General features: G+C 70.4%; 40 protein-coding genes, 2 tRNA genes and 1 pseudogene. 34 read left to right on the forward strand and 9 right to left on the reverse strand.

Annotated elements, in window-relative coordinates; genetic code table 11:
• Window positions 1-409 precede the first annotated feature (409 nt).
• Together V6U86_RS30890 and V6U86_RS30895 are read right to left on the reverse strand one after the other, a co-directional pair.
• Entirely contained in the window at window positions 410-1072 is a 663-nt protein-coding gene (locus V6U86_RS30890) for a C39 family peptidase (RefSeq protein WP_334509564.1), read from the reverse strand.
• Window positions 1073-1580: 508 nt separating this feature from the next.
• Window positions 1581-3248: a beta-N-acetylhexosaminidase gene (locus V6U86_RS30895; RefSeq protein WP_334509566.1), complete on the reverse strand. Its 1668-nt coding sequence runs from the start codon at window positions 3246-3248 to the stop codon at window positions 1581-1583.
• A 318-nt stretch (window positions 3249-3566) separates the two neighbouring features.
• Here V6U86_RS30895 and ppdK point away from each other — a divergent pair, with 318 nt between their 5' ends.
• Window positions 3567-6302: a pyruvate, phosphate dikinase gene (gene ppdK, locus V6U86_RS30900; protein WP_334509569.1), complete on the forward strand. Its 2736-nt coding sequence runs from the start codon at window positions 3567-3569 to the stop codon at window positions 6300-6302.
• Window positions 6303-6344: 42 nt separating this feature from the next.
• Here the strand turns inward: ppdK and V6U86_RS30905 are convergent, their stop codons facing one another.
• Entirely contained in the window at window positions 6345-6845 is a 501-nt protein-coding gene (locus V6U86_RS30905) for a roadblock/LC7 domain-containing protein (RefSeq protein ID WP_334509571.1), read from the reverse strand.
• 252 nt (window positions 6846-7097) lie between these two features.
• On the opposite strand from V6U86_RS30905, the gene V6U86_RS30910 reads away from it, so the two are divergent.
• Genes V6U86_RS30910 through V6U86_RS30920 form a run of 3 tightly spaced genes read left to right on the forward strand, consistent with a single transcriptional unit; the run spans window position 7098 to window position 9564 of the window.
• Window positions 7098-7451 (forward strand): VOC family protein, encoded by a 354-nt coding sequence (locus tag V6U86_RS30910; RefSeq protein ID WP_334509573.1) that lies wholly within the window; start codon window positions 7098-7100, stop codon window positions 7449-7451.
• A complete protein-coding gene (locus V6U86_RS30915) occupies window positions 7435-8700 on the forward strand; it encodes a deoxyguanosinetriphosphate triphosphohydrolase (RefSeq protein ID WP_334509575.1) in 1266 nt (421 codons plus the stop codon). Before V6U86_RS30910 ends, V6U86_RS30915 begins: the two co-directional genes overlap by 17 nt.
• Before the next feature lie 15 nt (window positions 8701-8715).
• Window positions 8716-9564, forward strand: a complete 849-nt coding sequence (locus V6U86_RS30920) for a siderophore-interacting protein (protein WP_334509577.1) — start codon at window positions 8716-8718, stop codon at window positions 9562-9564.
• Window positions 9565-9571: 7 nt separating this feature from the next.
• Here V6U86_RS30920 and V6U86_RS30925 read toward each other — a convergent pair whose 3' ends face one another.
• Window positions 9572-10777: a low temperature requirement protein A gene (locus tag V6U86_RS30925; RefSeq protein WP_334509579.1), complete on the reverse strand. Its 1206-nt coding sequence runs from the start codon at window positions 10775-10777 to the stop codon at window positions 9572-9574.
• Window positions 10778-10890: 113 nt separating this feature from the next.
• Between V6U86_RS30925 and dnaG the strand changes: the two are divergent.
• Both dnaG and V6U86_RS30935 read left to right on the forward strand, forming a co-directional pair.
• A pseudogene (gene dnaG / locus V6U86_RS30930) lies at window positions 10891-12793 on the forward strand (DNA primase).
• Window positions 12794-13330 carry a hypothetical protein gene (locus tag V6U86_RS30935; RefSeq protein WP_334509581.1) on the forward strand — a complete coding sequence of 179 codons (537 nt, stop codon included), beginning with the start codon at window positions 12794-12796 and terminating at the stop codon, window positions 13328-13330.
• A gap of 9 nt (window positions 13331-13339) precedes the next feature.
• Here the strand turns inward: V6U86_RS30935 and V6U86_RS30940 are convergent, their stop codons facing one another.
• Both V6U86_RS30940 and V6U86_RS30945 read right to left on the reverse strand, forming a co-directional pair.
• Window positions 13340-14359: a TAXI family TRAP transporter solute-binding subunit gene (locus tag V6U86_RS30940; RefSeq protein ID WP_334509583.1), complete on the reverse strand. Its 1020-nt coding sequence runs from the start codon at window positions 14357-14359 to the stop codon at window positions 13340-13342.
• Window positions 14356-16587 carry a TRAP transporter fused permease subunit gene (locus tag V6U86_RS30945; RefSeq protein WP_334509585.1) on the reverse strand — a complete coding sequence of 744 codons (2232 nt, stop codon included), beginning with the start codon at window positions 16585-16587 and terminating at the stop codon, window positions 14356-14358. The genes V6U86_RS30940 and V6U86_RS30945 overlap by 4 nt, the downstream gene beginning before the upstream one ends.
• Before the next feature lie 143 nt (window positions 16588-16730).
• On the opposite strand from V6U86_RS30945, the gene V6U86_RS30950 reads away from it, so the two are divergent.
• On the forward strand, window positions 16731-17663 hold the full coding sequence (locus tag V6U86_RS30950; RefSeq protein WP_334509587.1) for an ABC transporter ATP-binding protein: 933 nt from the start codon (window positions 16731-16733) through the stop codon (window positions 17661-17663).
• Window positions 17664-18013: 350 nt separating this feature from the next.
• Here V6U86_RS30950 and V6U86_RS30955 read toward each other — a convergent pair whose 3' ends face one another.
• Window positions 18014-18241 carry a flavin reductase gene (locus V6U86_RS30955; protein ID WP_334509589.1) on the reverse strand — a complete coding sequence of 76 codons (228 nt, stop codon included), beginning with the start codon at window positions 18239-18241 and terminating at the stop codon, window positions 18014-18016.
• A 251-nt stretch (window positions 18242-18492) separates the two neighbouring features.
• Here V6U86_RS30955 and V6U86_RS30960 point away from each other — a divergent pair, with 251 nt between their 5' ends.
• The 22 genes from V6U86_RS30960 (at window position 18493) to V6U86_RS31065 (ending at window position 45305) form a co-directional block, all read left to right on the forward strand.
• Window positions 18493-19296: a helix-turn-helix domain-containing protein gene (locus V6U86_RS30960; RefSeq protein WP_334509591.1), complete on the forward strand. Its 804-nt coding sequence runs from the start codon at window positions 18493-18495 to the stop codon at window positions 19294-19296.
• Window positions 19287-19478 (forward strand): DUF397 domain-containing protein, encoded by a 192-nt coding sequence (locus V6U86_RS30965; protein ID WP_334509593.1) that lies wholly within the window; start codon window positions 19287-19289, stop codon window positions 19476-19478. The genes V6U86_RS30960 and V6U86_RS30965 overlap by 10 nt, the downstream gene beginning before the upstream one ends.
• 233 nt (window positions 19479-19711) lie before the next feature.
• A complete protein-coding gene (locus tag V6U86_RS30970; protein WP_334509595.1) occupies window positions 19712-20530 on the forward strand; it encodes an ABC transporter permease in 819 nt (272 codons plus the stop codon).
• A gap of 33 nt (window positions 20531-20563) precedes the next feature.
• The gene (locus V6U86_RS30975; protein WP_334509597.1) at window positions 20564-21373 is read left to right on the forward strand and encodes an ABC transporter permease; all 810 of its coding nucleotides are present in this window, start codon (window positions 20564-20566) and stop codon (window positions 21371-21373) included.
• Between the two features lie 63 nt (window positions 21374-21436).
• Window positions 21437-22462: a YihY/virulence factor BrkB family protein gene (locus V6U86_RS30980; protein WP_334509600.1), complete on the forward strand. Its 1026-nt coding sequence runs from the start codon at window positions 21437-21439 to the stop codon at window positions 22460-22462.
• 348 nt (window positions 22463-22810) lie between these two features.
• Entirely contained in the window at window positions 22811-23989 is a 1179-nt protein-coding gene (locus V6U86_RS30985; RefSeq protein WP_334509603.1) for an ROK family protein, read from the forward strand.
• 133 nt (window positions 23990-24122) lie between these two features.
• The gene (locus V6U86_RS30990) at window positions 24123-25631 is read left to right on the forward strand and encodes a sugar ABC transporter ATP-binding protein (RefSeq protein WP_334509645.1); all 1509 of its coding nucleotides are present in this window, start codon (window positions 24123-24125) and stop codon (window positions 25629-25631) included.
• Window positions 25628-26755, forward strand: a complete 1128-nt coding sequence (locus V6U86_RS30995) for an ABC transporter permease (RefSeq protein ID WP_334509604.1) — start codon at window positions 25628-25630, stop codon at window positions 26753-26755. Before V6U86_RS30990 ends, V6U86_RS30995 begins: the two co-directional genes overlap by 4 nt.
• Window positions 26756-26853: 98 nt before the next feature.
• Window positions 26854-27906 carry a substrate-binding domain-containing protein gene (locus V6U86_RS31000; RefSeq protein ID WP_334509606.1) on the forward strand — a complete coding sequence of 351 codons (1053 nt, stop codon included), beginning with the start codon at window positions 26854-26856 and terminating at the stop codon, window positions 27904-27906.
• 53 nt (window positions 27907-27959) lie between these two features.
• Window positions 27960-29135 (forward strand): Gfo/Idh/MocA family protein, encoded by a 1176-nt coding sequence (locus V6U86_RS31005; protein WP_442935035.1) that lies wholly within the window; start codon window positions 27960-27962, stop codon window positions 29133-29135.
• Window positions 29136-29771: 636 nt separating this feature from the next.
• On the forward strand, window positions 29772-30938 hold the full coding sequence (locus tag V6U86_RS31010; protein ID WP_334509610.1) for an inositol-3-phosphate synthase: 1167 nt from the start codon (window positions 29772-29774) through the stop codon (window positions 30936-30938).
• The gene (locus V6U86_RS31015) at window positions 30922-31869 is read left to right on the forward strand and encodes an SCO3242 family prenyltransferase (RefSeq protein WP_334509611.1); all 948 of its coding nucleotides are present in this window, start codon (window positions 30922-30924) and stop codon (window positions 31867-31869) included. Before V6U86_RS31010 ends, V6U86_RS31015 begins: the two co-directional genes overlap by 17 nt.
• The gene (locus V6U86_RS31020; protein ID WP_334509613.1) at window positions 31866-32825 is read left to right on the forward strand and encodes a sugar phosphate isomerase/epimerase family protein; all 960 of its coding nucleotides are present in this window, start codon (window positions 31866-31868) and stop codon (window positions 32823-32825) included. The genes V6U86_RS31015 and V6U86_RS31020 overlap by 4 nt, the downstream gene beginning before the upstream one ends.
• 54 nt (window positions 32826-32879) lie before the next feature.
• On the forward strand, window positions 32880-33488 hold the full coding sequence (locus tag V6U86_RS31025; RefSeq protein WP_334509615.1) for an EboA domain-containing protein: 609 nt from the start codon (window positions 32880-32882) through the stop codon (window positions 33486-33488).
• Complete coding sequence (locus V6U86_RS31030) at window positions 33489-34346, forward strand: TatD family hydrolase (RefSeq protein WP_327034406.1); 858 nt, start codon at window positions 33489-33491, stop codon at window positions 34344-34346.
• Window positions 34346-35545, forward strand: coding sequence for a metabolite traffic protein EboE (gene eboE / locus V6U86_RS31035; RefSeq protein ID WP_334509619.1), 1200 nt, complete (start codon window positions 34346-34348; stop codon window positions 35543-35545). Before V6U86_RS31030 ends, eboE begins: the two co-directional genes overlap by 1 nt.
• A complete protein-coding gene (locus V6U86_RS31040) occupies window positions 35542-36957 on the forward strand; it encodes an alkaline phosphatase family protein (RefSeq protein WP_334509621.1) in 1416 nt (471 codons plus the stop codon). Before eboE ends, V6U86_RS31040 begins: the two co-directional genes overlap by 4 nt.
• Complete coding sequence (locus tag V6U86_RS31045) at window positions 36954-38021, forward strand: polyprenyl synthetase family protein (RefSeq protein WP_334509623.1); 1068 nt, start codon at window positions 36954-36956, stop codon at window positions 38019-38021. Before V6U86_RS31040 ends, V6U86_RS31045 begins: the two co-directional genes overlap by 4 nt.
• Window positions 38022-38239: 218 nt before the next feature.
• Window positions 38240-41098, forward strand: coding sequence for a PQQ-dependent sugar dehydrogenase (locus V6U86_RS31050; protein WP_334509624.1), 2859 nt, complete (start codon window positions 38240-38242; stop codon window positions 41096-41098).
• Window positions 41099-41173: 75 nt separating this feature from the next.
• Entirely contained in the window at window positions 41174-43288 is a 2115-nt protein-coding gene (locus tag V6U86_RS31055; protein WP_334509626.1) for a ThuA domain-containing protein, read from the forward strand.
• Window positions 43289-43584: 296 nt separating this feature from the next.
• Window positions 43585-44085, forward strand: a complete 501-nt coding sequence (locus V6U86_RS31060) for a sensor histidine kinase (protein ID WP_334509628.1) — start codon at window positions 43585-43587, stop codon at window positions 44083-44085.
• Window positions 44086-44297: 212 nt separating this feature from the next.
• Entirely contained in the window at window positions 44298-45305 is a 1008-nt protein-coding gene (locus V6U86_RS31065) for a sugar phosphate isomerase/epimerase family protein (protein WP_112623875.1), read from the forward strand.
• Between the two features lie 63 nt (window positions 45306-45368).
• Here the strand turns inward: V6U86_RS31065 and V6U86_RS31070 are convergent, their stop codons facing one another.
• Entirely contained in the window at window positions 45369-45773 is a 405-nt protein-coding gene (locus V6U86_RS31070; RefSeq protein ID WP_334509634.1) for a hypothetical protein, read from the reverse strand.
• Window positions 45774-46035: 262 nt separating this feature from the next.
• Between V6U86_RS31070 and V6U86_RS31075 the strand changes: the two genes are divergently transcribed.
• The 5 genes from V6U86_RS31075 (at window position 46036) to V6U86_RS31095 (ending at window position 50874) form a co-directional block, all read left to right on the forward strand.
• A tRNA-Asn gene (locus V6U86_RS31075) sits at window positions 46036-46108 on the forward strand.
• 199 nt (window positions 46109-46307) lie between these two features.
• Window positions 46308-48425 (forward strand): MMPL family transporter, encoded by a 2118-nt coding sequence (locus V6U86_RS31080; RefSeq protein WP_334509637.1) that lies wholly within the window; start codon window positions 46308-46310, stop codon window positions 48423-48425.
• Entirely contained in the window at window positions 48415-49653 is a 1239-nt protein-coding gene (locus V6U86_RS31085; protein ID WP_334509639.1) for an FAD-dependent oxidoreductase, read from the forward strand. The genes V6U86_RS31080 and V6U86_RS31085 overlap by 11 nt, the downstream gene beginning before the upstream one ends.
• Window positions 49654-49774: 121 nt before the next feature.
• Window positions 49775-49851: transfer RNA gene (locus V6U86_RS31090), tRNA-Ile, on the forward strand.
• Window positions 49852-50130: 279 nt separating this feature from the next.
• Window positions 50131-50874, forward strand: coding sequence for a TIGR02391 family protein (locus tag V6U86_RS31095; protein ID WP_334509641.1), 744 nt, complete (start codon window positions 50131-50133; stop codon window positions 50872-50874).
• 126 nt (window positions 50875-51000) lie between these two features.
• Here V6U86_RS31095 and V6U86_RS31100 read toward each other — a convergent pair.
• The coding region (locus tag V6U86_RS31100) for a P-loop ATPase, Sll1717 family (protein ID WP_334509643.1) at window positions 51001-52274 on the reverse strand (1274 nt) is incomplete at its 5' end.

Here is a 52274-nt window from a genome sequence, read left to right on the forward strand (position 1 = left end):
TTGATCGGCGATGCGCCTGATCGGTCATGCCTTTGATCGGCGATGCGCCTGATCGGTCATGCCCTTGATCGGTCATGCCTTTGATCGGCGATGTCCCTGATCGGTCATGCCCATGAACGGCGATGTCCCTGATCGGTCATGTCCCTGATCGGCGATGCTCCTGATTCGTCTACGACATCAGCTCCAAAGGACCCGTGACACAAGTCCGTGGGTCGCCCACGGTGGTCGGGTGGTCGGGTGGTCGGGTGGTTCGGTCCGGTGGGTGGCTTGCCGGGGGTGGGCGGCGTGGTCAGCTCGGTTGACCCCGTCGTTCGCGTCCGCCGAGGGCGCGTGGACAGTGACCCGGTCATGCCGAAGGGCCGGGCCCCGTGGTGGGGGTCCGGCCCTTCGTGTCGTGCAGGTGTGCGTGTCAGCTGGTGGCGTAGCCGCGGGTGGCGATCCAGTCGGCGAGGTGCTCGACGCTGATCTGGTAGGCGGCCTGGTTGGGGTCGGCGGAGTCGGCGATGGTGACGGTGTTGCCGTTGTCGTGGTAGCCAACGACGCTGATGTAGTGCCCGCCCTCGTAGGAGTGGCTGACCCCGTCGGTGTCGGTGCTGGTGCCGGCGATGTTCGCGACCACGGCCCGGCCGTCGTCCACGGTGCGGACGATGTCGGCGCGCAGTTGGTCGGTCTGCTTGACGTCGGCGTCGGGGTTGGAGATCTCGACGCTGTGGTAGGCGTCGGCCTTGCCGGTTTCCTTGTTCAGGACGGGGGTGATGTCGTTGATGGAGTTGGTGCCGGCCTCGGTGGTGCCCATTTCCTTGGCCATGTCATCAACGTTGATGTTCTTGCCCTGCACACTCAGGGCGTTACGGGTCGCGGCGGGGCCGCAGTAGTAGAAGTTCGGCTGCGCCTCGTAGCGCACGCCCAACTCCCGCTCACCATGACCGCCCTTGCGGTCGGTCTGGGTCTGCGACGCCGGCTTGGCGTCCGACGCGGCGTAGGCGGCGGTGATCGGTCCGGCGATGGCGCCGCCGGTGAAGGCGAGGCCGGCGGCGGTCAGGGCGGTCTTGCGGATCAGATCGGTACGCATGATGGCGTGCTCCTCTGCGTTGGGGGATCCGCACGGCACTCGACAGGGGGTGCGTGGCCGTGCGGGGGAAGTTCACGTGCCCGGCGACCCGCAAGGGGGTCGGCGTCGGGACAGGGTGTAACGGTTCGCGGTGGCGGCTCATTCCGCCTACCCGCCACCGACTCGGGGTTGGTGCTCGGCGTGCAGGGGGTCGGCCGTTGAGGTGTTCGGGCCGTACGCGGGGGTGGCCGTTGTGGTGCTCGGCCGTGCCAGGGGTGTAACCGAGGGGGCCCGGCGGGTGTTCCCGGGGGCGATGGCCTGGCCGGTGGTGCCCGGCGGTGGCCGCGCCTCACGACCGGGGTGCTCGCGGTGGCGTGCCAGGTATAACGACCCGACCCGGCCGGCGATTCCGCCGTCGGGGTGGCCCGGGCCACCCGACACGCACCCCATAACCCGACAATCAACCCACTGGGCCGGTCCGACCTGGGTCAAAGTGTCGGGGTGGGCCGGTCCGGGTCCGCGTCGGAGGTCAGGGCGTGGCGGTGTCGGTTTGTGGGGCGCTGCGCTGTGCCGGGATGGCCGGTGCGGTCGGCCAGGGGATCTCGGGCGCGCGGTGGAAGGTGATCCCTGCCGTCGTCCAGCGCGGGCCCTGGCTGGCCAGGCGGTCGCGGAAGCCGGCCCAGTCGTGGGTCGCCCGGGGTGACCAGCCCAACTCGGCGATGGCCGGGAGGCGGGGCAGGAGCAGGAGTTCGATGTCGGCCAGCGAGGTGACCGATTCGGTCCAGAGCGGGGCTTCCACACCGAGGACAGCCTCGGCGGGCACGCCGGCGACGTGCGTACCCGGATCCCAGTCGTACGCCTTTCGGACGTCGATGAGGCCGGCCCAGTCGTGCCCGATCGGGGTGTCCGGGGCGTACTTCATGTCCAGGTAGGCGTGGTTTCCGGGGGAGACGATCAGCCGAGCGCCGCGGCGTACGGCGTCGGCGGTGGTGCGGTCTTCGCCGTTCGTGCCCCACCACTGCAGGACCCGCCCGTCGAGGTGGGCGGCCGGTGCGAGCTGGTGCCAACCGACGACGGTCTTGCCGAGGTCGGCCACGATGCGCTGGACCCGCTCGACGAAACCGGTGTAGACCTCGCCCTTGACCTTGAACGCCTCGTCGCCGCCGATATGCAACCAGGGGCCGGGGGTGAGTGCGGCCACCTCACCCAACACGTCGGTGACGAAGTCGTACGTCCGCTCGTCGGCTGGGTCGACGTAGCTGAAACCGACCTCGGTGCCCGTGTACGGAGGTGGTGCGACCTTGTCGGGTGCCAGCTCCGGGTACGCGACCAGCGCCGAGTTGGTGTGCCCCGGCAGGTCGATCTCCGGGACGACGGTGATGTGGCGGGCGGCCGCGTAGGAGACGATCCGCGCGTAGTCGGCCTTCGTGTAGTGCCCGCCGGGGCCTCCGCCGACCTCGGTCGTCCCGCCGATGGTGGTCAGCTTCGGCCAGGAGTCGACAGCGATCCGCCAACCCTGGTCGTCGGTGAGGTGCAGGTGCAGGTGGTTGAGCTTGTAGCGGGCCAGGTGGTCGACCACCCGCAGCACGTCCTCGACGGCGAAGAAGTGCCGCGCGACGTCGAGCATCGCGCCCCGGTAGGGGAAGCGGGGTGCGTCGGTGATCGTCCCGCCGGGCAGCGCCCAACGTTCGGTGACCGGGGCGGGGCTCTCGATCGCCGCTGGCAACAGTTGGCGCAACGTCTGCGCGCCGTAGAAGAGGCCGGCGCCGGTGGCGGCGGTGACGCGTACCCCGTCGGTGGCGATGTCGAGCCGGTAGCCCTCCGCGCCGAGGTCGGCGGTGTCGTCCAGCACCAGTGCGACGCCACCCGCGGGCTGTGGCGTGGTGGCGTCGGTGACCGGCAGCGGGTAGCCGGTGGCCGGGCGCAGAAGCTGGGCGAGCTGCTCGGCGACCGCCAGCGCGGCGGGGTGGGCGGTGGCCACGATCACCGCTTCGGCCGGGAGCACCCAGTCGGCGGTCGGGTCCGGCTGGGCCTGCTGCGGGGCGGGCACCACGTCGGCCAGCCGGTGCGGGGCCGACGGGGCGAGCAGCTCGCTCGCCGCCCGCTCGGCGGCCTGGGCCAGCGTGGCCGCGTCCGGTTCCCCGGCCGGTAGCGGCACGGGGACGGCGGTGGGGCCGGGGGAGGGGGTGGTCGACACGGCGGCGACTCCGGGGGGTGTATTCGCGTCGGTTATGGCAAAAGTGAGGTTCACCGGCAGGCGTGGCGTCAAGCGTACGACGCTCAGCCGGGATGCGTGATGGTGCGCATGGAAGCGTTCCCAAAAACCGGCACGAACACGGATAGTCGTGATGGCTGTGCCAATTGTCACCGAACGGTCCCAGGTCACTCGATGTTCGCTTAACCTTCGCCCACCGATCGGCGTTGACCCCGGGATTACCGGCGGTCCGCCCCGGGGAAGAAGAAAACTGAACCTTCGTTAAGTGTCAATCCCGGCGCGTGTGTTGTGGAGGCTCTGGTGGCAGCGCAAGAGACCGTCGATCACAAGTACGTCTACGACTTCTCCGAAGGCAACAAGGACCTCAAGGACCTGCTCGGCGGCAAGGGGGCAAACCTCGCCGAGATGACCAACCTGGGCCTGCCCGTTCCGCCCGGGTTCACCATTACCACCGAGGCGTGCCAGGCGTACCTCGCGACGGGACGGGAGCCGGACGGGCTCGCCGGCCAGATCGAGGCGCACCTGGAAGCGCTGGAGCGCGCGATGGGTAAGCGCCTCGGTGACCCGCAGGACCCGCTGCTGGTCTCCGTCCGCTCCGGTGCCAAGTTTTCCATGCCCGGGATGATGGAGACCGTCCTCAACGTCGGTCTCAACGACCAGAGCGTGGAAGGACTCGCACGACAGGCGGGCGGCTCGGCCGACCAGGCCGCCTCCGGCGGCGCAGACCGGTTCGCCTGGGATTCCTACCGGCGACTCATCCAGATGTTCGGCAAGACCGTCTGCGAGGTGCCCGGCGAGGAGTTCGAGCAGGCACTCGACCACGCCAAACGCGCCAAGGGCACCCACAATGACCTGGATCTGGACGCCGACGACCTGCGTGGGCTGGTCGACGCGTACAAGAAGATCTTCTTGAAGCACACCGGTCGGGAGTTCCCGCAGCAGCCACGCGAACAGCTCGACCTGGCCATCCGGGCGGTCTTCGAGTCGTGGAACGCCGAGCGCGCGGTGCTCTACCGCCGCCAGGAGCGGATCCCGGCCGACCTCGGCACCGCGGTCAACGTGGTGACCATGGTCTTCGGCAACCTCGGGCCCGACTCCGGCACCGGGGTCGCGTTCACCCGTGACCCGGCCAGTGGCGCGCAGGGCATCTACGGCGACTACCTGGCCAACGCCCAGGGTGAGGACGTGGTCGCCGGCATTCGCAACACGGTGCCGTTGCAGGAGTTGGAGCAGCTCGACAAGTCCTCCTACGACGAGCTGCTCGGCATCATGGCCCGGCTGGAGGAGCACTACAAGGACCTCTGCGACATCGAGTTCACGATCGAGCGCGGCAAGCTGTGGATGTTGCAGACCCGGGTCGGCAAGCGCACCGCCGCCGCCGCGTTCGTCATCGCCGGGCAACTCGTCGACGAGGGCCTGATCGACCTGGACGAGGCGCTGCACCGGGTCAACGGCGCGCAACTGGCCCAGCTGATGTTCCCGCGCTTCCAGCTCGACCACGAATTCCAGCCGGTCGCCAAGGGCATCGGCGCCTCGCCCGGTGCCGCGTCCGGCACTGTGGTCTTCACCTCCGCCCGCGCCGTCGAGCTGGCCGCCGAGGGCGAGTCGGTGATCCTGGTACGCCGGGAGACCAACCCGGACGACCTGAACGGCATGATCGCCGCGAAGGGCATCCTCACCTCGCGTGGCGGCAAGACCAGCCACGCCGCGGTGGTGGCCCGGGGCATGGGCAAGACCTGCGTCTCCGGTGCCGACGAGATCGAGGTGAACGTGCCGGCGAAGCGGTTCACCGTGGCCGGGCAGACCGTCAACGAGGGCGATGTGGTGTCCATCGACGGCACCACCGGCAAGGTCTACCTCGGCGAGGTGCCGGTCATGCCCTCCGAGGTCGTGCAGTACTTCGAGGGCAGCCTCGACCCCGAGCACATCGACAACGCGCTGGTCCGGGCCGTACACCGGATCATGACGCACGCCGACGGGAAGCGGCGGCTGGCGGTCCGCACGAACGCCGACACCGGCGCGGACGCCGCCCGGGCGCGGCGCTTCGGCGCCGAGGGCATCGGGCTGTGCCGCACCGAGCACATGTTCCTCGGCGAACGGCGGGAGCTGGTAGAGCGGCTGATCCTGGCCCGCGCCGAGGGGGAGCGGGAAGCGGCCCTGGCGGCGCTTCTGCCGTTGCAGCGGGCCGACTTCGAGGAGATCTTCCGGGAGATGGACGGCCTCCCGGTCACCGTCCGGCTCATCGACCCGCCGTTGCACGAGTTCCTGCCGCCGTTGGAGCAGCTCGCCGTCAACGTGGCGGTCGCCCAGGAGCGCGGCGAGGACGTGGCCAAGGAGGAGGCGCTGCTCGCCGCTGTCCGGCGGATGCACGAGGAGAACCCGATGCTCGGGCTGCGGGGTGTACGGCTCGGTCTGGTCATCCCCGGCCTGTTCGCGATGCAGGTGCGGGCCATCGCCGAGGCGGCGGTCAGTTGCGCCCGTAACGGGGGCGTGGCCAAGCCGGAGATCATGGTGCCGCTGGTCGGGGCGGTGCAGGAGCTGGAGACGGTCCGCGCCGAGGCCGAGAAGATCATCGCCGAGGTGGTCGGGGACAGCGGCGTCGAGGTGCTGATCGGCACCATGATCGAGGTGCCCCGGGCGGCGCTGACCGCCGGGCAGATCGCCGAGGCCGCCGAGTTCTTCTCCTTCGGCACCAACGACCTGACCCAGATGGGCTGGGGCTTCTCCCGCGACGACGTCGAGGGCGCGTTCTTCTGGCGCTACCTGGAGTTGGGCATCTTCGGCATCTCGCCGTTCGAGTCGATCGACCGTGACGGCGTCGGCCGGCTCGTGCGGATCGCCGCCGAGGAGGGCCGGGCCGCCCGGCCCGGGCTGAAGCTCGGTATCTGCGGTGAGCACGGTGGCGACCCGGACTCGGTGCACTTCTTCGACGAGGTCGGCCTGGACTACGTGTCCTGCTCGCCGTTCCGGGTGCCGGTGGCGCGGCTGGAGGCCGGTCGGGCGGTCGTGGAGAGTGGCGGGTCGGACAGCCGCTGAGGCACGTCGGCGGCGGTCCGGTCACCCGGCCGCCGCCGGCGCTCAGATCGGCGGACGACGCCAGGTGGGTCGGGACGAGCGGCGCAACTGCGTCGGCAGGGTCGCCATCGGGGTACGCGTGGCCAGCGGGGCGTGCGCGTCCGGTACGGAGGCCGCGCCGATGCCTGCGCCGCGAACGTCCAGGAACGAACCGGCACGGTGGGCCACGGCCCGCGCCTCCTCGTGCAGCGCCTCCAGGTCGCCGACAGCCGACGCGGTGACGAGGGTCAGCAGAGCGCTGCGCCCGGCGGGGTAGGTCACCACGCAGCCGGCGGTGGTGCACACCACCGACTCCCGGAACTCACCCTGCCCGACGGTGTCGGCCACCCGGTGGCCGAGCCCGAAGCTCGCGGCGGCGAGCGCGGCGAGGTGGGTGGCGTCGGTGCTGGGGAGGTCGCTGGAGATGAGCAGCCCGTCGGTGCCCGCCAGCACCGTCCCGGCGATGTCGGGTCGGCGCCGGCGTAGCCCGCGTAGCTCCGTTCCCATCACCGTGTCTGCGTCCACGAGCGTTACCCCTCACCGGTTGGCTCTGCGTGTCAGTCGGCTGGTCACGTTCCGCGCTGGGAACGCTACCGGCAGCCACTTCCGATCGCGAGCCCGTAACCCTCGGCGATCGGTTGGCAACTGCGGGCCAATCGGTGGTTGTGTGCCCCTCGTCGATGCGTCGTGGGCGGGCCGAGCAGTGGTGGCGGGCGTAATCTGGCTCCCTCGCACACGGCCGATTGGGCGCCGCGTCGAACGGGAAGAGGTGACTGCATGACGAGTGTCTGGGAGAGCCTGACTGTCGACGCCCGCGATCCGGCCCGACTGGCCCGTTGGTGGGCCGAGGCGCTCGGCTATCAGGTCGTCACCGAGACGCCGAGCGGTGTGGAGATCCGCCGGTCCCCGGACCAGTTGCCCGCCCTGTTCTTCGGCCTGGTCGCCGAGGGCAAGGAGCGCAAGAACCGGCTGCACCTGGACCTGCGCCCCGCCGACCAGGAGGCCGAGGTCGAGCGCCTGGTCGACATGGGCGCCCGGCACGTCGACATCGGTCAGGGCGACGTCGAGTGGACGGTGCTGGCCGACCCCGAGGGCAACGAGTTCTGCGTGCTTCATGCACGAAAGGAGTGACGCGGCGGCTGCTCGGTTGGTCGAGGAGCCGCCCAAGGACACCGGGCATCGCCGGTCGCCGTACGAGCGCGACCGGGCCCGGGTGCTGCACTCGGCGGCGTTTCGCCGGCTGGCCACCAAGACCCAGGTGCACACCGCCGGCACTGACGACTTTCTGCGTACGCGGCTGACGCACTCGCTGGAGGTGGCCCAGATCGCTCGGGAGATGGGTGCCCGGCTGGGCTGCGACCCGGATGTGGTGGACGTCGCGGGGCTGGCGCACGATCTCGGGCACCCGCCGTTCGGGCACAACGGCGAGGCTGCGTTGGACCTGCTCGCCACGCCGTGCGGCGGCTTCGAGGGCAACGCGCAGACCTTGCGGGTGTTGACTCGCCTGGAGGCGAAGGTGCTCGCCCCGGACGGCTCGTCAGCGGGGCTGAACCTGACCCGGGCGTCGCTCGACGCGATCGGCAAGTACCCCTGGCCGCGCCGGCCCGGGGAGCGCAAGTTCGGGGTGTACGCCGACGACGCGGCCGTCTTCGACTGGATCCGGGCCGGCGCGCCCGGCGAGCGGCGCTGCCTGGAGGCCCAGGTGATGGACTGGGCCGACGATGTGGCGTATTCGGTGCACGACGTGGAGGACGGCATCCACGGCGGTTACGTCACGTTGCACCCGCTGCTCACCGACGCCGACGAGCGGGCCGCGCTCTGCGCCGACGTGGCCGCCGCCTACTCCGGGGAGTCGGCGGCGGACCTGGCCGAGGTGCTCGTCGATCTGCTGGCCGGCCCGCTGCTCGCCCCCCTCGCCGGGTACGACGGCAGCCACCGCGCGCAGGTCGCGTTGAAGGCGACCACCAGCGGGGTGACCGGGCTGTTCGTGTCGGCTGCGGTGGCTGCCACGGAGGAGCGCTTCGGTCCGGGCCCGCACCGCCGTTACGGCGCGGACCTGGTGGTGCCCCGACTGGTCCGGGCGCAGTGCGCCCTGCTCAAGGGCATCGCGCTGCGGTACGTGATGCGTCGCAGTGGCTTCCAGGGCCGCTACGAGCGGCAGCGGACGATGCTCGCCGAGTTGGTCGCCGCGCTGGTCCGGCACGCCCCGGAGGGGCTCGACCCGATCTTCGCCCCGCTGTGGCGGGCCGCCCCGGACGACGCGGCCAGACTGCGGGTGGTGATCGACCAGGTCGCTTCGCTCACCGACCCGGCGGCGGTGACCTGGCACACCCGCCTGGTCGGCAAGGGTGCACCCCCGACAGGTCACCAGCCAACTTAGGCTAACCTAACTGATATGACGGAACGCCCCAGGAACGTCACCTCGGCCCGGGTGCTGCGCACCGAACGGCCCACCCCGCACCTGATCCGGCTCGTCCTCGGTGGGGACGAACTGGTTGGTCTGCCGGTGGGCGAGTTCACCGACCACTACATCAAGGTGGTGTTCCCGCAGCCCGGTGTCACCTACCCGCAGCCGTTGGACCTCGCCGCGATCCGCCGGGACCTGCCCCGGGAGCAGTGGCCCCAGCTGCGCGCCTACACGGTGCGCCGTTGGGATCCGTTGGCCGCGGAGCTGACCGTGGACGTGGTCTACCACGGCGACGAGGGGTTGGCCGGCCCGTGGGCCGCCGCGCTGCGTACCGGCGATCCGGTGCACTTCGTCGGCCCGGGCGGCGCGTACGCCCCGAACCCGGACGCGGACTGGCATCTGCTGGTCGGTGACGAGAGTGCCCTACCGGCGATCGCCGCCGCGTGCGAGCGTCTGCCCGTGGGCGCCCCGGCGCACGTCTTCGTGGAGATCGCCGACCCGGCGGAGCAGCAGACGCTGCTCAGCGCCGGGGCGGTCGAGCTGACCTGGTTGCATCGCGGCGAACGCCCGGTGGGCGAGGCGCTGGTCGAGGCGGTGCGGGCGTTGGAGTTCCCGGCCGGCCACGTGCACGCGTTCGTGCACGGCGAGGCCTCCTGCGTCCGGGAGTTGCGCCGGCTGCTGCGCGGCGAGCGGGGCGTACCCCTCGACCGGCTCTCCATTTCCGGCTACTGGCGGCGCGGCATGGACGACGAGGGCTGGCGCTCCACCAAGGCCGCCTGGAACCAGCAGGTGGCGGCCGAGGAGGTGGCCGTCCCGGAGCCGGCCGCGGCGGCCTGAACGGCGGTCATCCCTCGGGGGTACGCATCTCCGCGCCGGCCCGGGCGAGGCGTCGGCTGAGCAGTACGGCGTAGACGACGACCGCCAGGGAGAGCAGCGACAGCATCAACCTCGGCTCGTGCACCGTCGCGGTGATCAGGCAGACCGCGGTCACCGCGTAGGCGGCTATCGCCAGCCGGGCGGTGCTCGGTCGGGTCCAGAGCCAGTACAGGGCGAGCCCGCAGACCGTCCACACCACCATCGAGGCGGCCAGCAGCAGCCGCAACTCCAGCGGCAGCCGGTTCGCGTTGTCGTCGACCAGCCGGACCACCTGCCCGAGCGCCCAGCCGAGCAGCAACAGCGCACCGCCGAGCGGAATGTGCAGGTAGCTGTACGCCTGCCCGCCGCGCAGCCGGCTCTGTGTCAGCCGGGTCGTGACGAAGGTGGTGTAGACCCACCAGACCGCTGCCGGGATCAGGAAGGCCATCGCGGCGGTGAGGATCATGTGCGGCGGGGGGTGGTCCGGCACCGCGAAGAGCAGGCTGGCCAGCGCGCTACCCAGCACGATGATGGTGAACTGACCGATTCGTTCCGGCAGGTGCCGGTTGTCCACCGGCCAGCGGTTGAGCCAGCGCACCCCGACCCAGGGCGTGGACAGCTCGATGACCATCGCGATCACCCACAGCACCGGGCGCAGCTCGGTGGGCACGGTCAGCGACACCAGCCAGATCAACCAACCCGACCCGAAGCCGATCAGATAGACCGTTGTGACCAGTCGGGCCCTCGGGCTGGTCGAACGGGCCCGCAGGTACAGCAGGAGCAGCACGCCCCGCACGATCAGGTACCCGACCGGCAGGAGCACGCTCTCCGGAACCTCGTCGACCCCGAGGGTCATCGCGCCCGCGCCGACCAACGCGACAAGCACCAGCAGCCGGTGCACCGCGTCGTCCGGGTCGAACCGGGTGTCGTAGTAGACCTGCCCCATCCAGGCCCACTGGACCACGACGAAGAGCCCGATCACGGCCAGAACGGCCGTGATCGACGGGGTCGGTTTGTCGCCCAGCCGGCCCACCACAGCCGCCAGCGCGTACACGAAGATGAGGTCGAGGAAGAGTTCCAGCCAGGTGGCGTGCCGGTGGCCGGCCTCGTCCGTCTGGGGGGCCTGTCCGCGTAGCCTCAGCCACCCGCCGAACCATCGCGGCACGTGTGGGCCGTCGGTCCGTACCCTGCGCATCTGGTCATGGTCCCCGTGCGGACCCGGCTTGCGGGCCGGAACCGCCCAGTCGGCAGCGGCCGCCGCCACACCGGCGTCCCCCGGCCTGCGTGTCGTCGGTCCGACAGGGCAGGATGTACGGCGAGGGGGTGGCGAATGGCTGGGCGGATCCGGGACGAGGACATCGCACTGGTCCGGGAACGCACCTCCATCGGAGATGTGATCTCCGAGACGGTCACCCTGAAGTCCGCCGGTGGCGGCAACCTCAAGGGGCTGTGCCCGTTCCACGACGAGAAGAGTCCGTCGTTCAACGTGTCTCCGGCCCGCAACGTCTGGTACTGCTTCGGCTGCGGGGCCGGCGGGGACGCGATCAAGTTCCTGATGGACGCCGACCACCTCAGCTTCGTGGAGTCCGTCGAGCGGCTGGCCGGCCGCGCCGGCATCCAACTGCGCTACATCGAGGACGACAGGGGCACCCCGCGCCCCCGCCCGCAGCAGGGTCAGCGGCAGCGCCTGGTCGCCGCGCACGCCGCCGCCGTCGAGTTCTACCGGGCGCAACTGAGCACCGCCGGCGCCCGACCGGCGCGGGAGTTCCTGGCCCGACGGGGTTTCGACCGGGCCGCCGCCGAGCGTTACGGCTGTGGTTTCGCGCCGGACGGGTGGGACCTGCTCACCAAGCACCTGCGCCAGCAGGGCTTCACCCACCAGGAGTTGGTCACGGCCGGGTTGTCCCGGGAGGCCCGTTCCGGTTCCTTGATCGACCGGTTCCGCCGTCGGTTGCTCTGGCCGATCCGCGACCTGGCCGGTGACGTGATCGGCTTCGGCGCGCGCAAGCTCTTCGACGACGACGACGGCCCGAAGTACCTGAACACCCCCGAGACGCCGATCTACAAGAAGTCGCACGTGCTCTACGGCATCGACCAGGCCAAACGGGACATCGCCAAGCAGGGGCGGGCGGTGATCGTCGAGGGTTACACCGACGTGATGGCCTGTCACCTCGCCGGGGTGACAACTGCGGTGGCGACCTGCGGCACCGCCTTCGCCGCAGACCACATCTCGGTGCTGCGTCGGCTCCTGTTCGACAGCGACGAGGTGGCCGGCGAGATCATCTTCACCTTCGACGGCGACGCCGCCGGGCAGAAGGCCGCGCTGCGCGCCTTCGAAGACGATCAGCGTTTCGTCGGGCGCACCTTCATCGCGGTCAGCCCGGACAACATGGACCCGTGCGATCTGCGGCTGGCCAAGGGCGACCTGGCGGTGCGTGACCTGGTCGCCCGCCGCGAGCCGCTCGTCGACTTCGCGCTGCGCCACGTGATCGGCCGCTTCGACCTGGACACCGTGGACGGCCGGGTCGAGGCGATGCGCCACGCCGCGCCGCTGGTCGCGCGACTCAAGGACCGGGAAAAGCGCCCCGAGTACGTCCGCAAGCTCGCCATGGACCTCGGCATGGAGATCGAGCCGGTGCAGCGGGCGGTGCTCGCCGCCGGCAACACCGCGCCGTCCGGCACCCGCGACGCCGCCCCCGCCGCCCGACCCGCCTCGGCCCGCCCCGAGCCGGCGGTGGACAGCCCGCAGTCGATGGTCGAGCGGGAGGCGCTCAAGCTCGCCCTCCAGCAGCCGGTCCTGGCCGGGCCGATGTTCGACGCGGTCGAGGCCACCGAATACCGCCACCCGGTGCACGTCGCGGTGCGTACGGCCATCGCGGCGGCCGGTGGTGCCGCGTCGGCGACCGGCGGCGCGGTCTGGATCGAATCGGTCCGCGATGCCTGCGACGACCTGGCGTCCGCGGCGCTGGTCGGTGAGTTGGCCGTCGAACCACTGCGGATCGACGGCGAACCGGATCCGCGCTACGTGTCGATCACGATGGCCCGGGTGCAGTTCGGCTCGGTGACCGCCCGGATCCGGGACCTCAAGTCACGCATCCAGCGGATCAACCCGGTCAACAACAAGGACGAGTACTTCGCCGCGTTCGGTGAGCTGCTCTCCCTGGAGCAGCACGCCCGGGCGCTGCGCGAGCAGGCTGCGGGAGGCCTCTAGATGGGACTGTTCAGCCGCAAGCCGAAGTTGCCGCCGGCCGACCGGCCGCCGCTGACCCCCGACGAGCGGGTGTTGGCCTGGGCCGCCGCCGGCAACGGCGAGGGCGACGGGGTGGTGGTCGCCACCAACCTCGGGTTGTGGCTGCCCGGTCGAGGGCACCGGCTCGGCTGGCACACCATCCTCAAGGCGGTCTGGTCCGGCCGGGAGCTGACAGTCACTCCCGCCGAGCCCGTCGTCGAGCGGGACGGTTACACGGTGGTCGCCGACGGTCCGGCCGAGACGTACCTGCTGCTCGACCCGGGAGAGCTGCCGCACCAGGTGCGGGCCCGGGTGACCCGCTCGGTCGCGTACACCGAGCATCAGCCGGTGCCCGGCGGCGCGGCGCGGGTCGCGGCCCGGCGCGTGGCCGGGGTCGACGGTCTGACCTGGACGGTCCGACTCGACCCCGGCACTCCGACGGACGACGAGGCCCTGCTCGCCGAGACCGACCGGCTGGTCGGCGTGGCTCGCGCCGCCACCGCGCCGGCCGACGGCTGACCGGCCGGGTCAGCTAGCGCCGAGGTCCGTCAGCGCTTTCTCGGCGCCGCGGTGCAGCGGCACCGGCAGGGTCCTGCGGGCCTTTTCCAGCGAGATCCCCTTGGCCGCCGGGTTTGCCTGGGCCAGGGCGTCTCGCTTGTCGAAGACCGTCCGGGTGATCGCGCAGGCGACATTGGCGTCCAGGTCCTTGCGGACCAACAGCACGTTGGGCACGACGATGGTCGGGGTGTCGGCCGCCGTCCGGTACACGTCCCGCCCGATCGTGCCTTCCTGGTAGCCGGGGCTCAGCGCGGTCATCTTCGGCAGCAGCGGCGCGAGGTCGACGAACTTCACCGAGTCGCCGGCGGTGGTGAACAGGTCGGTGAGGCCCCCGGTGGGCAGGCCACCGGACCAGAAGAAGCCGTCGACGCTGCCGTCCTTGATCCCCTCGACCGTCTTGGTCAGGTCCAGTCGCTGCGCCCGGATGTCCTTGGCCGGGTCGAGGCCGGCGGCCTCCAACAGCCGGTTGGCGATCACCTCGGTGCCGGACTTCGGTGAGCCGGTGGAGATCCGCTTGCCCCGCATGTCGGCGACGGAGGTGATGCCGGAGTCGTTGCGGACCACCACCTGGGTGTAGTTGTCGTAGATACGGGCCAACGCCTGCACCGGCTGTGGCGAGGTGAAGCTGCCCTTGCCCTCGACCGCGTTGACCGCCGTGTCGAACAGCGAGAACGCCACGTCGTACTGGCCACCGACGAGTTGCTCGACGTTCTGCACCGACGCGCCGGTCTCGGCGGCGGTGCCGGTGAGCTTGCCGCCGGTCGCCCCGGACAACTGCCCGGCCAGGGCGTTGCCGACCACGTAGTAGACACCTGTCGCGTTGCCGGTGGCGATGCCGACGCGGGTCTCCTTGGTCACCTCGCAGGTGACCTCACTGGCCGCGTCGTCAGTGGCCGCCCCGCCCTGCTGACCTCCGCAACCCGCTGCGGCGACCGCGACGAGGGCGAGCCCGCTCAGGCCCGCGGCGAGCCGTACGTCGATTCGTCTCACAGTTGTTCCTCCACAGGATTGGCTGCTGATCTGGACGGTGGCCGACCGGCGGATCCGCGTCGGATGAACACACCCGCTGCCGCGACGGCGGCCAGCGTCGCACCGACCGTGACTGGCACGGGTTCGAGCCAGAGCATCGTGACGCCGGCGAAGACGCCCAGCGCCCGTTCCGGGACGCCGGCCGGGCCCACGCCGGGCAGCCAACCACCGGCGGCGACGGCGAGCACCGCCACGCTGAGCGCGGTGACCACGGCGGCGAAGGCGATCCGCTGGACGCCACCGATACCGAGCAGGCCGAGCCCGGCTGGCGTGATGACGAACGCGATCGGGGTCAGGTACGCCGGCAGCGCGTACCGCAGGGTCTGCCACATGGTGGGCACCAGCCGGCCGCCGGTGATCGCGGCGGCGGCCACCGCGGCGAGCGCGGTCGGTGGGGACACCTCGGACAGCACCGCGAAGTAGAAGACGAACATCGCCGCCGCTGGCGCGGTGACGCCCAGGTCGAGCAGGGCCGGGCCGACGATCACCCAACCGATGACGAACGACGCGGTGACCGGCACGGCCAGGCCCAGCAGGCTGAGCGCGACGGCGGCCAGCAGCGCGGTGAGCACCAGCACCAGCGTCGGGTCCGATGTGGCCGCCTGCGCCCCGCCGATCAGCAGCGCCGCCGCCTGCGGCCCCAGGCCGGTCTTCGTGGTGGTCGCCGTGATGATGCCGGCGGCGGCGCAGACGGCGGTGACGGCGAGGACACCGCGTACGCCGGTGACGAGCGCGGTCACCAGCCGGCCCGGGGTGAGCCGGTGCGCGCGGTCCAGGAAGGAGAGCGCGACGGCCAGGGCGGTGGCGAACACGACGGCCCTCGTCGCGGACACTCCTGCCGCGAGGAACGCGATGATGGCGATCAGCGAGGCGAAGTGGTAGCCGAACCGGCCGAGCAGACGCCAGGGTGAGCCGACGTCGACCACCACCGGACGTACGCCGGAGCGGCGAGCGTCGATCTCCACGGCGAGCAGGATGCCGAGGTAGTAGAGCACCGTCGGCACGGTTGCCCAGCCCAGCACCTGGAGGTACGAGACGCCCAGGTACTCGGCGATGATGAACGCCGCCGCCCCCAGGGTGGGCGGGGAGAGGATGGCGCCCACCCCGGCCGCCGCCAGCATGCCGCCGGCCCGCTCCGGCGGGTAGCCGGCGCGGCGCAGCAGCGGCCAGGTGACCGCGCCGATGCTCACCGTCGTCGCCGCGCCGGAGCCGGAGACGGTGCCGAGCAGGAAGCCGGAGGCCACCGCCGTCCGGCCGGCGGCGGTCCGCGAGCGCCGGAACGCGGCGGCCGACAGCTCGACGAAGAACCGCCCGGCCCCGGAGAGCTCCAGCACCGCGCCGTAGATGGTGAACAGCACGATGTACGAGGCGGCCACGTCGAGTGGAGTGCCGTAGAAGCCGCTGTCGGAGTTGTAGAACGCGTCGACCAGTTGACTGAAGTCCAGCCCGGCGTGCGCGACCGGCCAGGCCTGCGGCAGCAACCCGCCGTAGTAGCCGTAGCCGAGGAAGAGCAGGCAGATCGCGGGCAGGATCCACCCGGTGGTCCGTCGACAGGCTTCGAGCAGCAGGAGCAGCAGGACGGTGCCGAACACCAGATCCGTCGACGCCAGCAGGCCCTGCCGGTCGAGGAACGCGTTGTAGCCGCCGCCACCGCCGCCGATCCGGATCGGCAGGACGGGGTAGAGGCAGGCGGCGACAGCCAGGGCGACCAGAACCCAGTCGGTCACTGTGGGTCGCGTCGACCCTGTTGTGGCTGGAGTGCTCTCGGCGCTCGCGGTGCGTTGTCGGCGGGTGCGCAGCCGGGCCGGTAGCCGCAGGCCGGCTGGGTAGGCCAGGAAAACCAGCGGGAGTACGCCGGCCAGGAAGATGATCAGATAGTACTTGCTGCCCTGCGACAGGGGGCGGAACACCTGCCACAGGGCGAGAGCGCCGACCGCCAGCGCCGTCGCGCTGACGAGCCAACCCGCCGGCCCGGAGAGCACCCGGCCCGGCTTCTCGTCCTCGAACTGGGCGGCCAGGTCCCGTGTCGCCTGCTCGGCGGCGGGCACTGCCTCCGATCGTGGTCGGGGTGGCCCACCGCCGGGGCTCGCCGCGGTCTCGACGGCAGGGCTCGCCGCGGTCTCGTCGGCGGGAGAGTTGGCTGGTCGGGCAGGTGGAGACGAACCATCGGGCTTGCTGATGGGCGACACGAGGGGACGATACACGTCGATCAGCTGACGGGTGGGGCATCGATCGGCGTTTCGCCGTCGGCGGTACGGACACCGGGGTGACCGACCGCCGCGAGCGGGTATTTGCGTGGAGGGCTGTCGGACCTGGCGGTTAGTGTCGGGCGGTGACTTCGGGGCGACCACTGATTCAGGCTCGCGGGCTGGTGAAGCGGTTCGGCGAGTTCACCGCCGTGGACGGCATCGATGTCGAGGTGCGCTCGGGTGAGGCGTTCGGCTTCCTCGGGCCCAACGGCGCGGGCAAGTCGTCCACCATGCGGATGGTCGGCTGCATCTCCCCACCCACTGGTGGCGAGCTGCGCATCCTCGACATGGATCCGGTCCGCGACGGGCCGGCGATCCGCGCGCGCCTCGGCGTGTGCCCTCAACTGGACAATCTCGACCCGGAGCTGACCGTCCGGGAAAACCTGACCGTCTACGCCCGCTACTTCGGCATCTCCCGCCGGGCAGCCCGGGAGCGCGCCGCCGAGCTGCTCGACTTCGTCCAGCTCACCGAGCGGGCCGACAGCTTGGTCGAGCCGCTCTCCGGTGGCATGAAGCGTCGGTTGACCATCGCCCGCGCGCTGGTCAACGATCCGGAGATCGTGCTGCTCGACGAGCCGACCACCGGGCTCGACCCGCAGGCCCGGCACCTGGTGTGGGAGCGGCTGTTCCGGCTCAAGCAGCAGGGCGTCACGCTGGTGCTCACCACGCACTACATGGACGAGGCCGAGCAGCTCTGTGACCGGCTGGTGGTGATGGACGGCGGTCGGATCGTCGCGGAGGGCTCGCCCCGGGCGTTGATCGAGCAGCACTCGACCCGCGAGGTGGTCGAGCTGCGCTTCGCCGCCGAGTCGCAGGAGCCGTTCGCCGGCAAGCTCGACGGGCTGGGGGAGCGGGTCGAGGTGTTGCCCGACCGGGTCCTGCTCTACGTGCCGGACGGCGACGCGGCGGTCGCCGAGGTCGCCGCGCTGGGGCTCCAGCCGGCGAACGTGCTGGTTCGGCGCAGCGGCCTGGAGGACGTCTTCCTGCACCTGACCGGTCGCACCCTGGTCGACTGACCGCCCCCGACTGGCCGCCCCCGACTGGCCGCCCCCGACTGACCGGCGCCCGGCTGACCGCCCCGACTGGCCGCCCCCGACTGGCCGTTGGCAGTGTCGCCGCCCGACTGATCGTTCGCAGTGTCGCACCGCTGATCTGCCGGCGGGTCGCGGCTCAGCGGGCTCTGGCCCACGTGCGGCTTCGCCGCTGGTGCGCCCGACTCCAATCGCAGATCTTGGACAGTTTCCGTTACGCGATAACGGAAACTGTCCAAGATCTGCTCATGTCGCACGCGATGTGCAGGGGACCGCCTCGGTGTTGTCGGGATTGCCGGTGGGCCAGGTGGACAGGAACTACCGATGATCACCGCTCATCGGGCTCTGGCCCAGGTGAGGAAGCGATCGGTCAGCCCGTCGTGCCCGGGGAGTTCGCCGGCTGCCTCATCGAGCAACGTGGCGAGGTAGATGAGCAGGCCGATCCGGTCCTCGCGGTACTCACCGAGCAACGCCAGCCGGGCGGGCGAGCAGGGCCACGCCGCGCCGCAGACCCGGCAGCGCCAGGACGGGCGTGCCGCCAGGTGGGGGCGGTACCGCGGCATCAGTGCCTGCCGCCGTGATGAGCCGACCAGGTCAGTCGCACGAGGGAACCTCCGTCGGGTGGGTGGGAGCGCCCCGGATCGGGGGTCACGGGGCGCTCCCGGCGTGGTTCCGCCCGCCGTCCGATCCCGTGAGCGGTCCCGCTGCGTGACAGTCTGGTGAGATCCCGACTACGGTGGGAGGTTCCGCACGCCGACGACCAGCGCGTACGCCGATCGGCCCGGCACGGTACGGGAATGTACGGAGGGTGTCCGTGGAGAGTTCGTCCATGCTGGAGCACTTCGCCGAGGAGCTGCGGCTGGCTCGGGCCGCCACCGGGATGTCACAGACGGCGCTGGCCGAGGCGTTGAGCTACTCCGGGGCGCTGGTCGCCAAGGTGGAGACGTCCGAGCGCCGGCCGAGCCTCGACTTCGCCCGTCGGTGTGACGCCGTGTTCGCCGCCGACGGCCGGTTCGAACGCATCCAGCGGCGGATCAGCCGCGAGGCAGTGGTGCCGTGGTTCCGCGACTGGGCCGCCATCGAGCAGGAGACCACAGCACTGCGCTCGTTCGAGCCGCTCTACGTGCCGGGTCTGGTGCAGACCGAGGGTTACGCCCGCGCGATCCTGGCCGGTGCCGGGCTCTTCGCGGCGGACGAGGTCGAGCAACAGGTGACCGCACGGCTCGATCGGCAGGGCGTGCTCACCCGGGACCGGCCGCCGCTGCTCAGCCTGGTCGTCGACGAGTACGCGCTGCGCCGCCACATCGGCGGGCCGGAGGTGATGGGCGAGCAGTTGCGTCACCTGGTGAAGCTCGGGTCGGCCCTGCCGCGGGTCCGAATCCAGGTCGTGCCGCTGTCGGCCGGTGCGTACGCTGGGCTCGATGGTCCCTTCGTGATCGCCACCACCGCCACCGGTGAGGACGTCGTCTACCTGGACGGGCAGCGCCACGGGCAGGTCATCGACCGCGCCGAGTACGTGCGGCAGATGGTCGAGGTGTGGGAGTCGATCCGGGGTGAGGCACTATCGCAGCAGCAGTCCCTCGACCTGATCGCGGAAGTGGCGGAGACATGGAGCTGACCGGCGCCCGATGGCGCAAGAGCACCCGCAGCAACGGCAGCGGCGGCAACTGTGTGGAGGTCGCCGACAACCTTCCTGGTGTGGTCGCCGTTCGCGACTCCAAGGACCCGACCGGCCCGGTGCTGGTCTTCACGCCGGGCTCGTGGCGGGCGTTCGTCGGGTCCGACCCCGTCGGCCGGTAGGTGACGGTCGTCGCTCCGGTGATCGACTCGACTTTCAGGAAGTCGGGCCGACGCGCCGTTGACACCCCGACTTCTTGAAACCCGAGTTGATCAAGCGGCGGATGTGGGCCGCTACGTGCGGTTGACCAACTACGCGGTGCCGTGGGCGGCGCGGCGAAACCTGGGCGACACGTCGGCGGGGTCGTCGTAGGGTGACCGGCGGTCTGTCGTACCCCGGGGGTAGACAGGTCGTGATGGCCGGCACGGTGGGGCGGGGTGGTCGGGTGAGTGCGGCGGGATCGACACGGTTCCCCTGGGTTCCGGCGTACGCGGTGTTCGAGCACTACCTGGTGGGTCTGCGACGCACCTGGCGGGCCGGGGTGTTCTCCTCGTTCCTGCTGCCGGTGCTGACCGTCGTCGGCTTCGGGGTGGGCGTCGGTGCGTACATCGACCAGGGCGTCGGCGGGGTGCGTTACCTCGACTGGCTGGTCCCCGGGCTGATCGCCTCGACCGCGCTCCAGGTGACCGTCGGTGACTCCACCTGGCCGGTGTTCAGCAACTTCCAGTGGGTCAAGACCTACTTCGCGCAGGGCGCGTCGCCGCTGCGGGTGGCTGACATCGTGGCCGGGCACCTCGCCTTCGTGCTGTTCCGGGTGCTCACCACGATCGTGGCGTTCCTGCTGGTCACCGGGATGTTCGGGGCGCTGCGGTCGCCGTGGGCGGTGGCGGCCCTCCCGGTGGTGGCGTTGCTCGGGCTGGCCGTCGCCGCGCCGACCTTCGCGTACGCCGCGTCGGTGTCGAGCGACAGTTGGCTGGCGATGCTGTTCCGGTTCGCGATCATTCCGATGACGCTCTTCGCCGGGGTGTTCTTCCCGGTCGAGTCGTTGCCCGACGCGTTGCGGTGGCTGGCGTACGTGACGCCGTTGTGGCACGCCGTGGACCTGTGCCGCGCGGCCACGCTCGGCGTCGCCCCACAGTGGTCGATCGCCGGGCACCTGCTCTACCTGGCCGCCTGGGCGGTGGCCGGCTGGTGTCTGGCGCTGCGCGCGTTCCGCCGCAAGCTCGTCGTCTGAACAGCAACCTAATGAGCAAGCAGAGAGGGTGTCGTGGTCACGCTGATCCTGCCCCGGCTGGTCGACGTCTCCGCCGCGTCCCGGCGGTCGGCGTCGGTGGTCGGGCGCAACGTCGCGGCGCTGAAGTCGGTCTACTGGCTGCTGCTGCTCTCCGGCTTCGTGGAGCCGCTGTTCTACCTGCTCTCCATCGGGGTGGGCGTCGGCGCGCTCGTCGGTGACCTGCCGCTGCCCGACGGGCGGCTGGTCTCGTACGCCGAGTTCGTGGCCCCGGCGATGCTCGCCTCCTCGGCGATGACCGGGGCGCTCGCGGAGACCACCTTCAACTTCTTCGGCAAGATGAAGTACATGAAGCTGTACGACGGGATGATCGCCACCCCGGTACGGCCGTTCGAGATCGCCGTGGGCGAGTTGGGTTGGGCGATGCTGCGGGGCAGCGCCTACTCGGCGGCGTTCCTCGGGGTGATGGTCGCCCTGGATCTGACCAGCGTCACCCGTGCGCTGACCGCCCTCCCGGCCGCCGTGTTGGTCGGGTTCGCGTTCGGGGCGCTCGGCATGACGATCTCCACCTTCATGCGCAGCTGGCAGGATTTCGACCTGCTGGGCTCCGCGCAGTTCACGCTCTTCCTCTTCTCCGGCACCTTCGTGCCGGCACAGGCCTACCCGACAGTGCTGCACTGGCTCGTCGAGATCACCCCGCTGTACCGCTCGGTGCACCTGATCCGCGGCGTCACGCTGGGCAGTGGCGGCTGGCTCTGGCTGCTCGACGTGCTCTACCTGCTGGCGGTGGTGGCGATCGGCCTGCTGGTGGCTTCTCACCGAATGGCCAGGTTGCTCTACAAGTAGGGGTTATCGCACTCGTCGACGGGGCATGACCGGAGGTGACACCGCCGACCAGGAGGAGGGGCGATGGCCTCGGACGAGTCTTCCGCCCATCGTGAGCGTGAGCGTGACCCCGCCACCACGCCGGTCGGGCCCGACGCGGGCCCGGACAGCCCCACCGACCTGCCCGGCAGTGGCTGGAAGGCGGCTTTCCGCCGGACGATCACCGAATTCCAGGACGACAGCCTGACCGACTGGGCGGCGGCACTGACCTACTACGGGGTGCTGTCCATCTTCCCGGGCGTGCTGGTGCTGATCTCCCTGCTCGGCCTGCTCGGCGAGAGCGCCACCCAGGGCGTCACCGACACCGTCAACCAGGCGGTGCCGGACGGCAGCATCCGGCAGATCATCACCGATGCGATCGACGCTGCGGGCCGCAATGGTGGCCTCGCCAGCCTCGCCGCGATCATCGGTCTGGTGGCGGCGTTCTGGTCGGCCTCCGGTTACATCGGCGCGTTCATGCGCGCCTCCAACACCATCTACGACGTGCCGGAGGGGCGGCCGATCTGGAAGACGCTGCCGATCCGGCTCGGCGTGACAGCGGTGATCGGGGTGCTGTTGCTGGCGAGCGCGGTGATCGTGGTCTTCACCGGCCGTCTCGCCGAATCGGTCGGTGACGTGATCGGGCTCGGCTCGACGGCGGTCGCGGTGTGGGACGTCGCCAAGTGGCCGGTGCTGCTGATCCTGGTCAGCCTGATGTTCGCGATCCTCTACTGGGCCTCGCCGAACGCGCGGCACGGCGGCTTCCGCTGGGTCAGCCCGGGCGGGGTGCTGGCCGTGGTGATCTGGCTGGTGATCTCCGGTCTGTTCGCGTTCTACGTGAGCAACTTCGGTTCGTACGACAAGACGTACGGGACGCTGGCCGGGGTGATCATCTTCTTGGTCTGGCTGTGGTTGAGCAACATCGCGATCCTGCTGGGGGCGGAGTTCGACGCGGAGTTGGAGCGTGGCCGCGCGATCTCGGCCGGCCACGCGGTGGACGACGAGCCGTACGTCGAGCTGCGCGACGACCGCAAGCTCCGCAAGAAGCGCAACTCCGCCGCCCGCCGCTGAGGCCTCAGCGTCAACCGCCGAGCCGCTGACGCCTCAGCGCCAACCGCCGGGCCCACCCCGGCTCAGCGCCAACCGCCGGGCCCGCCCCGGCTCAGCGCCAATCGCCCCGCCACCGAGGACCGGCTGGCGGGGCGATTGCGTGTCTGTCGATGGAACTGCAGGCGAGGGGGTGCAGGCAGTGCGTAATCCTTTACTTGATCGACTAGTAGCTTTTGTTCTTTCGGACAAAAGTTGGTCTCGGAACGGTTGAAGCTCTGGACAGGCGGCGCTGAGCGCTCTTACTGTGTCGGACACAACACATCGGCATTGCGTCGATGTGAACGTTGCCAATGCAGAGGGGGCCCCCGGGTGCGGACCGTCGACCCCCTGCACGTGCGACTGTTGCGGTTGCTCCGCGACGAGGGTGCCGTGTCCCGGGCCGAGCTGGGCGACCGCCTTCAGATGCCGCGTCCGCGCATGCTGGCCGAGCTGGATCGCCTGGTGGCGATGGGTTACGTCGCCGAGGCGGGGCTCGCCGCATCACGAGGTGGGCGTCGCTCGACCCTCGTCGAGTTGAACCCGAAGCTGCGCTTCGCCGCCGTCGACCTCGGTGCCAGTTCGATGGACGTCGAGGTGGTCAACGGCCGCCTCGAACCGGTGGCCCACTACGCCGAGGCAGCCGACATCCGCAACGGCCCGAAGGTGACCCTGCAACGGGTCAACGAGCTGCTGCACAAGGCCCGGGTCGACGGCGCGTACGAGCGACTGGACGCGGTCGGCATCGGCGTACCCGGCCCGGTCAGCTTCCGTGACGGCGTACCGGTCTCACCACCGATCATGCCGGGCTGGGACCGGTTCCCGGTGCGCGAACTGCTCAGTCGGGAACACGGCTGCCCGGCCGTGGTCGACAACGACGTCAACATCATGGCGATCGGCGAGCGGCACGGCGGCGTCGCCCACTCGGTGGACGACTTCCTCTTCGTGAAGATCGGCACCGGCATCGGGTGCGGCATCTACCTCACCGGCGAGGTCTACCGGGGCACCGACGGCTGCGCCGGCGACATCGGCCACATCCAGGTCGACTCGCACGGTCCGATGTGCTCGTGCGGCAACATCGGCTGCCTGGAGGCGCTGTTCAGCGGTGCCGCGCTGGCCAAGGACGCCGCAGCCGCCGCCCGCAGTGGGACGTCGCCGGCGCTGGCCGAGCGGCTGGCCCTGCGTGGTGTCGTGACCGCCCTGGACGTCGCCGAGGGTGCCGTCGAGGGTGACGTGACCTGCATCCAGTTGATCCGCGACGGCGGACGGCGGGTCGGCGGCGTGCTCGCCGGCCTGGTCAGCTTCACCAACCCGTCGATGATCGTGATCGGCGGCGGGCTGGCCCAACTGGGTCACATCCTGCTCGCCGAGATCCGCAGTGTGGTCTACCGCCGGTCACTGCCGCTGGCCACCGGCAACCTTCCCGTCGTCCTGTCCGAGCTGGGCGGCCGGGCCGGTGTCACCGGCGCGGCGGTGCTCGCCAGCGACGTCGCCTTCGGGGAAGCCGCATGAGCTGTTTCGGAATTCCGTCGTGAGCGAGGAGGAGACTGTGGCCCTGCCCGAGGATGACCCCGCCACCGCGTCGGCCGAGGCCGTCGCCGAGGCGCCGCTGGTCGAGGCTCCCGCCGACACCGTCGCGGGCGAGGTGGTCCTGCGCCTCACCGATGTGGTGAAGACCTTCCCCGGCGTACGCGCGCTCGACGGCGTGCAGCTGGAGGTGCGTGCCGGCGAGGTGCACTGCCTGCTCGGGCAGAACGGCGCCGGCAAGTCCACCCTCATCAAGGTGCTCGCCGGGGTGCACCAACCGGATTCCGGGCAGGTGGAGTGGCGCGGTGAGCCGGCCACGTTCGCCAACCCGCAGGCCGCGATGAAGGCCGGCATCGCCACGATCTACCAGGAGCTCGACCTCGTCGAGGACCTGTCGGTGGCGGAGAACGCTTTTCTCGGGCACGAGTACCGCAGCTTCGGGTTCGTCCGGCGCGGCCGGATGGCCCGGCACACCCGGCAGATCCTCAGCCGGCTCGGCCACGGTGAGATTCCGCCGGGGCGGATGGTCCGGTCCCTGCCGGCGGCGGGCAAGCAGATCGTCAGCATGGCACGGGCGCTGTCGCACGAGGCCCGACTGATCATCATGGACGAGCCGAGCGCGGTGCTGGCCCACGACGAGGTCGGCAACCTGTTCCGGATCATCCGTGAGCTGACCGCGCAGGGCATCGCCGTCATCTACATCTCCCACCGGCTGGAGGAGATCCGCGAGATCGGCGACCGGGTCACCGTACTCAAGGACGGCCGGACCACGGCGGCGAACCTGCCGGCGCGCGACACCCCGACCCGCGACCTGGTGAGCCGGATGACCGGCCGCACCATCGAGTACGTCTTCCCGGACCGGCCGACCGACGACACCGCGGGCGCCGACCTGCTCCAGGTGGACGGGTTGACCCGCGAGGGCGAGTTCTCCGACGTCTCGCTGACCGTGCGCGCCGGGGAGATCGTGGGCATCGCGGGTCTGGTCGGCTCCGGTCGCTCCGAACTGCTGGAGACGATCTACGGTGCCCGCCTCGCGGAGGCCGGCACGGTGCGGATGGACGGGAAGGCCCTGCGTCCCGGCGTCGGCGCGGCGGTTCGCGCCGGCATGGGGATGGCCCCGGAGGAACGCAAGAGCCAGGCGCTGCTGCTCGGTGAGCCGATCTACCGCAACGTCACGCTGGCCACCTTCGGCCGGTACGCGCGGCTCGGTTTCACCAACGCCGCCAAGGAACGCGCCGAGGCCGACCGGATCGCCGAGACCCTGGAGCTGCGGCCCCGGGACGTCGACCGGCCGGTACGCACACTCTCCGGCGGCAACCAGCAGAAGGTAGTGGTCGGGCGGTGGCTGCTCGGCGGCACCAAGTTGCTGCTGCTCGACGAGCCGACCCGGGGCGTGGACGTGGGCGCCCGGGCTGAGCTCTACCAGGTCATCCGGGCTTTGGCCGCCCAGGGCGTGGGGGTGCTGCTGGTCTCCAGCGAGGTGCCCGAGGTGCTGGGTCTGGCCGACCGGGTGCTGGTGATGCGGGAGGGGCGGGTCGTCCGCGAAGCCGCGGCCGGCGAACTCGACGAGAACACTGTGCTTGACCTCGTGATGGCGGGGTCCTTGATGGAAGGCGCACCGGCATGAGCGACGCGACTCCCACTCCCACCGCGACACCGGAGCGCCCGCAGCTTCCGGCGCAGTCGCCGCCGGTGGACCCGGCGGAGACGGCGGTGGCCAGCGATAAAGCAGCATCCTCGGGCCGGCTCTCCTGGTGGCGGGGCGACGGCGGCGACGGCGCGAAGCGCAACCTCGGTCTGATCGGGGTGCTGGCCGCGCTCATCGTGGTCGGCGCGGTCACCAAGCCCGACCTTTACGGCGACCCGAACTGGGTCTGGAACAACGTCCTGGCCATCCTGCAGTTGGCCTCGGTCGTCGGTGTGGTCACGGTCGGCATGACCTTCGTGATCATCGGTGGTGGCATCGACCTGTCGGTGGGCGCGATCGTCGCGCTGGCCGGGGTCTGGTGCACCACGGTCGCCACCCAGAGCTACGGCGCCGGTGGCATGATCTTCACCGCCCTGGTGGTCGGCGTCTGCGTCGGCCTGGTCAACGGGGTGCTCATCTCATACGGCAAGCTCGTCCCCTTCATCGCGACGCTGGCGATGCTGGTGGCTGCGCGTGGCCTCGCGGCGTCGATCTCCAACAAGCAGACCCAGGTGTCGAGCAGCACCTTCATCAACGACATCGCGGCCCGCAAGGTGATCGGCATCCCGATCCTCGTCTACATCCTCGGCGCGGTCGTGCTGGCCGGTTGGGTGGTGCTCAACCGGACGACCTTCGGCCGGCGGACCATCGCCGTCGGCGGCAACCCGGAGGCCGCCCGGTTGGCCGGCATCAACGTCCGACGGCACACCATGCTGCTCTACGCGCTCTCCGGTCTCTGCTGCGGCATCGCGGCCATCATGCTCACCTCGCAGGCGACCTCGGCGCAGGCGGCGATGGCCAACCTGTACGAGTTGGACGCGATCGCCGCGGCGATCATCGGTGGGACGTTGCTCAGCGGTGGCCGGGGCACGATCGTCGGCTCGCTGCTCGGCGTCATCATCTTCGCCACGATCACGAACCTCTTCGCCATCAACGGCCTCTCCATCGAGGCACAGAACATGGTCAAGGGCGGCATCATCGTCGCCGCCGTCCTGGTCCAGCAGTTCCAGTTCAAGTCCGTCACTCGGCTCCTCGCGCGGAACAGGGTCACCACCGCAACCTGACGCACCGCACCGTTGTCCTGGCGACGTCGAGAACTTTCGACGCTGGCCGGGCCTCGCACACCCCAAATAAGGCAAATCCCGCTCCCAGGAGGTCATTCATGACCCAGCACAGTCGCGACCTGTCGCGCCGCCGGTTGCTCTTCGGTGGAGCCGCAGTAGGCGCTGCCACCCTGCTCACCGCCTGCACCAGCAACGAGACCCCGGCCGCCAGCACCCAGACCAAGGCCGCCGGCAACAGCGAAGGCAACAACGCCCCGGGCAAGAAGGTCGTCATCGGCTTCTCCGCCCCGGCCGCCGACCACGGCTGGATGGGCGCGATCCACGCCAACGCCAAGGCGCAGGCCGCCGCCTACTCGGACGTGGAGTTCAAGGAGGTCGACGGCGGGTCGAACTCCGAGGCCCAGCGTTCCACGCTCGGCACGCTGATCGCCCAGAAGCCGGACATCATCGTCGTGCTGCCGCACGACGGCAAGGAGGTCAACGCCGTTGCCCTCCAGGCGATGCAGGCGGGCATCCCGATCGTCAACCTCGACCGGGCGTTCCCCGACGCGCTGGCCTCGCGGCTGGTCATCAAGGGTGACAACTACGGCATGGGCGTCTCGGCCGGGCACTTCATCGGCAAGATGCTCAAGGACAAGGGCGTCAGCAACCCGGTCATCGGTGAGATCGCCGGTCTGGAGATCCCGCTGACCGTCGAGCGCACCGCCGGCTTCAACGCCGCCCTGGCGACCTACGGGTTCAAGGTGAGCAACCGGCGCTCGGCCGAGTTCACCTCGGACAGCGGCCAGCGCGAGGCGTCCCAGCTGCTCCAGGCGCTGCCGAAGATCGACGCTATCTGGAACCACGACGACGACCAGGGCATCGGTGTGCTCGCGGCCATCAAGCAGGCCAACCGGTCGGAGTTCTTCATGGTCGGCGGCGCGGGCTCGAAGCTCGCCATCGACGCCATCAAGGCCGACAACACCGTGCTCAAGGCCACCGTCACCTACAACCCGTCGATGGCCTCGTCGGCGGTCTCGCTCGCGCGGCTCATCGCGCAGGGTCGGGGCCTGGGCGACCTGACGGAGCTGCAGGTTCCGAAGGAAATCACGCTGGCCTCGGAGACGATCACCAAGGAGAACGCGAGCAGCTACGACAAGCTCGGGTTCTGACATACGGGGGGAGACCCACCTTGTCCACGACAGACAGAGAACTGCGGGTCGGCATGGTCGGCTACGCGTTCATGGGCGCCGCGCACTCACAGGCGTGGCGCACCGTGAACCGCGTGTTCGACCTGCCGGCGCGGGCCCGGATGGCGTTGATCTGCGGCCGAGACACAGCGAAGGTGGCCGATGCCGCCGACCGGCTCGGCTGGGACGCGTACACCACCGACTGGCGTGACCTGATCAACCGGGACGACATCGACGTCGTCGACATCTGCACCCCGGGCGACAGTCACGCCGAGATCGCTCTCGCCGCGTTGGCCGCAGGCAAGCACGTCCTGTGCGAGAAGCCGTTGGCCAACACGGTGGAGGAGGCACGGGCGATGACCGCCGCGGCGGACGTCGCCCGGGCCGCCGGAGCGCGGTCGATGTGCGGGTTCAACTACCGCCGGGTCCCCGCGGTCACGATGATGCGCCAGTTGGTCGCCGACGGACGGCTCGGGGTGATTCGACACGTCCGTGCGACGTACCTGCAGGACTGGATCGTGGACCCGCAGTTCCCGCTGGTCTGGCGGTTGCAGAAGGACAGGGCGGGCTCGGGCGCGCTCGGTGACATCGGGGCGCACATCATCGACCTGACCCAGTACGTCACGGGTCAGCGGATCAGCGGCGTCAGCGCGGTCACCGAGACCTTCGTCAAGGAGCGGCCGTTGCCGGCCGAGTCGAGCGGTCTCGCGGCCACTGTGGACGGCCAGACGGCCCCCACCGGGACGGTCACCGTCGACGACGCCGCTGTCTTCGTGGCGCGGCTCGACGGTGGCGCCCTGGCCACGTACGAGGCGAGCCGGTTCGCGACCGGCCGTAAGAACGGGCTGCGGGTCGAGATCAACGGCTCGTTGGGCAGCGTGGTCTTCGACCTGGAGCGGCTCAACGAGCTGGAGTTCTACGACGCCACCAGGCCCACCGCGGAGCAGGGTTTCAGCCGCATCCTGGTGACCGAGGGCGAGCACCCGTACATGTCGGCGTGGTGGCCCCCGGGCCACATCATCGGCTACGAGCACTCGTTCACGCACGAGATGCGCGACTTCATCGAGGCGGTCGCCACCGGTGTCGACCCGACTCCCTCCTTCGCCGACGCGTTGCAGGTCCAGCTGGTGCTGGACGCGGTGGCGCGCTCGGCGGAGCTCGGCTCCTCCTGGGCCGAGGTGGCACCGACGCTGACCGCGGCGGGCGTCTGACAACTGACCATCCGCGATGGCGGTGAACGCGCCGCCATCGCCCGACCGGCTTTCCGACGCCGACCGGCGAGGGACCAGCCACGGATTGCGCCCCGTGGCCGGGACAGAGGTCGGCATCGGAGAGCGTGCAGCCGGGCCGTACGGCCCGGTGGCGCACGAGCAGGACGGTCGTCCGGTGCGACCGGACCGGGATTCCCCGGCCGCACCGGAGGACCGCCACCACCGGTGAAGATCCGGAGGACCTGATGAGACCGCCCGCCGCTACCCCCGCCCCTACCGCACCCGCTCGCCGTTTCCCGGCGGGTCGTGGTTCGGTCGGTGTTCCGGTGGACGCGGCGGCCTGAGACGCCGGCCGGGGCATGCCAACGCCCCGACCGGTCGGATGCGGGGGAGGCAGGGTCGAGACGCCGACCCGACCCTGCCTACCAGCCCCGTCTGCTCGCACCCGCCGGGACCGGTCCGGCGTCGTCGCCGCCGACGCCGACGTCGGAAGCCGGTGCTCTTTCCGGTGGGGGCGGGCGGACGGGGCCCATCCACTCGCTGTTCGGAAATCCGGGCCGTATCTTTCCGAAACATATTCTGATATTCCTATATTTAGCGGTACCGACGGTTCCTCGTGGACGGGGAAGGAGCACCATGCGAACAGGTGTCTGGCTGGTAGGAGCGCGCGGGTCCGTCGCGACCACCAGCATCGTCGGGGGGCTCGCGCTGCGGGCCGGCCTGGCCGGGCCGACCGGCTGCGTCACCGAGCTGCCCGAGCTGCGCGGCCCGGCCCTGCCGGCCTTCGCCGACCTCGTCTTCGGCGGGCACGACCTGGCCACCACCCCGCTGTGCAAACGTGCCGAGGCCCTCGCAGACGCCGGTGTCATCCCCTGGCGGTTGGTCGCCGCGCTCCGCGACGAGCTGGCCGTGGTCGACCAGGAGCTGCGCCCCGCACCGGCCGGCGCCACCCAGGCCGATCGGGCCGCCGCCGTGGTCCGCGATCTCACCAGCTTCCGCGAGCGGCACGAACTGGACCGGGTGGTGGTGGTCAACGTCTCCGCCACCGAGCCGTCCCCTCGACCGCACCCCGGGCACGCCGACCCGACCGCGCTGCGCGCCGCCCTCGACGGGCCGGACGAAGTGCTGCCGGTCAGCTCCCTCTACGGCTACGCCGCGCTGCTGGCCGGCTGCCCGTACGTCGACTTCACCCCGTCCACCGGGCTGCGGCTGCCGGCGCTGGCCGCGCTCGCCGAGGAGGCCCGACTGCCGTACGCCGGGCACGACGGCAAGACCGGGGAGACCCTGGTCAAGTCGGTGCTCGCGCCGATGTTCGCGATGCGCAACCTGGCCGTGGGCTCCTGGTCGGGGGTCAACCTGCTCGGCGGTGGCGACGGCGCCACCCTCGCCGACCCGGCCGCCAACGCGGCGAAGGTGCAGAGCAAACAGCGGGTGCTCGGCGAGACGTTGGGCTACGTCCCGCAGGGCGGCACCCGCATCGAGTACGTCGAGGAGCTGGGCGACTTCAAGACCGCCTGGGATCTGATCACGTTCAGCGGTTTCCTCGGCACCGGCATGCGGATGGAGTTCACCTGGCACGGCTGCGACTCCGCGCTGGCCGCGCCGCTGGTGCTCGACCTGGCCCGACTCACCGCCGCCGCGCACGCCGCCGGGCAGGTGGGGCCGCTGGCCGACCTGGGCTTCTTCTTCAAGGACCCGCTGGGCACGCCCACCCACTCGCTGGGCGAACAGTGGGCCCGGCTGACCGCCTTCACCCGGCAACTGCACGACAGCGCAGGCGGTGCCCATGGCCACGCTGGCTGACCTCGCTGAGCTGGTCCGGGCGCCGGCCGCGCTCTCGGTGCCCGGTGACGTGATCGCCGGGGCCGCGGCGGCCGGCGCGTTGAGCCCGCGTACCCCGGCCCTGGCCGGCGCGTCCGTGCTGCTCTACTGGGCCGGCATGGCCGCCAACGACTGGGCCGACCGGCGGCTGGACGCCGAGGAGCGGCCCGAGCGGCCGATTCCGAGCGGGCGGGTCACCCCGGCCGCCGCGGTCGGTCTCGCGGCGGGCCTCACCGCCGCCGGCGTGGGCCTGGCCGCCGCCGTGGGCGGTCGCCGCGCCGCCGCGCTCGCCGTGCCGCTGGCCGCCACCATCTGGGGGTACGACCTGCTGGCCAAGAACACCGCAGCCGGTCCGGCCGTGATGGCCGCCTGCCGGGGGCTGGACGTGCTGCTCGGCGCGTCCGGCGGTCGAATGACCCGGGCGTTGCCGGCGGCGGCGACCGTCGCCGCGCACACCTGGACGGTCACCGCGCTGTCCCGCCGGGAGGTCACCGGCGCCGACGCCACCCTGCCGATGCGCACCCTCGCCGGCACCGCGCTGGTCGCCGCGAGTGCCGCCGTGCCGGGCGGCCGACGCGCAGCCGGCCGAACGGCGAACCAGACCGGGGTCAGCGATCGGACCGTCGACGGGGTTGGCCCGCGCGCCGGTCGGAGCCGGTCGGCCACGATCGCGGCGGTGCTGCCCGCAGTGCTGGCCGGTTGGTACGCCGCCCGGTACGGCGCGGCCCAGGCCGAGGTCGTCCGGGACCCGTCGGCCGGTCGGGTCCGCGCCGCCGTCGGCGCCGGGATCACCGGGTTGCCGGCCCTCCAGGGTGCCCTCACCGCACGCGGTGGAGCAGGTCTGCTCGGGGTGGCCGTCGCGGCGGCCGCGCCACTGGGTCGACGGTTGGCCCGGAAGGTCTCCCCGACATGAGCGTCCCCGAGCCCCGGCCCGGTGCGCCGGCCGCCGACGCCACCACGCTGCGCCTCGGGTACGGCACGAACGGTTTCGCCAACCACCGGCTCGACGACGCGCTCGCCGTCATCGCCGAGCTCGGCTACGACGGGGTGGCCCTCACCCTGGACCACGACCATCTGGACCCGTTCGCGCCCGGGCTCACCCGCCGGGTCGCCGCCGTCGGTCGACGGTTGGAGTCACTGGGGCTGTCGGTGGTCATCGAGACCGGGGCCCGCTACCTGCTCGACCCGTGGCAGAAGCACGCCCCGACGTTGCTGCACGACGACCCGACCCGGCGGATCGAGTTCCTGCGCCGGGCCGTGCGGATCGGCGCCGACCTGGGCGCGGACGCCGTCTCGTTCTGGGCCGGTGTCCGACCCGAGGCGGTGTCACCCCAGTGCGCCTGGGACCGGCTGGTGGCCGGCTGCGCCACAGTGGTCGACGCGGCCGACGCCGCCGGCGTCACCGTCGGCTTCGAACCGGAGCCGGGCATGCTGGTGCAGGACATCGCCGACTGGCGTCGGCTGCACGCCGCCCTCGACAACCCGGCCCGCTTCGGCATCACCCTCGACATCGGCCACTGCCGGTGCCTGGAACCGTGGCCGGTGCCGCAGTGCGTCGCCGAGGTGGCCGACCACCTGGTCAACGTGCAGATCGACGACATGCGCCGGGGCGTGCACGAGCACCTGGAGTTCGGCGTCGGCGAGATCGACTTCCCGCCGGTGCTGGCCGCGCTGCGCGACGCCGGTTACCGCGGCCTGGTCGCCGTCGAGCTGCCCCGGGACTCGCACGCCGCGCCCGCCGTGGCCGCCCGGTCGATCGAGTTCCTGCGTGCCGCCGCCGCGACGGCCACCTTTGACCACCCTGCCAACACCCTTTGCTCTGCACCCGCCGATGCGACACCTGCGACAGAGGCCCCGGCGCATATATAGGTGCAGAGCAAAGGGTGGCGGGCGGGCCTGGAGCAGCAAGAGGGAGGAGACGGGATGACACCGGATTCACTACGGGCCGCGCTGGGAGGCGTACCCGATCCCGATTGGCTGGACACGGCGCTGCGCCGGGTCACGACCGAGCCCACCGCGATCACCCGGCTCTTCCCCACCGTCGGCCGACGCTGCGGCCGGGCCGCGCTGCCCGACGCCCCCGGCTGGACCGCCGACGACGCGGCCCGGGTGCTGCTGCTCACCAGCCTGCCCGGCGAGCACGCGGAGTACGCCGAGCGCCTCTACCAGCACGGTGACGCAGCCGAGCGACGAGCCGTGCTGCGGGCCCTGCCGCTGCTGCCGATCGGGGCCGCCGCAGTTCCGCTGCTGCACGACGCGATCCGGACCAACGACACCCGGCTGGTCGCCGCCGCGCTCGGCCCCTACGCCCGCCACCTCGACGCGGCCGCCTGGCGACAGGCGGTGCTCAAGTGCGTGTTCAGCGGCGTGCCCCTCGCCGCCGTGGCCGACCTGGACACCCGGGCCGACGGCGAGCTGGCCGCGATGCTGGCCGCGCTCGCCGCCGAACGGCACGCCGCCGGCCGGGACCTGCCCGCCGACGCCACCGACCTGCTCCACCGGCTCACCGCCGCACTGCCCCGGGAGGCGTGAATGCGCATCTTCGACCCCCACATCCACATGACCTCACGCACCACCGACGACTACGAACGGATGGCCGCCGCCGGCGTGCGGGCGGTGGTGGAGCCGGCGTTCTGGCTGGGTCAACCGCGCACCAGCGCCGCCTCGTTCACCGACTATTTCGACTCGCTGATCGGGTGGGAGCCGTTCCGGGCCGGGCAGTTCGGGGTGCGCCACTTCGCCACCATCGCGCTCAACCCGAAGGAGGCCAACGACCCCCGCTGCCGTCCGGTCCTCGACCTGCTGCCCCGCTACCTGGACAAGGACGCGGTGGTCGCGGTCGGCGAGATCGGGTACGACTCGATGACGCCCGAGGAGGACGAGGCGTTCGCGGCGCAGCTCGCCCTCGCGGTGGCGTACGAGCTGCCGGCACTGGTGCACACCCCGCACCGCGACAAGGCGCGCGGCTGCGAACGGACCCTCGCCGTGGTCGCCGAGTCCGGCATCGACGCCGGTCGCGTGGTGGTCGACCACCTCAACGAGGTGACCGTCAAGCTGGTCCGCGACAGCGGCTGCTGGCTGGGCTTCTCCATCTACCCGGACACCAAGATGACGCCGCAGCGGATGGTGGAGCTGCTGCGCGAGTACGGCACGGAACGGATGCTGGTCAACTCGGCGGCCGACTGGGGGCGCTCCGACCCGCTGCTGACCCGGGCCACCGGCGAGGCGATGCTGCTGGCCGGCTTCAGCGACGACGACGTCGACAAGGTGCTGTGGCGAAACCCGGTGGAGTTCTACGGGCAGTCGGGGCGGCTCGACCTCAGCGACCTGGACGTCGCCGCCGCGGTCGACCCGCAGACCGGCAACTCGATCCTGCGCGGCGGCAGCTGATGCGGCTGCGACATGCCGGCGGGGAAACCGTCCACCTCGGCTACTGCACCAACGTGCACCCCGCCGAGGACCTCGCCGGCATCCTCGGTCAACTGGACACCTACGCGGTGCCGGTCCGCGAGGCGCTCGGCAGCGACCTGCTCGGGCTCGGCCTGTGGTTGGCCGCCCCGGTCGCCGCCGAACTGGCCGCCGACCCGGCGCTACGCCGCCGGTTGCGCACCGAGCTGGACGCGCGCGGGCTGGAGGTGGTCACCCTCAACGGCTTCCCGTACGCGGCCTTCCAGGCGCCGGTGGTCAAGCAGGACGTGTACCACCCGGACTGGACCACCGAGCAGCGCCTGACGTACACCCTCGACCTGGCCCGGGTCCTCGCCGACCTGCTGCCCGACGACGCCGCCCGGGGTTCGATCTCCACCCTGCCGTTGGCCTGGCGTCAACCGTGGGACACCGGCCGGGCCGACACGGCCCGACGTCGGCTGGACCAACTGGCCGCCGGCCTGGCCACGGTGCAGCGGGACACCGGCCGTGAGGTGCGCATCGCCTTCGAGCCGGAGCCCGGCTGTGTCGTGGAGAGCAGCGCTCAAGCTGCCGCGTTGCTGTCCGGGATGGACACCGATCGGCTGGGCGTCTGCCTCGACCTGGCCCACCTGGCCTGCGCCTGGGAGGAGCCGGCCGAGGCGCTGCACCGACTGCGGGCGGCCGGACTACCCGTGGTGAAGGTGCAGGTGTCGGCCGCCGTCGAGGCCGCCGACCCGGAGGGTGGGGCCGAGGCGTTGCGCCGCTGGGTGGAGCCCCGCTTCCTGCACCAGACCCGGGGCGCCGGTTGCGCGGGTCTGGCCGACCCGGCCGACCCGGCGTACGCGGCCGACGACCTGGACGAGGCGTTGGAGCGGGCGCTACCCGGCCCGTGGCGGGTGCACTACCACGTGCCCCTGCACGCCCCACCCGAGGAGCCGCTCGGCTCGACCCTGCCGGTGCTTCGTGCAGCCCTGAGAGCGCTCTTCGAGGGTCCGACCGCCGGCTGTGACCACCTCGACGTCGAGACGTACACCTGGGGGGTGCTGCCGGCCGCACGACGGCCCGGCACCGACGCGGAGCTGGCCGCCGGCATCGCCGCGGAGCTGGCGTTCGCCCGCGACGAACTGGTCGGCCTCGGCCTGACCACAGAGCGATCCGTGAGTATGGGAGTGACGCGATGAGCCGGCGACTGGTGGTCCTCGACGTGGTGGGGTTGACGCCCCGACTGCTGGCGCACATGCCGCGACTGCGGGGGGTCGCCGACGGCGGCTTCCGGGCCGAGCTGGGCACCGTGCTGCCCGCGGTGACCTGCTCGGTGCAGTCCACCTTCCTCACCGGCGAGCCGCCCAGCGGGCACGGAATCGTCGGCAACGGGTGGTATTTCCGGGAGCTGGGCGAGGTGTTGCTGTGGCGGCAGCACAACGCGCTGGTCGGCGGGGACAAGCTCTGGCAGGCAGCCCGGCGGGCCGAGCCCGGCTACACCGTGGCCAACGTCTGCTGGTGGTACGCCATGGGCGCGGACGTGAACTGGACGGTGACGCCCCGCCCGGTCTACTACGCCGACGGGCGCAAGGAGCCGGACTGCTACACCGACCCGCCGGAGCTGCACGACGCGCTCACCGGCCGGCTGGGCACGTTCCCGCTCTTCACCTACTGGGGGCCGACGGCCGCGCTGCCGTCGTCGCGGTGGATCTGCCAGGCGGCCGAGCAGATCCTCGCCGACGTGTCACCCGACCTGACCCTGGTCTACGTGCCGCACCTGGACTACGACCTGCAACGCTTCGGCCCATCGTCGGCCCAGGCCGCGGCGGCGGCGGCCGAGCTGGACGCGGTGCTCGGCCCGCTCCTGGACGCTGCCCGCGCGCGGGACGCCACAGTGGTGGTGCTGTCGGAGTACGGCATCACCGACGTGTCCCGCCCGGTGGACGTCAACCGGCTGCTGCGCGCCGAAGGGCTGTTACGGGTGCACACCCAGGCGGGCATGGAGTACCTCGATCCGTGGACGTCGAAGGCGTTCGCGGTCGCCGACCACCAGGTCGCGCACGTCTACGTCAAGGACCCGGCCGATGTGCCGGCGGTGGCGAAGCTGTGCGCCAACCTGCCCGGGGTGGCCGAGGTGCTCGACGCCGACGGCAAGGCCGCACACGGGCTGGACCATCCGCGCGCCGGTGAGCTGGTGCTGGTGGCCGAGCCGGATGCCTGGTTCACGTACTACTACTGGTTGGACGACGACCGGGCACCGGACTTCGCCCGGCTCGTGGAGATTCACCGGAAGCCGGGTTACGACCCGGCCGAGCTGTTCTTCGACCCGGCGAACCCCGGTGCCGCGAAGGCTCGGGCGGGGGTCGCGTTGGCCCGCAAGAAGCTCGGCATGCGCTACCTGATGAGCGCGGTCGGCCTGGACGCCGGCGCGCGGGCGGTGCGGGGCTCGCACGGGCGGCTGCCGGACGACCCGGCGGACGCCCCGGTGCTGCTCTGCTCCGATCCGTCGGCGGCCCGGGACAGGATCGCGGCCACCGAGGTCAAGGCACTGCTACTGGACCTGGCCGGATTAGGCGTTGACGGCACGAGCGGTTCGGGGACGCGGACATGACGGTCACCGTTGCGCCCACCGATGCCAGCGGGCTGCGGGCGCGCTTCGACGCGGAGCTGGCCGGGTTCCTCGAACGGCAGGGCCCGGACTGGCCCGACGGCGCGCCGCGTGGCGTGTTCACCGCCCTGCAACGGTTCGTCCTGGCCGGTGGCAAGCGGTTGCGGCCGCTCTTCTGCTACTGGGGCTGGCGCGGCGCGGGGGCGGCTGACGCCACCCCGATCGTGGTGGCCGCGGCGGCGCTGGAGCTGTTCCACGCGTTCGCGCTGATCCACGACGACATCCTGGACGGCAGCGACCGCCGCCGGGGTGAGCCGTCGGTGCACCGGCTCTTCGCCGACCTGCACGCCCGTTCGTCCTGGCGTGGTGACCCCGAGGCGTACGGCCGCAACACCGCGCTGCTCTGCGGGGACCTCTGCGCCGCCTGGTCGGATCAGATGTTCCACGAGTGCGGGTTGAGCACCGAGCAGGTGCACCGGGGATACGGCGTGTTCGCGCTGATGCGTACCGAGGTGATCGCGGGGGAGTACCTGGACCTGGTCTCGGGTGTGGGGGACGGCTCGGTGGCCAGCGCGCTCACCGTGATCCGGATGAAGGCCGCCCGGTACACGGTCACCCGGCCGTTGCAGATCGGCGCGGCTCTGGCCGGCGCGGGGCCGGAGCTGATCGCCGCGCTGGGCGAGTTCGGTGACCCGCTGGGTGACGCGTTCCAGCTCCGCGACGATGTCCTGGGCGTGTTCGGTGACCCGGCGGTCACCGGGAAGTCGGTCCTGGACGACCTGCGCGAGGGCAAGCCGACGGTCATGATGGCGCTGGCCCGCAGCGCCGCCGACCGGCCGCAGACCCTCCGGCTGCGGGAGCTGTTCGGCAACCCGGCGTTGGACGCCGGGGGTGCGGCGGAGTTGCGCGACATCATCGAGGCGACCGGCGCGCGGGAGCGGATCGAGCAGATGATCCGGGTTCGGACCGAGGCGGCGCTCTCGGCGCTGCGGAGCGCCGTGGTCGCCGACGAGGCCCGCGCGGCGCTGGTCGCGCTGGCCGGTCAGGCGATCGACCGACGCGCCTGATCGGCAACTTTCGACAAAATCGACGAAAGTTGATGCTGAATCGCCGGAAGGCATAGACACATCCACATGTGCGACTTAGTGTCGTGACCAACACGACAATGTTTCGTCGAGGTGAACCGGCGGCGCGGTAACCCATCGACCCCCCACCACCGCTACGGCATCCGGCGCGACGGCGCGCGCCCGGCCTGGCAGTCACTCGTCAGGAAGGGGCAGCACAGATGTCCATGAAGGATGTTCCCAGACAACGGTCCCGACGATGGTTCTCCGCCGGATCGGCACTGCTGCTGGCGGTCGCCGCCGGCACTGTCGCACTCGCCGCCGGGTCGGCCCCCGCACAGGCGCACACCATCGTCGCCAGCGACTTCCAGCAGGTCGAGCTGGCCCGCGGCGTGACCGACATGGGTGAGCCGATGTCGCTGGCAGTGCTGCCGGACCGTTCCGTCCTGCACACCGCCCGCAACGGCACCCTGCGCCGCACCGACGCCAACGGCACCACCAGCGTGATCGGCACCCTGTCGGTCTACACCCACGACGAGGAGGGGCTGCAGGGCGTCGGAGTCGACCCGGGCTTCGCCAGCAACCGGTACATCTACCTCTACTACGCCCCGCCGCTCTCCACCCCCGGCGGTGACGCGCCGGCCACCGGCACCGACTTCTCGGCCTGGAACGGCGTCAACCGGCTCTCCCGGTTCACCCTCAACTCGGACTTCACGCTCAACCAGTCCAGCAAGATCGACGTGCTCGACGTGCCGGCCAACCGGGGCCTGTGCTGCCACGTCGGTGGGGACATCGACTTCGACGCCGCCGGCAACCTGTACCTGTCCACCGGTGACGACACCAACCCGTTCGAGTCGGCCGGCTACTCGCCGCTGGACGAGCGGACCAACCGCAACCCCGCGTACGACGCGCAGCGCAGCGCCGGCAACACCAACGACCTGCGCGGCAAGATCCTGCGGATCAAGGTGAACGCCAACGGCACGTACTCCATCCCGTCGGGCAACCTGTTCGCCCCCGGCACGGCCAAGACCCGGCCGGAGATCTACGCGATGGGGTTCCGCAACCCGTTCCGGATCAGCGTGGACAAGGCCACCGGGGTGGTCTACGTCGGTGACTACGGGCCGGACGCCGGCTCCACCAGCTCCACCCGAGGGCCGTCCGGCCAGGTGGAGTTCAACCGGGTCGCCGCGCCGGGCAACTACGGATGGCCGTACTGCACCGGCACCAACACCACCAGCGAGACGTACAACGAGTGGGACTTCGCGACCAACGCCAGCGGCGCGAAGTACAACTGCACCGGCGGGCCGACCAACAACTCGTTCCGCAACACCGGCCTGACCACCCTGCCGCCGGCCCAGCCGGCCTGGATCCGGTACGCCGGCGACGCCGGCACCCCGACCGAGTTCGGCGGCGGCTCCGAGTCGCCGATGGGCGGCCCGGTCTACCGGTACAACGCCTCGTCGACCTCCACCACCAAGTTCCCGCAGTCGTTCGACGGGCAGTTCTTCGCCACCGAGTTCGGCCGAGGCTGGATCAAGCCGATCCACGTCAACTCCGACGGCTCCCGGGGTGCCATCGACACGTTCCCCTGGGTCGGCAAGCAGGTGATGGACTCGGCCTTCGGCCCGGACGGCGCGTACTACGTGCTCGACTACGGCACCGGCTACTTCAACGGCGACGCCAACTCGGCGCTCTACCGCTTCGACTACGTCGGCGGCGGCAACCGGGCGCCCACCGCCGCGGCCAGCGCCAACCGCACGTCCGGGGCCGCCCCGCTCGCGGTCACCTTCTCCTCGGCCGGCTCGTCCGACCCCGAGGGCGGCGCGTTGACCTACTCGTGGGCCTTCGGTGACGGCACCACCTCGACCGCAGCCAACCCGACGAAGACGTACACCACCAACGGCACCTACACCGCCACGCTGACGGTGCGGGACCCGCAGGGTGCCACCGGCAGCAGCAGCGTGCAGATCAACGTCGGCAACACCGCGCCCACGGTCACGATCAACAACCCGGGCAACGGTCAGCTGTTCAGCTTCGGCGACACGGTGCCGTACAGCATCACGGTGACCGACCCGGAGGACGGCACCATCGACTGCACGAAGGTCAAGATGACCTACGTGCTCGGGCACGACCAGCACGGCCACCAGATCACCTCGAAGACCGGTTGCTCGGGCTCGATCACCATCCCGGTCGACGGTGAGCACGACGACGCGGCGAACATCTTCGCGATCTTCGACGCCGAGTACACCGACGCCGGTGGGCTGACCACGCACACCCAGCACACGCTGCCGCCACGGCACCGCCAGGCCGAGTTCTACGGCACCTCGTCGGGCATCAACGTGTTCAGCAAGACCCCGGCCGAGGGCGGCAAGACCGTCGGTGACATCCACAACGGCGACTGGATCGCGTTCCAGCCGTACCGGCTGGGCAACGTGACCTCGTTCAACGCCCGGGTCTCCTCGGCGGGTGCCGGTGGCACCCTCCAGGTCCGGGCCGGCTCGGCCACCGGCACGGTGCTCGGCTCGGCCACGGTCCCGGTGACCGGCGGCTGGGAAACCTTCACCACGGTCACCGGGACGATCACCAACCCGCCGACCGGCACGACCACGCTGTACCTGACCTTCGCCGGGTCGGGCACCGGGGCGCTCTACGACCTGGACGCCTTCACCTTCGTCACCGGGACGCAATCGGCCGGCGGGACTGGGCCGATCAAGGGCCTCGCCGGCAAGTGCCTGGACGTGCGGGGCGCCGCCACCGCCGACGGCACGCAGATCCAGATCTACACCTGCAACGGCAGCGCCGCGCAGACCTGGGCGGTCACCCCCAACTCCACGATCAAGTCGTTGGGCAAGTGCCTGGACGTCTCGGGTGCCGGCACCGCGGACGGCACCAAGATCCAGCTCTACACCTGCAACGGGACCGCCGCGCAGAACTGGTCCGCCCAGGCCGACGGCACACTGCGCAGCCCGGCGTCCGGCAAGTGCCTCGACGTCTCCGGCAACAACTCCGCCGACAGCACCGTGGTCCACCTGTGGACCTGTGTCAGCGGCGCCGCCAACCAAAAGTGGACCCTGCCCTGAGCTGGCGGGAGGGGCCCTTCGACAACGCCTAGTGTGGGGCGAGGGGCCCCTCCTAACCGCAATTAGGAGAGCGATATGCGCAGACGCCTGCGACCCGTCCTCGGTGCGGCAATGGCCGCACTCGCCGTCATCGCCTGCACCACCCCCGCCACCCCGGCCAGCGCCGCCGACGCCCCGTACGACGTGCTGGTCTTCTCCAAGACCGCTGGTTTCCGGCACGACGCGATCCCGGTCGGCATCCAGACCATCCGCGACCTGGGCGCGGCGAACAACTTCACCGTCACCGCGACCGAGGACGCCGCCGCGTTCACCACGAGCAACCTCGCCCAGTACGAGGCGGTCGTCTTCCTCAACACCACCGGCGACGTGCTCAACGCCAGCCAGCAGACCGCCTTCGAGTCGTACATCGGCTCCGGCCGCGGCTACGTGGGTGTGCACGCCGCAGCCGACACCGAGTACGACTGGCCGTTCTACGGCAACCTGGTGGGCGCGTGGTTCGCCTCGCACCCGGCCATCCAGCAGGCCAACATGAAGGTGGAGGACCGGGGCCACGCGGCGACCGGGCATCTGCCGCAGACCTGGACCCGCACCGACGAGTGGTACAACTACCGCACCAACGCCCGGTCGACCGCCCACGTGCTGGCCACCCTTGACGAGTCGTCGTACTCCGGCGGCGGCATGGGCGCCGACCACCCGCTGAGCTGGTGCAAGAGCTACAGCGGCGGCCGGTCCTTCTACACCGGCGCGGGGCACACCCAGGCGTCGTACGCGGAGTCGAACTTCCGGAACCACCTGCTCGGCGGCATCCGGTACGCCTCCGGTCGGAGCAAGGCCGACTGCCGGCCCGAGACCGGCTACACCCCGTTGTTCAACGGCTCGACGGCCGGTTGGTCACAGGCCGGCCCGGGCAGCTTCACCAACTCCGACGCCACCCTGACCTCGGTCGGCGGCATGGGGCTCTACTGGTACAACGCCAAGCAGTTCACCAACTACTCGTTGAAGCTGGACTGGAAGCTGGCCGGTGACGACAACTCCGGCATCTTCATCGGGTTCCCACCGTCGAGTGACCCGTGGTCGGCGGTGGACAACGGTTACGAGATCCAGATCGACGCCACCGACGCGACGGATCGCACCACCGGCGCGGTCTACACCTTCAAGTCCGCCGACATCGCCGCCCGCGACGCGGCCCTGAACGCGCCGGGGGAGTGGAACACGTACGAGTTGCTGGTCGAGGGCGAGCGACTGCAGATCTTCCTGAACGGGGTGAAGATCAACGACTTCACCAACACCGACCCGGTCCGCTCGCTGGCCGGCCACATCGGCATCCAGAACCACGGCACCGGTGACGACGCCTTCTTCCGCAACATCCGGATCAAGGAGTTGGGCACCACGCCGCCGCCGACCGGCAACACCACGATCCAGGCCGAGACGTTCAGCTCGGCCAACGGCGTCTCCGCGTTCACCAAGGCGGGTGCCAACGGTGGGCAGACCATCGGTTACATCGACCCGGGGGACTGGGCCGCGTACAACGGCGTCAACCTGACCGGGGTCACCTCGTTCACCTCCCGGGTCGTCTCCGGCGGCGCGGGTGGCACCATCCAGGTGCGCACCGGTTCGGCCACCGGCCCGGTGCTCGGCTCGGTCGCCGTGCCCAACACCGGCAGTTGGACGACCTTCGCCAACGTCACCACGGCGCTGTCCAACGTCCCGTCGGGCACCCAGAACCTCTACCTCACCTTCACCGGTAGCGGCACCGGGCTCTTTGACGTGGACGACTTCACCCTGGTCAAGGGGAGTGGCGGCAGCACCGGGGTCGGCCCGGTCAAGGGTCTCGCCGGCAAGTGCCTGGACGTGCGCAACGGTGCCACCGCCGACGGCACCCAGATCCAGATCTACACCTGCAACAGCAGCGCGGCCCAGACCTGGACGGTGACGCCGAACTCGACGATCAAGGCGCTCGGCAAGTGCCTGGACGTCAACGGCAGCGGCACCGCCAACGGCACCAAGATCCAGCTCTGGACCTGCAACGGCAGCGGCGCGCAGAACTGGGCGGCCCAGTCCGACGGCACCCTGCGCAACCCGTCGTCGGGCAAGTGCCTGGACGTCTCCGGCAACAACTCCGCCGACAGCACCATCGTGCACCTCTGGACCTGCCTCAACGCGGCCAACCAGAAGTGGATCCTGCCCTGATCGACTGACCCGGAGGGGCCACGGCTCACCCCGTCGGCCCCTCCAGCACCCGGCCCGAGCGCCGACGAAGCCCGGCCGGCGTGCCCGACGGTCGTCGCGACGGCGCGGGGAGGCGGTGTCCCTCACGAGCGTGATGCCTCTGAGTCATCAAGATGACTCAGAGGCATCACGCTCGCACTGATTCGCCCGCCGCACTGATTCGCCCGCCGCACTGATTCGCCCGCCGCACTGATTCGCCCGCCGCCCCGCGGACGCCCACGGACCGGCTCACAGCCGACTGCCGTACCTTGACCTGCATGGGGCGGTTCGCGCAGTGGCGCGGGAGGGTGCTCGCGCAGGGGCACCGGCTGGGTGATGCGCTGCGCCGGCCCGGCGAGCCGGACGACCCGTCGCCGGCGCCCAGCTTGAACCGCCTGGACGCATTGGTGGAGGGCTTCACCGCCGGCCAACCGGTGCGGTGGAGCATGGCCGGGCAACCCCGGCCGCTGCCCGGCCCGGTCGACGTGGTGGCGTACCGGATCATCGAGGAAGCGCTGACCAACGCCTGCCGGCACGCGCCGGGCGCTCCGGTCGGAGTCCGCCTGCGCTACGACGCCGCGGGCATCACCATCGAGGTCCGCGACGAGGGCGCCGGTCCCGCTCCGGAAGGCGGCGGCACCCAGGCCGGCGGCCAAGGTCTGCTCGGGGTACGCAGGCGCGCCGAGCGGCTCGGCGGCACGTTCTCGGCCGGCCCGCGTGCCGGTGGTGGCTTCACCGTGCGGGCTGTCCTGCCCGCGCCCGAGGAAATGGTCGAATGATCGGCCGACCGCGGGGCTTCCCCGATGGGGTAGTGCGGAAATAGGCTGGGGTCGGCGACCGTGCTGGTGGCCGGTGACCCGGTGGGAGGCGCAACCCGCCGGGCTCAGGTGTGCTCCGCACCCACCGGTGACCGCCCGAGCGCCGCGTACGTCCGGTCACCCCTCGCCCCGGTCCGCACATGGAATCCCCATCACAACAGGGGAGAAGGACAATGGCGCGACCCATCACGCTCTTCACCGGCCAGTGGGCCGACCTTCCGTTCGAGGAGGTCTGCCGGCTCGCCTCCGAGTGGGGCTACGACGGTCTGGAGATCGCCTGCTGGGGCGACCACTTCGAGGTCGACAAGGCGCTCGCCGACGACTCGTACGTCGAGCGCAAGCGGGAGACTCTCGCGAAGCACAACCTTGAGGTCTTCACGATCTCCAACCACCTCGTTGGTCAGGCGGTCTGTGACCACCCGATCGACGAGCGGCACCAGGACATCCTGCCCGGCCGCATCTGGGGCGACGGGGAGCCCGAGGGGGTTCGTCAGCGGGCCGCCGAGGAGATCAAGGACACCGCGCGGGCGGCGGCGAAGCTCGGGGTGAAGACGGTCGTCGGCTTCACCGGTTCGTCGATCTGGCACACCCTCGCGATGTTCCCGCCGGTGCCGCCGGCGATGATCGAGCGCGGCTACCAGGACTTCGCCGACCGGTGGAACCCCATCCTCGACGTGTTCGACGAGGTGGGGGTGCGGTTCGCGCACGAGGTGCACCCGAGTGAGATCGCGTACGACTACTGGACGACGAAGCGGACGCTGGAGGCGATCGGCAACCGGCCCGCGTTCGGGCTGAACTGGGACCCGTCGCACTTCGTCTGGCAGGAGCTGGACCCGGTGAACTTCATCTTCGACTTCGCCGACCGGATCTACCACGTGGACTGCAAGGACGCGAAGGTGCGTACCGGCGATGGCCGGCGCGGTCGCCTCGCCTCGCACCTGCCCTGGGCCGACCTGCGGCGCGGGTGGGACTTCGTCTCCACCGGCCACGGCGACGTGCCCTGGGAGGACTGCTTCCGCGCGTTGAACGCGATCGGCTACACCGGCCCGATCTCGGTCGAGTGGGAAGACGCGGGGATGGACCGGCTGGTTGGCGCCCCGGAGGCGTTGCAGTTCGTCCGCCGGCTCGCCTTCGACGCACCGAGCGCCGCCTTCGACGCGGCGTTCAGCAGCAAGGACTGACCGCACCTCGGACAGACCACGGGCCGGTCGCCCTGCGGCGACCGGCCCGTGTACGTGCGTTGGTCAGAGCGTGCTGGCGTTCGTGCCCGAGCCGGACGGCTTGGTGCGGGGGTTGGTGGACGACGGCGACCCGGAGGTCGTGCCGACCGTGCTGGTGCCCGCCTTGGCGCCCACGGTGGCGGGCGTGCCGGCGAACGCGTCGTCGGCGGCGGTCAGCTCCTGCTTGCCGGTGCTGCCGTTGCCGGTGCCCAGCTTCTCGCCCAGTTTGGTCTGGCCGAGCTTGTCCTTGCCCTCGCTGTAGAGCTTGTTGGCCTGGGCCTGCGCGACCCCGGCCGCCTCCTGGACGGTCGGGTGGTCGAGCACCTTGCGGCCCCGGACCACGAGCTCTTCGTACTTTTCCCGGCCGGCACGGGCGCCCAGGACGAATCCCGCAGCCAGCCCGCCAAGAAACATGATCTTTCCGCGCATGGCGGCTCCTTCCGTACCTGACGCGCCGTCACCCCCGGCGAGTTGCCTCGTCGGAAGGCGACCTGTTCGCGCCTGCGTCCTCTGTCCGCAGCTAACTACCCATCCTGCTCTCCGCTCAAGCATGCTTGTGCCGGGATGGCGATTTACCCCTATTGTCCATGCGGCGGCGGGGAGGGAACCCACTGGACCGCCACCGGGGGATGTCCTGTACTCTTGTCCCGTCGCACGGCGTCGGGGAGATCCGAAGTCGCGCGGAGCACGATCCCCTGTAGCTCAATTGGCAGAGCAGCCGGCTGTTAACCGGCAGGTTATTGGTTCGAGTCCAATCGGGGGAGCTTCTCCACCCAACGCCCGTCGGCCTGAAGCCCCCGGGCGCTCGTCGGACCCCCTGTCTGATCCGCCCGACCCCCGCCCTCCGGCCAGGGCGGGATGCCGGATTTGCACTGTCTCGGGAGGTTTCGGCGGCAGGATGGGCGATGTTGACTCGCGTTTGGAGCGCGTCGACTGACGCGTCGATCCTTGGGGTGAGTGCGGATGTCCGGACGAGGCGGCAGGGCCACGCTGATCGCGGTGGCGGTCGTGCTGGTCTGGTTGGTGATCGGCGGCGTGGCCGGCCCGTACGCGGGGCGCCTGAGCGAGGTCGCCACCAACGACAACGCGGCCTTCCTGCCCACCGACGCCGAGGCGACCCGCGCCCAGGACCTCGCCGGCGAGTTCGTCGACCGGCAGACCATCCCGGCTCTGGTCGTCTACGAGCGGCCCACCGGAATCACCGACGCCGACCGGCAACGGGTCAGCGCCGACGCCGCCCGGTTCGCCCAGATCCCCGGCGTGGTCACCCCACTGCCCTCGCCCATCCCGAGCAAGGACGGCCAGGCACTCCAGGTCGTCGTACCGGTCGACGACGCCGAGGGTGAGGAGATCGGCCAGATCGTCGAGCAACTGCGCGACATCACCGGAGGCGACCGGGACGGCCTCACCGTGGACGTCTCCGGCCCGGCCGGCCTGCTCGCCGACCTGATCAAGGTTTTCTCCGCCATCGACGGGCCACTGCTGCTGGTCACGCTGGTCGTGGTGCTGGTCATCCTGCTGATCGTCTACCGCAGCCCCGTCCTCTGGATCTTCCCGCTGCTCGCCGCCGGGATGTCGTACGCCCTCGCCTCGGTCTTCGTCTACCTGCTCGCCGACGCGGACGTGGTCAAGCTCAACGGGCAGGCCCAGGGCATCCTCACCGTGCTGGTCTTCGGCGCCGGCACCGACTACGCGCTGCTGTTGATCGCCCGCTACCGAGAGGAGCTGCACCGGCACGACCGCCCGTGGGACGCCATGAAGACCGCCTGGAAGGGCGCCGCGCCGGCCATCATCGCGTCCGGCGGCACGGTCATCGTCAGTCTGCTCTGCCTGCTGCTGTCCAGCCTCAACTCCAACCGGGCGCTCGGCCCGGTCGCCGCCATCGGCATCGCCGCCACCCTGCTGGTGATGCTCACCTTCCTCCCCGCACTGCTGGTGCTCGGCGGACGGTGGGCGTTCTGGCCCCGACGGCCGCGAGCCGACCAGGCCGACCCGCGGGCCGAACACGGCATCTGGGCTCGCATCGCCGGCTTCGTCGCCCGGCACGCCCGCCCGATCTGGTTGAGCACAGCGGTCGTGCTGGCCCTGCTGACGCTCGGCCTCACCCAGCTCGGCGCCACCACCCTCGGCCAGTCCGACCTCTTCACCCAGCGCACCGACTCGGTCGACGGCCAGGAGGTGATCTCCCGGCACTACCCGGCCGGCACCGGTAGCCCGGCCACCATCTTCACCACGGAGCAGACCGCCCGACAGGTCGCCCAGGTGGCGAAGGACGTGCCCGGCGTCGCCGACGTCCGCCCCCTCACCGCCGGCCCGCAGACCGGCCCACCCGAGGAGAACGCCGCCCCGAAGGTCGTCGACGGGCGGGTGCAGCTGGAAGCCACCCTGACCGACCCACCCGACAGCGACGGCGCCGAGCGGACCATCCGCGAGCTGCGGGTGGCCGTACACCAGGTGCCCGGCGCGGACGCGGTGGTCGGCGGCTTCACCGCGATCAACGTGGACACCTCGGACGCCGCGAAACGCGACCAGAACGTCATCATCCCGGTGGTGCTGGTGGTCATCGCGGTGATCCTGGCCCTGCTGCTGCGCGCGCTGCTCGCCCCACTGCTGCTGATCGCCACCGTGCTGCTCAGCTTCGCCGCGACCCTCGGCCTCTGCGCACTGCTGTTCCGCCACGTCTTCGACTTCCCCGGCGTGGACTCGGCGTTCCCGCTGTTCGCATTCGTCTTCCTGGTCGCGCTCGGCATCGACTACAACATCTTCCTGATGAGCCGCGTCCGCGAGGAATCGGTCAAGCGCGGCACCCGCGCCGGGGTGCTCTCCGGCCTCGCCGTCACCGGCGGGGTGATCACCTCCGCCGGCATCGTGCTCGCCGCGACCTTCTCCGCCCTCGCCGTCCTACCACTGGTGGTGCTCGTCGAGTTGGGTACCGCGGTCGCCATCGGGGTACTGATCGACACCATCATCGTCCGGTCGCTGCTGGTGCCCGCACTCGCGTACGACATCGGGCCGAAGATCTGGTGGCCGGGCCGGTTGTCCCGGGCGAACGGTGAGCGGGAGGCGCGCGGTGCTGGCTGAAACCGATGTGGTCATCGTCGGCGGCGGCCTGGCCGGCCTCGCCGCCGCCCGCCGGCTGCACCGCGCCGGCGTGCCCTGGCGGCTGGTGGAGGCCGAGGGTCGACTCGGCGGCCGGGTCGCCACCGACGTGGTCGACGGTCACCTCATCGACCGGGGCTTCCAGGTGCTCAACACCGCCTACCCCCGGCTCGGCACACTGCTCGACACCGACCGCCTCAACCTCGGCTACTTCACGTCCGGCGTGCTGGTCCGTAAAGGCGACAACCTGCTACGGCTGGTCAACCCGCTGCGCGAACCGACCGGCGGGCCCGGCACCGCGCTCGCCGGCGTCGGCTCCCTGCTCGACCGGTTGCGCTTCGCCGCGCTCGCCACCGGCTGCGCCACCCTGCCCACGTCCCGGTTGCTCGCCGCGCCGGAAACCAGCACCGAGACGGCGTTGCGTCGCGCCGGCCTCTCCGACGCGATCATCGAGGAGTTGCTGCGACCGTTCCTCTCCGGTGTGTTCGTCGACCGGGAACTGTCCACCTCCAGTCGCGTACTGGCGATGGTGCTGCGTTCGTTCGCCCGCGGCCGGATCGGCCTGCCCGCCGAAGGCATGGCCGCGCTGCCCCTGGCCATCGCCGCACCGCTGCCGGCCGACCTGCTCGACCTGGACACCCCGGTCGCGGCCGTCACCCCGGGCCGGGTCCGCACCCAGGCCGGCGAGATCCGCTGCCGGGCCGTCGTGGTCGCCGTCGACCCACCCGCCGCGTCCGCGCTGCTGCCGGCCCTGGCGACGGTACGCATGCACAGCTACACCACCTACTACCACAGCGCGCCCGAGCCGCCGCTCACCGAACCGATCCTGCTCGTCGACGGCGACCGACGCGAACTCGTCGCCAACACGGTGGTGCTCAGCAACGCCGCACCTTCCTACGCACCTGCCGGACGGCACCTGATCGCCACCTCGGTGGTCGGCCCGACGGCCCCACCCGAGCCGACCATCCGGGCCGAGTTGACCCGTCTGTACGGCCGCTCCACCGCCGACTGGACCCACCTCACCACCGTGGCCATCCCCGACGCGCTACCCGCCGCGCCGCCGCCACAGGGGCAGCTGCGCAAGCCGGTGGCGTTGGGGGAGGGCCTTTTCGTGGCCGGTGACCACCAGGACAGCCCATCGATCCAGGGCGCCCTCACCAGCGGCTGGCGCGCCGCCGGCGCGGTGCTGGACGAGCTGCGCGCCGGCTGACAGGCGTACCCGAGCACGCTGTTATATTCCTGTAGCCCATCGTGCTGGCACAGGCGTGGGCACCGGCCGGCTCGGTGCTGGCTGCTGATCGCCGAGCGGGATAAGATCCGGCGCGGTGTTCGGGGCGGTAGCTCAGCCGGTTAGAGCAGGGGACTCATAATCCCTCGGTCGCGGGTTCGAGTCCCGCCCGCCCCACCAACCGTTTTACCTGGTCAGCCATGCTGCTGGCGATCCGGACTGAGCGCGTCAAGGCCCGGACTAACGTCCTCAGTCCGCACTGAGTCCGCAGCAGCACGACCCGCCGCCCGGTCGGCGGGCTGGATCACCCCATCAGGCACCGCAAGGGCTGCCAGTCTCCTCCGACCAGGCCATGATGGAGCGCACCCTAGGACGAACGACCTGGGCCGGCTCAGAGGAGACTGGTTGGTCGGTGACTGCCCGGCAAAAGATCCACTCCGTCCGCGTACAGTTGTATCCGTGAAGGCTCAAGACGTCGTCCCTCTACTGCGGACTTTGCGCGAGGAATGCGTGGCGTTGCCGTTGCTGTCGGTTTCGTCGGCGCAGTTTTCGGCTTGGGAGACCAAGCTTCGGTCCGTATTGATCAAAGCCTTGGGCGAAACCCATCACATCACCTCCTCTTTCCAAAAGGTCAGCTGGACGCCTTGGTTCGAGCCCGCTCCTCGAGAGGACATGGTGAAGACCTTTGAGCGGGCAAGGTCGATATCAATCGGTCTTGTTGATGCCGCGATCTTTGAGCTAGAGCATCTAGCGGCTGTGACAGACGTTGTAGCGGATGCAGGCTTCGATCCCGAGCTTTGGGCCTACGTTGGCGGCCATGTGGTCGCAGAGGAGTGGGCCACGGTCGCAAGTCAGACCGCCATTTTTACAGAGGATCGGATTCGGAAGTGGGCAGGGCGGAAAGCTGAGGAGATTGGTGAAAGGCTGATGACCGCAGTTTTCGGCGACGGTGGTGATTATCGGCTTGGCTTGACGCAGGGTGAGAAACAGGGCTGGCATCGCCTTGCGATGGGATTATCCATGGCTCTCAGAAACGCCGATGCACATCGAATCCAGAGTCGCGCAGACCACAAGCTTTATGCGATGGGGGTTGTCGGCGCAAGCAGTCTACTGCTGACCCAGATGCGATTTGAGCATGCGAACCGGTTCCACGACATGTCACCGGCGGGACTCTCAGAATTTGGTGTTCCCACAGGGACGTAGCGGCACGGGCCCAAAGAGGTATCGGGTGGAACGGTCCGCACAGTGAACCGCTATCGGCTCGCCGTGCACCAGACCCCTTCTTGTCCGCTAGCCATTGAAAACAGCTAACCCGCTCAGGACGTGTCGTTAGGCCTCGTCGGAATCCGATGTTGATGAGGCGAACGCCTTCCCCTGGGTGACGCCCAAGCCGGCACGGTATAGTGCTGGAATTTTGTAGTTCCCGCCGACCTTTTCCAAAAAGCCGATCTGCGTTAGGTAAGTAATGTTGTTCTGCGAGTACTCTTCCCCCATTCTTTCCTGCAAGGAATCGATATTGTGCTCCGCCTTGCCGTAGCGGAAGTAATCGATCAGGTGGGCCTTGGCCCCGGCCTCTGCAATTAGGGTGTCTTCTACTCGCTGTTCACTAAGCGCATCAAGCCCCGCTTTCACCGCCTCAGACGTGATTAGGGCGGTGCCTTTTTCGAAGTCTTTCGGATACCTCTCCTCGTACCGTAGCTGAGCTTCCCTGGCTTTCCGGGCAAGGTCAATTAGATTACGGGGCGGCTTAACGTTGTTGCCGTCGCGCACGCGGAGGATCATCCAAGTCCATGTCGTTGGCTTCCGGTTGCCGTGATCGACTTTCTCTGGGAATAAAGTGTAGAAGACTTCCTCCGGGGAGGAGTCTTCGTTGAGCCCGACGTCACGAAGGAACTCGTGATTTTCCTTTACTCGATTTTGTAGCAAGCTGAAGAGGTCGTCATTGTCCCACATAATGTCAACTTTCCGGTCATTGACGTGGGTTAGGTTAACAAATCCACCGACCGTGATTCTGCGGAATAGGTCTCGGCGAACGAATAACTTAAGTCTGATCCGGCCGAACTCCTTCATGTCAAGATATGATCGGAAGAGTGCGCGCAGCGCCGACCTTTCAAGATCGATATTCCCTTGGAACGCTTCGTCGAGCCGGTCGACGGCGAGCCACATTGTAATATCGCATTGGTCAAGAATTCGGTTGAGTAAGCGAAGCGCGTCGTCATGTCGAACTATTGGTTTTTCGTCCGCCCCACGTTGCCTGTCTTCTAGTTCGACTCTGCCCGTGAGTGATGGAAGTCCCTCCGGCGTAATCTCTATGCCAGCTTCCGCTGCCTTCACTTGTCGTCGAGGGTGCAGGAACCTGACTACCCGCTCCCATGCGCTAGGTGCAGAATCATCGTGTGAGCGAAGTTGCGCCTCTTTAAGGATGGTTTCCAGGCGGCGCATATCGTCCGTGTAGTCGCCTTCGGCCAGTTGAAGAATCCAGTTCCCTGCTAAGGGACGTCTCGTAACTGGGTGAAGGCGTTGCCCGGGGCCCGGCCGGTGGTCAGCCGGCGAGGATGATGTTGTGGAGGTTGGCGATGCCGGAAGCGGCATCGGCCAATGTA

Origin of the sequence: Micromonospora sp. CPCC 205558 (assembly GCF_036902955.1) — a bacterium.
Taxonomy (GTDB): Bacteria; Actinomycetota; Actinomycetes; order Mycobacteriales; family Micromonosporaceae; genus Micromonospora.

Bases quoted from the DNA above. Each gene is read 5' to 3' on its own strand.
- V6U86_RS30890 (WP_334509564.1), bottom strand. From the start codon at position 1,072: ATGCGTACCGATCTGATCCGCAAGACCGCCCTGACCGCCGCCGGCCTC.
- V6U86_RS30910 (WP_334509573.1), top strand. From the start codon at position 7,098: ATGACGAGTGTCTGGGAGAGCCTGACTGTCGACGCCCGCGATCCGGCC.
- V6U86_RS30915 (WP_334509575.1), top strand. From the start codon at position 7,435: ATGCACGAAAGGAGTGACGCGGCGGCTGCTCGGTTGGTCGAGGAGCCG.
- V6U86_RS30920 (WP_334509577.1), top strand. From the start codon at position 8,716: ATGACGGAACGCCCCAGGAACGTCACCTCGGCCCGGGTGCTGCGCACC.
- V6U86_RS30925 (WP_334509579.1), bottom strand. From the start codon at position 10,777: ATGCGCAGGGTACGGACCGACGGCCCACACGTGCCGCGATGGTTCGGC.
- V6U86_RS30935 (WP_334509581.1), top strand. From the start codon at position 12,794: ATGGGACTGTTCAGCCGCAAGCCGAAGTTGCCGCCGGCCGACCGGCCG.
- V6U86_RS30955 (WP_334509589.1), bottom strand. From the start codon at position 18,241: ATGCCGCGGTACCGCCCCCACCTGGCGGCACGCCCGTCCTGGCGCTGC.
- V6U86_RS30965 (WP_334509593.1), top strand. From the start codon at position 19,287: ATGGAGCTGACCGGCGCCCGATGGCGCAAGAGCACCCGCAGCAACGGC.
- V6U86_RS30970 (WP_334509595.1), top strand. From the start codon at position 19,712: ATGGCCGGCACGGTGGGGCGGGGTGGTCGGGTGAGTGCGGCGGGATCG.
- V6U86_RS30980 (WP_334509600.1), top strand. From the start codon at position 21,437: ATGGCCTCGGACGAGTCTTCCGCCCATCGTGAGCGTGAGCGTGACCCC.
- V6U86_RS30995 (WP_334509604.1), top strand. From the start codon at position 25,628: ATGAGCGACGCGACTCCCACTCCCACCGCGACACCGGAGCGCCCGCAG.
- V6U86_RS31000 (WP_334509606.1), top strand. From the start codon at position 26,854: ATGACCCAGCACAGTCGCGACCTGTCGCGCCGCCGGTTGCTCTTCGGT.
- V6U86_RS31005 (WP_442935035.1), top strand. From the start codon at position 27,960: ATGGTCGGCTACGCGTTCATGGGCGCCGCGCACTCACAGGCGTGGCGC.
- V6U86_RS31010 (WP_334509610.1), top strand. From the start codon at position 29,772: ATGCGAACAGGTGTCTGGCTGGTAGGAGCGCGCGGGTCCGTCGCGACC.
- V6U86_RS31015 (WP_334509611.1), top strand. From the start codon at position 30,922: ATGGCCACGCTGGCTGACCTCGCTGAGCTGGTCCGGGCGCCGGCCGCG.
- V6U86_RS31020 (WP_334509613.1), top strand. From the start codon at position 31,866: ATGAGCGTCCCCGAGCCCCGGCCCGGTGCGCCGGCCGCCGACGCCACC.
- V6U86_RS31025 (WP_334509615.1), top strand. From the start codon at position 32,880: ATGACACCGGATTCACTACGGGCCGCGCTGGGAGGCGTACCCGATCCC.
- V6U86_RS31030 (WP_327034406.1), top strand. From the start codon at position 33,489: ATGCGCATCTTCGACCCCCACATCCACATGACCTCACGCACCACCGAC.
- eboE (WP_334509619.1), top strand. From the start codon at position 34,346: ATGCGGCTGCGACATGCCGGCGGGGAAACCGTCCACCTCGGCTACTGC.
- V6U86_RS31040 (WP_334509621.1), top strand. From the start codon at position 35,542: ATGAGCCGGCGACTGGTGGTCCTCGACGTGGTGGGGTTGACGCCCCGA.
- V6U86_RS31045 (WP_334509623.1), top strand. From the start codon at position 36,954: ATGACGGTCACCGTTGCGCCCACCGATGCCAGCGGGCTGCGGGCGCGC.
- V6U86_RS31050 (WP_334509624.1), top strand. From the start codon at position 38,240: ATGTCCATGAAGGATGTTCCCAGACAACGGTCCCGACGATGGTTCTCC.
- V6U86_RS31055 (WP_334509626.1), top strand. From the start codon at position 41,174: ATGCGCAGACGCCTGCGACCCGTCCTCGGTGCGGCAATGGCCGCACTC.
- V6U86_RS31060 (WP_334509628.1), top strand. From the start codon at position 43,585: ATGGGGCGGTTCGCGCAGTGGCGCGGGAGGGTGCTCGCGCAGGGGCAC.
- V6U86_RS31065 (WP_112623875.1), top strand. From the start codon at position 44,298: ATGGCGCGACCCATCACGCTCTTCACCGGCCAGTGGGCCGACCTTCCG.
- V6U86_RS31070 (WP_334509634.1), bottom strand. From the start codon at position 45,773: ATGCGCGGAAAGATCATGTTTCTTGGCGGGCTGGCTGCGGGATTCGTC.
- V6U86_RS31080 (WP_334509637.1), top strand. From the start codon at position 46,308: ATGTCCGGACGAGGCGGCAGGGCCACGCTGATCGCGGTGGCGGTCGTG.